The sequence below is a fragment of the Flavobacterium aquidurense genome, assembly GCF_002217195.1.
Lineage (GTDB): Bacteria > Bacteroidota > Bacteroidia > Flavobacteriales > Flavobacteriaceae > Flavobacterium > Flavobacterium frigidimaris.
On the sequence record NZ_MUGR01000023.1, the window covers coordinates 1 to 57,671 of the forward strand.

Here is a 57,671-nt window from a genome sequence, read left to right on the forward strand (position 1 = left end):
TGTGTCCAGACGGTAGGATGGGAGTGGTATCCTTTTTCTTGCTCCTTTAGCAAGGAAAAGATAAAACGTACAGCGGGACGGGTGGTTTTCCGGAAAAATGAATCTTCTGCTCCTGAAAATCATGATGGTATAGTTATTTGGCTTCACTCAGGATGAAAGAAATAATGTTAAGGGAATTGTTTGGTCCCTAAGCCCTGGAACTAACGATCTAATACTGTGGCGAATCTAATCTTCACAAAAATCTAACAATCTAAATCTTCGATTAAAAGCTAATTTTAAGTACTTTCGTAGTATTAAATTTAATACATGAAAATAGCAATAGTTTGTTATCCGACATTTGGTGGTAGTGGTGTAGTTGCTACGGAACTAGGCCTTGAATTAGCCAGACGCGGACACGAAATCCATTTTATTACTTATAGTCAGCCTGTCAGGCTGGCACTTTTGAATCCTAATGTTCATTATCACGAAGTAAACGTTCCTGAATATCCACTTTTTCATTATCAGCCTTATGAGTTGGCTTTATCAAGCAAATTGGTTGATATGGTGAAATTGTATAAAATTGAAGTTCTGCACGTGCATTATGCTATTCCACACGCTTATGCGGGTTATATGGCCAAGCAAATGCTGAAGAACGAAGGAATTAATCTTCCGATGATTACAACACTTCACGGAACCGATATTACATTGGTGGGAAATCATCCTTTTTATAAACCTGCGGTGACTTTTAGTATTAATAAATCAGATTATGTGACTTCGGTTTCTCAGAGTTTGAAAGATGATACGCTGAAATTGTTTAAAATCAAGAATAAAATACGAGTAATCCCGAATTTTATTGAGTTGGATAAAGTAACAAAAGACCCTCAGGCGCCTTGTCATCGTTATGTGATGGCTAAAGAAAATGAGCGTATTATTACACACATCAGTAACTTTAGAAAGGTAAAACGTATTCCGGATATCATTAAAATTTTCTACAATATCCAGAAAGAAATTCCGTCTAAGCTGATGATGGTGGGCGATGGTCCTGAAAAGGAAAAAGCAGAAGCTCTTTGTATGGAGTTGGGGATTTACGAAAAGGTAATTTTCTTTGGAAACAGTAATGAAATTGATAAAATTTTATGCATGACCGATTTGTTTTTGCTTCCATCAGAAACGGAGAGTTTTGGTTTGGCAGCTTTAGAAGCGATGGCTTGTGGAGTTCCGGTTATTTCGAGTAATTCAGGAGGTCTGCCGGAAGTGAATTTTGATGGTTTTTCAGGCTATTTGAGTAATGTTGGAAATGTGGATGAAATGGCTGCAAATGCAATCAAAATCCTTAAAGATGATGTTGTCTTAAATCAGTTTAAAGAAAATGCTTTAGAGGTGGCTAAAAAATTCGACATCAAAAATATATTGCCTAAATATGAGGCTTTGTACCAAAGAGCTATTGATGATTATAAAAATTAGATCCATTTCTTTTAAAAATAAATACAAATGAAAAAAGTAATTTCGGTTTTAGTGGTTTTTGTTTTGATCTCTTGTGGAGTAAAGAAAACTAAAGATTCTTCGGGGTCGAAATCTTTGTATGAAGTTTTGACGGAACAGTCTGATGGTGGGGGAAATATTAAATTTTTCGAAATTTTGACCGAACCAAACGAGATCAAAATGTTAGAAACCGATCCTCATCTCGCTGAAAAAATGAAGCATGACGACATTAGCAATTCTAATTATGTTGTTTTGAATATGGGAGAGAAAAATACCGGAGGTTATTCTATTGCAGTTGAAAAAGTAGAGGAAACGGATAAGAATATTGTTATTACTGTGAAAGAGGTAAGTCCTGCTCCGGATGCCATGGTCATGCAGGTCATCACATATCCTTATACTGTGGTAAAGATTCACTCGAAAAAAGAGATTATTATTAAATAAGCATTTGTCAGGCTGACAATTGTTTGTTATAGTATTTCAAAAAAAATCCTGTCGCTTTTCAACGACAGGATTTTTTTTATAATTATTTTTTAGTTTTAATTTAGAATCTAAATTTAACTCCCAAACCTACATCAAATCCAAAATTATCATCATCATAATATCCTGAACCAATTTCAGGTCTTGCATCTAATGATAATGTGATAGGTGCTTCGCTAAATCTGTATTCTATACCAATATCTCCGGCTGCAAATACATAAGTTCCGCTGTCGTTATATTTAAAATTGTTATTATAGTAATCGTGATCCCATGCCGCGATACCACCACCAACACCAGCGTACCAGTTAAAACCGCCATCAATATTCCAAACCCATTGGTAAAGAGCAACACCTTTAATGGCGTCTACATTACTGCTATTTCTAAAACCTAAATCAAATTCAAGTCTGTTTTTTTGGCTTAATCCTAATTGATATGATACCTCGCCACCAAATCCGTTGTTATCTCCTAAACGTACTCCTAAAGCGTGTTTCGAAATTTCTTGTGATTGAGCTGTAAATGCTAATCCTAATAGCATGAAGGCAGATAAAATGATTTTTTTCATAAAAATGGTTATTAATTTTTTTTCAAATGTACTGTGACGTATAATTTTCAAACGTATATTATTTTTGAAAATTGTTATATAATTCACATTTTTGATCTAACCAGAGTTAATTATAAAGTAACTATTTTATCAATACAGGAATCGTAGCTTTAGACATTGTTCTTTAGTATAGAAGAAATTAGCTGTGAACTCAGGATATCCTCCATTTCAAAAAGATTCTCTTCTTCGGTAAAATTGCTTTCAGCGTAAGAATAAAGTTTCCAGCGCTTTTTGTGGTATTCCAGTGCAGTCAGGTTTTCTACCCAGTCACCGGAATTCAGGTATAAAGTAGATCCGTGTTTGTTTTCCTTTGTTACGATTTTTGGTTCATGTATATGTCCGCAAATTACATAATCGTATTTTTTTTCAATGGCTAAATCTGTAGCGGTAGTTTCAAAATCTGAAATAAATTTAACTGCTTTTTTAACGCTTGCTTTAATTTTCTTGGAAAAAGAGTAAGGTTCACGCCCCAGTTTTGCCAGACACCAATTGGCAAATCGGTTGCTCAGAATTAGATAATCGTAACCTAATCCACCCAATTTTGCAATCCATTTAGAGTGCTGTACAGATGCATCAAAAACGTCTCCGTGAAAAATCCAGGCTTTTTTATCGTCTAATTCCAGAACTAATTTATCTACCAGAGCAAAATTTCCCATGTTCATATCGCTGAACTTTCGAAGAATTTCATCATGATTTCCGGTAATATAATAGACTTTTGTACCTTTAGAAGCCATACCAATTATTCTTTGAATGACTCTTAAATGTGCTTTTGGAAAGTATGATTTTCTAAATTGCCAGGCATCAATAATATCCCCGTTCAGGACTAATGTTTTGGGTTTTATGCTTGATAAATAGTTGTTTAGTTCTTTAGCGTGACTTCCGTAAGTTCCCAAATGGACATCTGAAAGAATGACCAGTTCGACATTTCGTTTTTTCAATTTTTCTTTTTTTGAAGTTTAACAAATAAAAGAAACTCTGGCGAGCTATATTTTATCAAAAGGTTATCAATTTGGCGACAATTTTATTAAATTGTAATTTTTAAACTACTTAACCTTTAGTTAATAATACTAATTTTAAATTTTTTAATTTAATTCATAAAACTTACATTTGCTCAAAACAAATTACAATGGCAGGAAATAGCTACGGCACCCTATATAAGGTTACAACATTTGGAGAGTCTCATGGTGAAGCTTTGGGCGGAATTATAGATGGTTGTCCATCAGGAATTGAACTTGATCTGGAAGCGATTGAACTTGAAATGTCCAGAAGAAAACCGGGACAATCGGCAATCGTAACGCAAAGAAAAGAACCGGATGCGGTTCAGTTTTTATCCGGAATTTTTGAAGGTAAAACTACAGGAACCCCAATTGGTTTTATTATTCCGAATACCAATCAGAAATCAGATGATTACTCCCATATAAAAGACAATTACAGGCCAAGTCATGCTGATTATGTATACGATCAGAAATATGGTTTTCGTGATTATCGCGGTGGCGGAAGAAGTTCAGCCAGAGAAACAGCAAGCAGAGTAGTGGCTGGTGCAATTGCAAAGCAAATGTTGCCGGAAATCAAAATCAATGCTTATGTTTCGTCTGTAGGACCAATTCATTTAGATACACCATATCAGGATTTGGATTTTTCGAAAATCGAAAGCAATCCTGTTCGTTGTCCGGATGAAAAATCGGCTGCAATTATGGAAGAATATATTCGTGATATCCGCAAGCAGGGAGATACTGTTGGCGGTGTAGTTTCGTGTGTAATCCAGAACGTTCCGGTTGGTTTAGGCGAACCTGTTTTTGATAAATTACATGCTGAATTAGGAAAAGCAATGCTTTCTATCAATGCTGTAAAAGGTTTTGAATACGGAAGCGGATTTTCCGGTTCTGAAATGAAAGGAAGTGAACACAACGATTTATATAATCCTGACGGAACGACAAAAACGAACCTTTCGGGAGGAATTCAGGGCGGAATAAGCAACGGTATGGATATCTACTTTAGAGTAGCTTTTAAACCTGTTGCGACTATTATGCAGACTCAGGATTCATTAGACAATAAAGGAAATATTACACCAATGACCGGGAAAGGACGTCATGATCCTTGTGTTGTTCCGCGTGCAGTGCCTATTGTAGAGGCGATGGCAGCAATTGTTTTGGCTGATTTTTATTTAATCAACAAGACGTATTAATAAAAATTAAGACAGTGAGGGTCTTAGTATTTTAATTTTAAATAAAACATATTAATGCAAGTAAAAGAAACCAAAAAAAAATCATTTCTTTCAGGGTTAACGGGACAAATTATAATTGCGATGGTTCTTGGGGCAACTTTAGGAATTATTCTGCACAACTCGATTTCTGCTGAAGCAGCGCAATCATTTAGTGATAAAATTAAAATGCTTGCCACCGTTTTTATCCGACTGGTGCAAATGATTATTTCTCCTTTAGTGTTTACAACCTTAGTTGTGGGTATTGCCAAATTGGGAGATTTAAAAACAGTAGGAAGAATTGGAGGAAAGGCTCTTGGATGGTTTTTTACAGCTTCGTTTATATCCTTATTAATTGGATTATTTTACGTTAATATATTGCAGCCCGGAGTTGGTCTGAAATTAGATCACGTAGATATGGCAGCTGCGTCTGAGGTAACTGCTAAAACTAAAATATTATCTTTTGAGAATTTTATAGAGCATATTGTTCCTAAAAGTATTTTTGAAGCAATGGCAACGAATGAGATTTTGCAGATCGTTATATTCGCCATATTTTTTGGTTTGGCTGCCGCTTCGCTGGGAAGCACAGTAAAACCGGTGATTAATGCTTTTGATAAAATATCGCATATCGTTTTAAAAATGGTAAATTATGTGATGAACTTCGCTCCAATTGGAGTTTTTGGAGCAATTGCAGGAGTATTTGCCATAAGGGATGCAGAAGAATTATTGATTACTTATTTTAAATTCTTCGGATCTTTTTTAATTGGAATAAGTACACTTTGGGTCGTGTTGATTGTAGTAGGGTATATTTTCCTGAAAGGAAGAATGACCGAATTGTTAAGGCGTATTATCGGGCCTGTAGCAATTGCTTTTGGTACAACAAGCAGTGAAGCTGTTTTTCCTAAATTAACGGAAGAATTAGAAGATTTTGGTGTAAAAAACAAAATTGTATCTTTTATGCTGCCGCTGGGATATTCGTTTAATCTTGACGGAAGTATGATGTACATGACTTTTGCGAGTATTTTTATTGCCCAGTTTTATGGTGTGCATTTAGATTTAGGTACCCAAATGGTAATGCTTCTGGTGCTGATGTTGACCAGTAAAGGAATTGCCGGAGTACCAAGAGCAAGTTTGGTTGTTGTGGCAGCTACTTGCGGAATGTTTAAAATTCCTGTAGAGGGAATTGCCTTGATTTTGCCAATCGATCACTTTTGTGACATGTTCAGAAGTGCTACAAATGTATTAGGAAATGCATTGGCGACATCTGTCGTGGGACAATGGGAAAATGATAATGACATAGACGGCATTCCTGATGCTGCAGATATTGTTTCTGATAATCAATAAGATATTCGGTATTTTTTGAATAAAAACAGATCGAATTTTAAGTAATAATCGAATAAATAAAGAAAAGCTGTATTTTTATATGAAATACGGCTTTTTTTTATTTTTAAGTGTATATTTGATAAAATTAGCCGATTCATGCCCCAAATGCGGATTTTTTTATTGATGTTACTATTTCTGAATTGTTTTGCCAATTCGGCAAGTGCGCAATCCGAAAGCATGTCAGACGATAAGATTGCGGCGCTTGTAAAAAAAGCATGGAATGAATATAAGAAAGCCAATTTCGAAAAATCATTAATTACTTCAAGAGTAGCACTCAATTATGCTACAACCTCGAAGAATAATTATTTAATAGCAAAATCATACAAAATTATTGCCGGCAACTATAGCGAACTATCAGAGTTTGATAAAGCCATTTTCTTCTACAATAAAGGCTTGTTTTATGCTAACAAAACCAATAACGATTCTATAAAATACAGTCTTTATAATAACTTAGGAAATATCTACTGTTTTGAAAAAAAACAATTTGATAAAGGCATCAGCTATTACAAAAAATCAATTGCTTATAGTTTAAAAATTAATGACATGAGCCAGGTTTATTTTACAAACGTAAATATAGCCTGGGCTTATTTTGATATTGGCAAATACGAAGAAGGTTATCCTTATTTGAAATTTGTTGGTACTAAAATCGAAAAATACGGTGATGAATCTACCGAAATTGTCGTTAATATGCTCAAGGGAATGTACATGAGTTATAGAAATGACTATGCTGCAGCAAACGATTTCTTTAAGAAAGCAATAGCAGCAGGGAAAAACAGCGAAGAAAAATCGGATTTGTCCTATGCTCATTTAGAATATTCGAAGTTTTTGAATAAAATTAAAAAGCACAAACAAGCTTATGAAAATCTTGTTTTGTATAATGAAATTACCGGAGAACTCTACAATCAGGAAAAACTCAAGAAAGCTTCGAGTGCCGGTTTTAACCTTGAACTTGATGAATACAAACGACAAATTGATAAAATAGAGAACGAAAAAGATTCGCAATATCAAAGTCTGAAAAAATCAAGAATAATTGTTGTTCTGTTTATTCTGATCTCTCTGATCCTTCTTTTTCTGATTATTACTTTGATAAAGAATATAAAATTCAAGAAAAAGCACAATTTAGAGCTGCTGCAGGCAAAAGAAATTGCAGAAGAAGCCTCTTTGCTTAAAACTCAGTTTATCTCGACTATAAGCCACGAATTACGTACTCCTTTGTATGGTGTAGTGGGTATAACAAATATGTTGCTTGAAGAACACAAAGAATTGTCGCGAAGTCAGCATTTGAGCTCCTTAAAATTTTCAGCTCGTTATTTATTGTCGCTGGTAAATGATATTCTTCAGATTAATAAAATTGAAGAAAATAAAGTTGTATTGGAAAATTTGACATTTAATATTTCTGATGAAATTACAATGATCAAAAATTCGCTTTCGTTTTTATCTCAAAAAAACAATAACAAGATTTCAATCAGCATAGATCCTGATATTCCTGAATATTTAATTGGTGATAAATTAAGGCTCGCCCAGATTCTTATGAATTTAGTAAGCAACGCATTAAAGTTTACCAAAGATGGCGAAGTAGAAATTATTGTTAAGATGAACAGGATCGAAGGGAAGCGGTATTTCTTGGACTTCCTGATCAAAGACAATGGCGTTGGAATTGCCATCGTAGATCAGGGGAAGATTTTTGAAAAATTTGTGCAGGTGGGCAGAAAAGATGAAGATTATCAGGGAACCGGTTTAGGTCTGAGTATTGTAAAAAGATTGTTAGGACTTTTTGGAAGTACAATCAGTCTGGAAAGTGATATTGGAGAAGGAACCTCTTTTTCGTTTATGATCCCTTTTGAATATGATCCTCAAAGAACCAAAGATATTATTGATGAAATCGAAGTTGATTTAACATCAGATGATATTTATAAAATCTTAATTGTAGAAGATAATCTTATCAATCAATTGGTGACCAAAAAGATCATCGAAAAAAATAATTACATCTGTAAAGTAGTTGATGATGGTTTTGGTGCTTTGGATATATTAGAAAAAGAAGATTTTGATCTTATCCTGATGGATATTAATATGCCTTTGATGAATGGTTTCGAAACTACGAAAAGAATTCGTCTAAAAGGTATAAAAACGCCCGTTGTAGCGTTGACTGCTTTTGATAAAGATGAAATCACTGATGAAGCCATTTCGTCAGGAATCAATGATATTATTATTAAGCCGTTTGAACCTGTTAAGCTGTTTAAAATTATAAACTACTTAATAAATGAGGCGAAAAACAGTAATTAGCTCTTATTGTATTTGGGGTTAAGCATAAAAAAAAACACGAATTTCACTAATGTTCACAAACTGAGTTGCCTCTGTAAATTTGTGATAATTTGCGAAATTCGTGTTTAGATTATTTATACAGTCTAAATGCTGTAAGTAGTAGTTTTAGTACCAGCGTTTTTTATTTTGCTTAGAAGCATTTGATTTTCTTGATTTGTGAGCGCCGCTGCTTCGGTTTGAGTTTTTTGGTTTCTCTTCCGTTGCTTCAGGACTTCCCGCATGCCATTGATACGGATGGTCTGTAATGGTTTTTACGTCCACTTTTATTAGCTTTTGAATGTCTTTCCAATATCCGTGTTCGTCTTTACTGCAAAAAGAAATTGCAATACCTCCGTTTCCGGCGCGGCCTGTACGCCCAATTCTGTGTACGTAAGTTTCAGGAATATTAGGCAGGTCAAAATTGATTACAAAAGGCAGCTGATCAATATCAATACCTCTCGCGGCAATGTCTGTGGCTACAAGAACACCAACTTCTTTGTTTTTGAAAGCGTCAAGAACACGTTGTCTTGCATTTTGAGATTTATCACCGTGAATGGCTTCAGCTGCGATATTATTTTTTCTAAGTGCTTTTACAACATTATCTGCTCCGTGTTTTGTTCTTGAGAAAACCAGTACATTCGATAAATCTTCGTTTTTTATCAAATGATATAATAGATTTCTTTTCTCTGTTTTCTCAACAAAATAAACACGCTGTTCTACATTTTCTGCTGTTGATGAAACCGGAGAAACTTCAACTTTTGCAGGATCCTGCAAAAACATTTCGGCCAGTTCGCGAATTGCGATTGGCATAGTGGCAGAGAACAATAACGTTTGTCTGTTTTTAGGGGTTAGTTTTACGATCTTTTTCACATCGTTTATAAAACCCATATCCAGCATTTGATCCGCTTCGTCTAAGACTAAAGTGTGCAAATGATCTAAATCAAGAAAACCTTGTTTTTGCAAATCCAGTAATCTTCCCGGTGTTGCCACCAAAATGTCGACTCCGTTTTTCAGCGCATCAACTTGTGGATTTTGTGAAACTCCGCCAAAAATCGTCAATTGGGTCAGGTTGGTGTATTTGGCATAAGTGTCAAAACTTTGGCCAATCTGAACTGCTAATTCACGTGTTGGAGTAACTATAAGGGCGCGAATTACTTTGGCTTTTTTTGTTGAGCCTACAATTCGGTGTAACTGATGTATGATTGGGATTGCAAATGCTGCAGTTTTTCCTGTACCGGTTTGTGCGCAACCAATTAAATCCCTTCCAGCTAAAACAATCGGAATAGATTGTTCCTGAATAGGAGTAGGGTTTAGGTAGCCTTCTTCAAATACGGCTTTTTGTATACTTTTTGAAAGTGATAAATCTTCGAATAACATATCTTAGGTATTAAGAATTTAGTTTTAAGCACTAAAATTCTCTGCAAAGATAGGTTTATTCGACCAATCGTTTATTTGAATCTTCTATTATTTGGAAAATATGAGGTTTTAAGCCAGTTGGCCTTCATTGTAATTTTTCTTTATCGTTGTTTGCTTTTATGAAGTCTGTGATCAAATATCCAATTAATTTGCCAATTAAATTGTTGTTTGGAGAATCGGCTAAATCCGGCGCTCCTTCGCAAATATGCAGATAAGTAGCGTTTCTGTGTTGTCCGAAAAACGAGATAAACTGACGTAATTCTTCCACAGAAAATCCGCTGATAGTCATAGCACTGCTGGCGATATTAGGAATTGCATCTAAATCTATTTCGATGCCAAAAGAATCGGTTTTGATAAATTCTAACGCCAGGGCCATTTCCCTGTCGAAGTCTTTTTCTTTACGGATATTTACACTGTCATACGTATTGTATCGAACGCGGTCTTCGAGTTTTTTGATAATATCCAGAACACTTTTTGAAGTGTAATTTTCATGCAAGCCAAAAATGAAATATTTTTTCAGAAAACCTTCTTCATAGGCATATGAAAATCCGTTTCCGCTGTGACGTCCTTCCAGGATCCTGAAATCTGAATGGGCATCAAAATTAATGGCATTAATTGGTTTTCCTTTGGCTAAAGCCGATCCTTTTATATTTCCGTAAGCATTATTATGGCCTCCGCCAATGATGATTGGGGTTTTTCCTGCTTTTACGATACTAAAAATGATATGAGAAACTTCTTTGTCGATTTTTTCAACTAACTGACTTAATTTAGACCTGTCGTCAATATCATTGAAATCAAGATTTTCGACATCACGCATTTCCTGACTCACATTAATTTGTCCTAAAACAATAATCTGACTGCCTTTAGAAAAACGATTGTGCTGAATGTTGGCAATGCTTTTTATTGCGCTTTCCCATGCTGATGCTGCTCCGGGCCTGCCATAGTTGGCACGCACGCCAATATCTTCCGGAATTCCCAGGAGTACATATTTAGCTTCGCTTTCTTTTAGAAAATTAATTTTATCAACGCCTTTCGGAATGATAATCATCTTTTCTCCGAACTTTATTTCACCACTGCGATGATTTGTGACTTTTGCTAAATCATTAATAGTAAAAGGAATTAATTTCTCCATGAAAAAATTTTATTTTCCAAAAATAATATAATTGTAGTAACTTACGTTATAACCTTATATTAATTCTTAAATTTGTTTTAAAGAAAATTATTTTAAATATGGAAAACCCAAAGAACAACAACTCAAGTCTAAAAGCGGTAATCGCAGTTTTAGCAGTCCTACTGATTGGTAGCTTAGTGTATATTTTTAAATTATCATCTGATACAGATGTAGTTAAGACAGAACTTACAACAACAATGACAGAGAAAGAATCTGTTATGAAAGATTTGCAAGAGTTAAAAACAACTTATGATGCTGCCATTGCTGAGAACACTTCTATGTCTGATGAATTAATTCAGGAAAGAGATAAAGTAGTAGCTCTAATGGATGATTTGAATAAATCAAAAGGAGATGTATCTAAATTCAGATCTCAGGTTCAGGCAATGCAGGGTAAAATGAAAACTCTTGTTGCTGAAAACGACGAGTTGAAAAAACAAAATGGTGTTTTAACAACTCAAAGAGATAGCACGATTGTAGTTCTAGGAGAATCTAAAAAGTATAATGAAGTATTGGTTGGTCAAAACGAAGAATTAGCAAAAACTGTTGAAAAAGGAGCTAAATTATCAATTTTGAATACAAAAACTTCTGCTTACAAATTGAGAAGCTCAGGAAAACAAATCGAAACTGATAAAGCAAGTCGTGCAGACGTTCTGAAAATTAGTTTTACTGTTGCTGAAAACCAAATTGCAAAATCAGGTGATAAAACCTATTATGTACAGGTTATCGATTCAAAAAACAATGTTTTAGGAGATAAGAAAACAGAAAGTTTTGGTGATAATACTTTAACTTATAGTTTTAAAACTACTGTAAAGTACGAAAACAAAACTGTTAATGTTAGTGAAGATTTACCAGGTAAAGATTTTGCTAAAGGTGCTTATTTTATCAATGTTTTTGATAATGACGAATTAGTTTCTAAAACTAGTTTCAACTTAAGATAATACACGTCGATTAAGGCATAATACCACTAAGATAGTAAAGGTCTGTGATTTTCTTCACAGACCTTTTTTTATGGCAGAAGTTTTTTTATGCTAAAATCTCACCTTCTATAAAAACACTCTCGATTAGATTACTCCCAAAAGCATACGGAATCTGGTAATAAGATGTAATAGGTTTTGTGAGGATCAGATTGGCTTTTTTGCCTTTTGTGATACTTCCGTGGGTTTCTGAGATTCCCATGGCATAAGCCCCGTTTATGGTTGCTGCATTGATAGCTTCTTCAGGTGTCATTTTCATTTTGATACAAGCCGTTGCTACTACAAAATTCATGTTTCCTGATGGAGTAGAACCGGGATTAAAATCTGTAGCTAATGCCAGAGGTAAACCTGCTTTTATCATTTCGCGGGCCGGTGTGTACGGTATGCTTAAAAAATAAGAACACGAGGGTAGTGCTACAGGCATCGTATCTGTGTTTTTTAAAGCTTCGATATCTTCAGCTGTCATAATTTCGAGATGATCAACAGAAAGGGCTTTGAATTTAATTCCCGCCTGTATGCCTCCAATAGAATTAAACTGATTCACGTGGATTTTTGGCTCTAAACCGAATTTTATTCCCGCTTCAATGATTTTTTCGGTTTCTTCAACAGAAAAATAACCGGTTTCACAAAATACATCAACATAATCAGCTAATTTATTTTGAGCGATTTCCGGCAGCATTTTAGTGATGATTTCATCGATATATCCTGCTTTATTGTCTTTGTAATGAAGAGGAAAAGCATGAGCACCTAGAAAGGTAGCTTTTATTGAAATGGGATAATTTTGAGATAGTTTTTTAATAACACGCAGCATTTTTAGTTCGCCTTCAACAGTTAAGCCGTAACCGGATTTTATTTCGACTGCTCCGGTTCCTAAATGCATGACTTCTTCTAATCGAACTTTTGACTGTTCGTAAATTTCTTCTTCAGAAGTTTCGTTGAGTTTTTTCGCCGAATTTAAAATTCCGCCGCCACGATTCGCGATTTCTTCATAGGAAAAACCATTAATTCTGTCTACAAATTCCTGTTCTCGATTTCCTGCATACACAATATGGGTGTGGCTGTCGCACCAGGAAGGTAAAATGATTCTTCCGGTTGCATCAATGGTTTTGTCTGCTTTGATTTCCGGAAGATTTTGCATCGAACCAAAATCTTCAATAAGATTGTCTTTAAGAATTAGAAAGGCATTTTTGATGGTAGGAAGAACAGCCATTTCAGCGCCTGAAACTTTAGAAACTGATGTTTCACGAACCTGAAGTAATTCTTTTATGTTTTTGATGAGAGTAATCATTATGTGAATTTAGTTGTATTAGGGAAAAGTCTTTTTTTATAGTTAGCTATCAGATTAAAACACAAATTTCACAAATTATCACGAACTAATCCGTGAAATCTGTGAAATTCGTATTTAATATTGGAATTTGGAATTTAAAAAATCAAATATTTCCTTTTAACGTTTATTCTGAAACGGTAATTTCGAACATTTTACTCCAGTTCTTGCCTGTTACAAAAATGGTTTTTGTTTTAGGGTTGTAAGCGATTCCGTTTAAAACATCATCTTTGGTAACATCCGGCATTAATTTGCGTAAACCTGACATGTCTAAAATCCCTTCAACGGCTCCGGATGTTGGATTGACAACTGCAATTGCATCTTTAAACCAAACATTGGTATAAATTTTACCGTTAATCCATTCTAATTCATTGATGGCTTTAATTTTTGATGTTCCTGAGTAAACATTGATATAATCTACCATTTTTTGAGTTGTAGGATCCATTTTCCAGATTTTTTCTGTTTTATCTGTCTGGTAAATGTATTTGCCGTCATTTGTCATTCCCCAGCCTTCAATATCTTTATCGTAAGCAAAGGTTTTTTCTTGTTTTAAAGTATTGGCGTCATAAATAAAACCTGTTTTATTCTGCCAGGTCAATTGAAATAATTTTCCATTGATGAAAGTAATTCCTTCGCCAAAATATTTTTTGTCAAGGTCAATTTGTTTGAAGATCTTTCCTGTTTTATAATCGTATTTTCTGATATAAGACGCGCCTTCCTGTCCTGTGCTTTCATACAGAGTATCTTTGTAAAATTCTAAACCTTCAGTAAACGATTTTGTATCGTGAGGATAGGTATTGATTATTTTATATTTTAAAGGTTTAGCTTCTACATTCGAAACCAATTCAATTCTTTTGGTGGCATCAGAGAAATTAGATCCAAAATAAACCGAAGCTTTTAAGTATTGGTAGCCTAATTTTTGATCTTTTAATGCAAAGTTGAATTTTTGAGCACCTTTTGTGCTTCCCACTTTTTTATCATTAACAAAGTATGCAATGCTGTCGATTTCTTTTGAATTTGGGTTCAAAATTCCAATAGAAATTGATTCTTGTTGGGTAAAATGGGCCGGAAAAGCAGAATCATCAATATTAAATAAAGAATTTTCACCTTTATTTTTATCTCCACATCCAATTAATGTGATTCCTAATAAAATGAAGGTTAGGAAGTTATATTTTTTCATAGTTAAAAATTTGAATAAGCCAATATACGACGATATTTTTATAGCAACAAAGCTCTTGCAAAAATATAAAAAGTTTGTATATTTGCACCGGCAAGTCCTACACGACCAGCTCCTGCAGACTCCCCCAGGATGGGAACATAGCAAGGGTACGTGGTTGAGCGGTGCGATGTAGGTCGCTTGCCATTTTTTTTAATCTGAATTTATATTCAGATTTTTTTTTAGAATTAATTCAAAAGTAGTCTTCCTTCAGGAGGATTTTTTTATTTTTGGACCTGTCGGAAGTTAGAAGTATATTGGAGAGGTTAGAAGTTCTAGCTGACCCTGTTGATTTCTACATATAGACAATCACGTTTCACTTATAACTTTTAACATCTAACGTATAATGAGCAAAGTCGTTTTAATTACCGGAGGATCCTCAGGGATTGGAAAATCAATTGGGGAATTTTTATTTAAAAAAGGTTTCGTAGTTTACGGAACAAGCAGAAATCCGGAGAAAGTATTGAACTCGATTTTCCCGTTGGTGGCTTTAGATGTTCGAAATGCCGAATCGATAAAGTCTGCTGTAGCAAAAATTATTGCGACTTCCGGTCGGTTAGATGTGGTGATTAATAATGCCGGTATTGGAATTACGGGGCCTTTGGAGGAAATTCCGATGGAGGAAATCAAAAATAACTTCGAGACTAATTTTTTTGGGCCTATAGAAGTAATGAAGTCGGTCTTGCCACAAATGCGTGAACAAAGATCAGGTTTGATTATTAATATTACTTCGATTGCCGCTTATATGGGATTGCCTTATCGTAGCGTATATTCGGCATCAAAAGGAGCTTTAGAACTAATTACTGAAGCTTTGCGTATGGAGGTAAAGTCATTTGGGATTGAAATCACAAATGTAGCGCCTGGGGATTTTGCTACCAATATTGCATCAGGGCGTTATCATGCACCGGTTATAAATGGTTCTGCATACGAAAAAGTATATGGCGAGACACTTGCGACAATGAACGAACATGTTGATGCGGGAAGTAATCCGAATGAAATGGCTGAGTTTATTTATAAAATAATGCAGCAAAAAAAGCCCAACGTACATTATAAAGTGGGTGCCTTTATGCAGAAGTTTTCGATCGTTTTAAAACGTGCGCTTCCGGATAAAGTGTATGAAAAAATGCTGATGAATCATTATAAATTATAGAAATTTGATTGGCAGCAGTTTTTTGAATCTATTCTATCGGAATAAAGATGCTGAATTTTGCTCCTTGATTTAGAGTTCCTTCGGCTTTGATAAATCCGTTGTGATTCTCTACAATTCGTTTTACTATAGTAAGTCCTATTCCGGTACTTTTTAATGGTTTTGTATGTAAAGCCTGAAAAAGTCCAAATATTTTTTCGCTATACGATTGGTCAAACCCGATACCATTGTCTGAAATGGTTATCTTATGATATTTACTAAGTGGGGAAAGCTTTTCGAGTTCTCCATTTGTTATTTGTGCTGAAACGGTTATGATTAAATTGCGTTCCGCACTTGCAAATTTCAATGAATTATTAATAAGATTGTACAATAATTGCCTGAATTGAAATTCTATTACAGAGAGTTTTCCTAATTCTTGTATGTCAAAAGTTACATTTTTATTTTCGAATTCATTCGTGAGATCTTCAATAACATCTCTGGCAATAGTATTTAAATCTTTTAGCTCGAATTTTCTATCATCAAACTTTGTTTTAGAATAAATCAGAAGGTCATTGATCAGATTTTGCATTCTAAAGGCTGAAGTTTTGATTTTATGAAACGCGGCTTTGCCTCTTTCAGATAAGTTGGCGGCTTCTTCGCGCTCGATAGTATCTGTAAAAAGTTGGATTTTTCGCAAAGGTTCCTGAAGATCATGGCTTGAGATATAATTGAACGCTTCTAATTCGCTGTTCATTTTTTCAAGTGAAATGTTTTTCTGGATTAGTTTTTTTTCAATGTCGGAATTTAATTTTTCGACCTGATTTTTTTCAATTTTCGTTTTTTCAAGAAGATGCGTTTTTTCTTTTAGAATAGTTTTATTAGCAACATCTTGTTCGATTGCTGTAAGATGAAAAGAAATAAGTTCAGCAAATAAGTTGAACATTTCGCGTACTTTGAATTCTTTTAAGTTGTTTGGTTTGGGGTCAATTGCGCATAATGTACCAAAAAAACTTCCGTCCTGACGTATAATGGGTACAGAAATATAGCTCTGCAAATTATACATTGCAGGAGTGTGATGATCGTGATACTCCTTGTCTTCGCTTACATTATCAATAATGACAGGTTTTGGATTTTGTCTGATCTCGTCACAAATGGTTGTTTTTATTTTTAATTCATCTCCCGCTTTTAGTCCAAAAAGTACATTGTCCTGAACGCTGCAAGTGATCCATCGATCCTCTGTTACTCTTGCTATTGCTGCAAAACCCATTCCCGTAGTCTGGCAGATAACGTTGAGTAAAGTAGGGACAATCGCGATGTTTTTGATATTAGTAATATCTTGTTTGAAATGATCTTCTAGCACTTTTTTTGGGATGTTTTTTTTATTTTTTAAAAATACAAAAATAAAACCAGCTTTTCAGACTAAAGGTATTACAGGCTATAATAGGGCATTTGGAATTATTTTTTAGTTTTTTATTTTATGGAAATTATAAATTGTAATTTTGCACCGAATTTGCGTTAGGGGTGAGGGCTTTTGTGAAGTGAAACAGAACAAAAGATAAAGCCGACAGCCGTCCGTTAGGGAACGCCGAAAAACTGAACACAATTAAATAGATATAATTATGAAATTTTTTATTGACACAGCTAATTTAGCTCAGATTAAAGAAGCACAGGCTTTAGGTGTTTTAGATGGTGTAACAACTAATCCGTCATTGATGGCAAAAGAAGGTATTACCGGAAAAAACAACATCTTAAAGCACTATGTTGACATATGTAATCTTGTTGAAGGAGATGTTAGCGCTGAAGTTAATGCACTTGATTATGACGGAATGATCAAAGAAGGTGAGGAATTGGCTGAATTGCATGATCAAATCGTGGTTAAGTTGCCTATGACAAAAGAAGGTGTAATGGCTGCAAAATATTTCTCTGATAAGGGAATTAAAACAAACGTAACACTTGTATTTTCAGCTGGTCAGGCTTTATTGGCTGCAAAAGCAGGAGCTACTTATGTTTCTCCATTTATTGGCCGTTTAGATGATGTTTCGACTGATGGTTTGAACCTGATCGAAGAAATAAGATTGATTTATGATAACTACGGTTATGAAACTCAAATTTTAGCAGCTTCTGTGCGTCATACGATGCATATTGTAAACTGTGCTAAAATTGGTGCTGATGTAATGACTGGACCTCTTTCTGCAATTTACGGATTGTTGAAGCACCCATTGACTGATATTGGATTGGCTCAATTCGTAGCTGATTTCGAAAAAGGAAATAAGTAAGAATCAGATCTTTATAGTTTAAAATCGTCACCTTTGTAAAAAAGGTGACGATTTTTTTTTACTTTTATATGTCTCAAAAAGAAATACATATGAAAAAAGTTATCGTAATTTTAGTATTTTTAATTATTGGTTGTGGTGTAAATGCACAAGTTGCTAAAATAAAAAAAGAGGTCAATGAGGCTGGTGATGTAGGGAGTTTTGAGTTGGATTGTTCGGTGCAATTTCAAACTCTGGCTAAAGGATTGCGTTATAATATTACACGTCATGAATTTAAAGGTCCGGAATTGAAAAACTCGTACCGATTGTTGTTGGTGATGGACGGTTTCTACTCGAAAACACTGAATAAAACGATGACTATCTCAGCAGTTCTAAGTGACGGAACTATTATCGAGGCTAAAAAAATCATTGAGGATGATGGCTTTTTTGATGGTGCCTGCACGTTGAAAATTAAAGACCCCAAAGCGCTTTTAGAGGCAGATATTGATAAAGTTATTGTGCATGCTGATAAGGATGTGGTTTATACTTTATCGGCAAAGAATAAAGAGATTTTCAAAAAGAACCTGAGTAATATTATAAATGCGAAGTAAGTCTAAAACTGATGATATAGGAAACCAGGCAGGTTTTAGAAACCTGTCGGGTTATATATAAAGTAGAGCATGAAAAAATCCCAAATTCGAATCGATAAAATTGGAATTTGGGATTTTTTTATTGTTTTTTTTTAGCTTAGTGACCTCCGCCTTCGCTTTGAATGTTGTGATCAATGCCTTGTCTTTTTAAGATCTTAGGGCAATAAAAACCGTAGAATCCTAGATAAGCGAATCCAAGGAGTGGAATAACATATGAGAAGTGTGTCCAGGAAATTCCGAAGATTCCTTCCGGACTAGTAAGATCGATGTCGCAAATACTACCCTGAACCAAAGGAATAACTCCTCCTCCAAGAATCATCATAATCAAAAATGAAGATGCTTTTCCGGTATTTTTTCCTAAACCTGCAATTGCTAAATCGAAGATCGATGGCCACATGATAGATAAGAATAAACCTCCTGAGATAAAGAAGAATTTAGCAATTGACGGATCTGGCCAAACCAAACCTGCAACCATCATTAATAATCCCGATATTCCGAAAAGCATTAATGTTTTTCCGGCATTTTTACCTCCCACAAAACTTACAGCGATAAACAATAAGATCCATATTGGGTAGATGTAGAATGCAGAAACATCATGAGCAGCAAAAATATTAGCTCCAATGATAACTCCAAAAGCTACCGCAGGTACAATAAATTTTAATGCTGTATTTACTAAGTTAGAAGTATTGAAAACGTTAACACCACCATTCCAGCGGCCAATCATTAAACTTCCCCAGTAAAGGGCGATAAATGGCGCTATGGCATCCTCTAAAACATTACCAAATTCAGCGGTATGCAATAAAGCCGGTAAGTTACTGATGATTGTAACCTCAGTTCCAACGTAGATGAAGATACCTAACATTCCTAGATATAGTTGAGGATAATCAGATATTTTGAATTTTTCGTGGGCTACTTTAACCACTTCTTCCTCTTCTTTTGCAGGATCTTCGATTTTAGAGAAGTTCATGAAAACAGCGACTGCGATAAAAGCAAGTCCAAGGATGATAAAAGGCAGTTTAATATCTTCTAATGAAAGAGATGTGTTTTTGTTGTCTCCCATTCCAAACAAAGCGATTCCTAATAAAATAGCTCCAATTGTTGTTCCAAAAGAGTTAATACCTCCTGCTAAAGTCAAACGGTGCGCTCCTGTTTGAGGGCTTCCCATTTTAATGGCTAAAGGATTGGCTACAATTTGCTGAATCGAAAACCCTAAACCTACAGTAAATAAGGCAGTTAAGAAGAATGGAAAACTTTCCATTGTGGCAGCAGGAATAAATAAGAATGATCCAACTGCTGAAAGGAGTAAACCGGCAGAAAGGGTTTTTTTATATCCGAATTTTTGTAAAACATCTACTTTTGTAGATACAAGGAAGAAAATCACAGAACCTACGAAGTATGCGGCGTAAAATGCCCAGGCTACTAATTGTGATTGTACTTGTGATAAAGTAAATACTTTTTTGAATACCGGAATCAGGATATCGTTGGCAGAACCAACAAAACCCCAAAAGAAGAAAACAATTATCAACGAGATAAACTGTCCCCATTTGGTTTGAACATTTTCTGAACTCATAATTTAAGAGGTTAATTTTTTATTTTATTGTTTTTTGAAGACCGTAAATATATTTGTTAAGTGTTTCAAAAAAAAATAAAAAGGCACAAATAATGTTAAATTTAAACCAACGACGTCATTTTTTCAACAAAGTGTTAATTTTTACCGACTTAGAAAATGAATTTAAAAGTTAAAATTTATTCGAGAATTTTGTTTTTCACCTCTTTACTGTAATTTCTGCCAATAGGAATGGTATAAGATTGTATCTGAATGCGGTTTCCTTCGATAGATTTTACTTTATTTAGTGCGATTACATACGATTTATGAATGCGTAAAAAGCGATCAGCAGGCAATTCTTCAGACAAAGAAGTCAGTGATTTATGGGTAATGTAGGTTTTATCGGGCGTGACAACTTTTATATATTCCTTCATGCCTTCGACAAATAAGATTTCTTCGATATTAATTTTCATCATTTTTTTATCGACTTTGATAAAAATATGAGAATCCCCTTTTGTCGTTTCAACCTTGATATTGTTTTTTAAATTGTATTCAGTAGTAATTTTATTGATACATTTTATAAATCGCGGTAACGGAATTGGTTTTACTAAATAATCAAGAACATCAAGATCGTAGCTTTCTGCTGCAAATTCCCTAAAAGCAGTCGTAATAATGACTTTGGTTTTATTCTCTATTAAGCTAATAAGTTCGAAACCTGTCATCATGGGCATATTAATGTCCAGAAACACGGCATCGACAGCAGTACTGTTTATAAAATCAAGCGCTTCTAAAGAATTATTGAATGTACCGACTACTTCAAAATCTGTAAAATTTGTAAAATAATTTTGCAGGACTTTGATCGCTAATGGTTCATCATCAATCAACACGCATTTAATCTTCATTATTAATAGGTATTTGCAAACGGATTATATAGTAGTTTAATTTGGTCGAATTTTTTAAACTGAAATCGTTTTTGTAAATTAATTTTAATCTTTTTTTCGTATTTACTAAGCCAATTCCGCCTTTTGTATTAAGATTTTGTGAATTTACAAAATTATTTAAGATTTCAAAATCCAATATTTTATTATCGATAATCTTACAATTGATCTTAATTTTTAAGTTATTGTTGTTGATACTCCCGTGTTTAAAGGCGTTTTCGACCAATGAAATGAAGATTAAAGGCGGTACAACAATATCCTCTATATTCGACTCTAAATTGACGGTAACTTCTACGTTTTCAAAGCGTAACTTCTCAATTTCGATATAATTTTGAATGTAATCAATTTCTTTGATTAATGGAACAAATTTGGTTCCTTTTACATCATATAAAACATATTCCATCAAATTTGACAGTTTTATAATCACATCCGGAACCTTATCAGAAGATTCTAATGACAATGCGTAGAGATTATTTAAGGTATTGAAAAAGAAATGCGGCTGGATTTGATTTTCAAGGTACTTTAATTTGATTTTAAACTGATTTTCTCTGAGTGATCTGTTTCTCTCACGTTCTCTTAACCACGTGAGAGTAAGGTAAACAGATGAAGCCATGGCAAGAACATACAATTCACCAATACAAACAGCAACAATATGGTTGATTTCGAAAGGATGGTATTCCCTGTTTGCCTCCGGCCAGATGTTTTCGGATATAATATAATAGGTAAGCGCTGTTTTTATTAAATAGATGCAAAATAAACTTATGATCAGCGAAATGGTATATGTAATATATTTCTGCTTTAATACATAACGCGGTACCAAAACAAAAAGATTAAAATAGACTAATGGTATGTGCAAAGAGAACTCAATCAGGTTTGATTTGAACGAATAAGGATAATCATTAAAGTAGGCGCCCCATCGTAAAAAGTTAAGAGTGAAATAGCTGCCCCAAAACCAAATGTGATTTTTAAGCTTAATATCAAATTTTAATTTTTGGATTTCAGTCAACTTTATTGGGGAAATTTAGTATTAGCTATTTCTTGTTTAGAAATATTGTGCAACTTTAAACAATTACGGGATAAAACACAATTCTTTTGAATAAAATTTTATAAAAAAAGATAAAAATTATATTGTCTGTATGTGATAACGTTTTCGTAAAACGTATTATTGATTGTTTCGTGTCGTTGGTTTAAGGTTTTGTGTTGTTTGTTTAAAATGTTTTATTTATGTTAATTTTAACAATAGATTTATCGCTTAACCAACAAAACCATGTTAAAATGAAACAAATTATGTTAATCTTTATGTTTGTTTTTACGGCGCAGGTCACGCTCGCCCAGATAAAAACAATCAAAGGCTTGGTGAGCGATCAAAACGGATTGCCGCTGCCTGGAGTGAGTATCACTATTCAAGGAGGGAAAACAACCGCCCAATCTGATTATGACGGAAAATATACGATACAGGCATCTAAAGGAGATGTACTTGTATTTTCGTATATCGGAATTAAAACCAAAACTGCAACTGTAACCGAATCAGCTACAGTAAATGTTGTATTGGCAGAAGACACGCAAAACTTAAATGAAGTTGTAGTGACTGCATTGGGTATTAAGAGACAGAAGAAAGAACTGGGATATGCCGTTCAGGATATTAAAGGAGATCAGCTTAATAAGGTGATTACAACTAATGTAGCATCGTCACTTTCAGGTAAAATTGCCGGAGTTGATGTTTCGATGCCTTCAACGGGAGTGGGAGGTAGTGCCAGAGTTATTATCAGAGGGATTTCGAGTATAGGCGAGAGTAACCAGCCGCTTTATATTGTAGATGGAGTTCCTATTGATAACTCAGGTTTGAATAATGACAATGCCGCAGCCAGTAAATGGTTTGACGGACGAGATAGCGGAGACGGAATTTCAAGTCTTAATCCGAATGATATTGAGAGTCTTACTGTATTAAAAGGTGCAGCTGCATCAGCTTTATATGGCTCAAGAGCTTTGAACGGGGTAATTTTAATTACCACTAAAAAAGGAAGCAAAGGAAAATTGCAGGTAGAACTAACGAGTGGTGTTAGTTTTGATCGTGTAAATGCGAAGTATGATGATTTTCAAACTGAATACGGTACGGGAGGCCGTGGAATTTTGCCGGATCCGTTAAAGGCACCTAGTGAAATTTACGGATATACAACCAGTGCATGGGGACCTAAATTTTCTAATCATATAGGAGAACAGGTAAAAATATTTGATGGTTCTATGCGACCTTATGCCAGAGTTGATAACAATATTCAGGATTTTTTTAAGACCGGGATTACAACCACAAACGGAATTGCACTTTCTGGCGGAAGTGAAAACGCCTACCTCCGTTTTGGATTTAATAACATGAAAAATGATGATGTTGTTCCGAATTCCGGATTAGAGAGAAATAATGCCACTTTGAATGCTACTTTAAAATCAGAGAAATTTACTTTAGATGCTAATGTAAATTACATGATGGAAACGACAAATAATCGACCTGGCTTAGGTGATTCGCCAAATAATGTTGGTTATTCCTTAAGTGGTCTGGCGCCAAATATTGATCAGGCGTGGTTGAAAAATTATGGAAATCCGGAGACTGGAGAAATCTATAAGTGGAATAACAATATTTATCAATTGAATCCTTATTTAACAGTAGATGCCAATCACAATTCCTCTAAGAAAAATCGTTTTACAGGGAATGTTGCCGGAACTTATCAGCTTGAAAAATGGGTTGGACTGACTTTTAGAACCGGTTTAGATACGTATGTTTTTGATTCTAAAGATTTCATGGTACCCGGTAATACATGGCCAGGAAGAGATGCGGGTTATCTTGGATTGAATGATATTACGGTTTCTGAAATGAATACCGATATCATTGCTAATTTTAGCGAAATAAAATTAGCTGCAGATTTGACTTTTTCAGGAATTTTAGGAGCAACAAGAAGGGATTTCAGGAGATCAGAAAATTCTAGTCAGGGAACCAATATTATTCAGCCGGGAACAGAGTTTATTAGTAATTTTTCGACTCAGACAATAAATGCACCAATAGAAACAAGAACAAGGACAAATTCAGTTTACGGTTCTGCAAAGTTAGATTATAAAGGATATTTATATGCTGAGTTTACAGGAAGAAACGACTGGTTTAGCGTTATTAATAAAGATGCTTTTTATCCGGGAGCCTCATTAGGTTTTGTGTTCTCAGATGCATTTAATATTAAGAGTGATGCTTTTTCTTATGGAAAATTAAGAGCTTCATGGGCAAAAGTTTCTAATGCTCCCGGAGCTTATAAAAATTCATTAAACTACACAACTTATTCTTCTTACGACGGACAAAGCGTGGTGAATGTTAAGAATACATCAGCGCCCAATGCTAATTTGACTTTTCAGTCAAAAACAGGAATTGAATTTGGTTTAGAAACGTCTTTCTTCAAAAACAGATTAAAAGCAGATATCACGGTATATCGTGAGGATACATCTGATCAGACCCTTGATTTAGCATCTTCTGCAACATCAGGCTATGAATTTCTTTCAGTAAATGCAGGAGAATTGCGTAACGAAGGTATTGAGATATTTTTATCCGGTACACCAATTAAAACTAAGAATTTTGAATGGGGAATTGATTTGAATTTTTCTAAGAATAAAAATTCAATTCTTTCTTTGCATCCGGATATCAACACGTATACTATTTCTGAGGCGCGTTGGGCTAATGCAGCAATTGTAGCTCAGGTTGGCGGACAATTCGGAACCATTATTGGGAAAGATTTTCAAAGAACAGCTTCTGGAGAAATGATCGTAGGAGCAAATGGTATGCCTGTATACACAGACAATAAAGTTGCTTTAGGAAAAGGACTTCCGGATTGGGCTGCAGGTTTAACCAATAGATTTTCTTATAAAGGAATCACACTTCAGTTTTTACTGGATATGAAATTTGGTATGGATGTATATTCTATGACAAACTCTGTTGCTGCAGCAAGAGGATTATTAGATATTACCACAGAAGGAAGAGATGCCTATATTGCTGCAAGAACACAAGCTGCTGCAAGTGATCCTAATTTCGATATCAATAAGTGGGTTCCTACCGGTGGTTATGTAGCAAATGGAGTGGTAAATACCGGAACGGCTGATAATCCTGTTTATGTAAAAAACACAAAACCTGTAGATCCTCAGGATTATTGGAGAGATGTTACGGATAATACGCCTGCACCTTTTATTTATGATGCTTCTTTTGTGAAATTAAGAGAGGTAAGTTTAGGATATACGATACCTAAAAGTGTTTTTGGCGGAGCAAAAATAAATTCAATCTATCTTTCTGTATTTGCAAGAAATCTATTGACATTCAGTAAAGATTTACCAAACATAGATCCCGAGTCGATGTATACTTCAGGAAACGGACAAGGTTTTGAATATGGTTCATTGCCATCAAGAAAATCGTATGGCTTTAATATTAAAATTACATTCTAAAAAAGTAAATTATGAAAATCAAATATATAATAGCCATACTTGCAGTATTTACCGTAGTGGGCTGTACAGAAAACTTTGACGAACTGGAAAAAGATCCTGTGGCATTATCTGCAAATCCGGCAGGTCAGCTTACGTTTACCCAATTGTGTATGTCTGGAGACGGATACTACCAGCACAGAACTAATTTAATATATGCCGGAGGTTTTGTGCAGCATTACTCTGGTTCCTGGGGAGTAACAAACTACGGTGGTAAATTTAATAATTCAGAGGAATATGCAGTAGCTTTATGGAGAAACGTATATGCCCATGAAATGAAAAGTGTTGTTGATATTCTTGATGTAACCGGTAAAGATCCTTTGGCTGTAAATATGAATGCTGTTGCTAAAATTATGAGAGTGATGATCGCACAGCGTTTGACAGATATTTATGGAGATGTACCTTATTCAGAAGCAGGTTTGGCTTTTTCTAAAGGAATTGTTACTCCAAAATATGATAAGCAGGAAGACATTTATGCTTCATTTTTTAAAGAATTAGATGAAGCTTTTAATCAGTTAAATACTGGAAAAGACCTGATAAAAGGAGATTTATTTTATCAAGGAGATGTTTCAAAATGGAAAAAATTAGCCAACACGATGCGTTTGCGTGCGGCAATGAGAATTTCTGAAGTAAATCCTGCCGAAGCAGAAAAACAAGCGAAAGCGGCATTGCAAAATGGAGTTTTTGAAAGTAATGATGACAATTGTATTATGCATCATTTAGATTTTCCTTTTAGTGATGATCCTGCCAGGCTTGATTACAGAGGAAACGGATTGTCTTATGGCTTTATAGGAAATGATCAGGGAGATCACTTTAGTTCACTACTAATAGACTATCTAAAAAATAACGGAGATCCAAGATTGACTATGATCGCTACTCCTAAAACAAGCAGTAGTGTGGTTCCCTGGGCGCCTATACAGCCGGGCGAAACATTATATGAAGGGGTTAAACCCGGAGTGTTTAGATGGGAGCTTCCCGGAGGATCAAATTCAGCCTCTGGTATACAGCCTTATTTAAAATTAAGAACAACTCCGTTTTTGCATGTAAGTTATTCAGAAACAGAATTGTTATTGGCAGAAGCTGCTTTTAGAGGATGGGTTTCAGGTTCTGCTGCAGATTACTACAAAAAAGGTGTTGAGGCAGGAATTAAGCAATTAGAGATTTATGGTGCGGCTCCAGCAAGTCAGGTAAGTATCGACGCTTATGTAAATGCGAAGCCTTTATTGCCGGGGACAGAAAAAGAGCAAATTGGAACACAAATTTGGATTACTTACCTATTTAATAGTATTGAAGGATATTCTAATTGGAGAAGAACGGGCTATCCTCATTTAATACCAATAACCAATTCAGATTCAGGAACGGGTGGTGTTGTGCCAACACGTTTGTACTATCCAAGTGATGAATTGCAAAAAAATGAAAAAAATTACCAGGAAGCCGTAGCAAGATTAGGAGGGAAAAATGATTGGCTAGGTAAAGTTTGGTGGGATGTAAACTAAAAAGAAATCTCAAAATATAAAGTTATGCTTGATAAGGTGTTATTTTCATTCTAATTAAAATTAAAAACAACAAGTTTAAATTAAAAATTATGATAAAAAATAAAGCCTTATTAGGCATCCTTTTTTTTCTAAGTTCTCTTTTTTCAGCCTACAGCTGTTCGACGGAAAAAAAATCTGATCCTGAAAACTCAAAAACGAAAACAGCCAGAGTTGTAGGGTATTTATCGTCGGATAATTTCAATAAAATGAATTCCATACAGTTTTGCAAATTGACACATCTGAATGTCGCATTTGCCAATCCTGATAAAAACGGAAATTTAATTTTTAACGGAGATCTGGACACACTTATTCAATATGCCAAATCAGTTAACCCCAATATTATAATAAGTATCTCTTTGGCCGGAGGCGTTATATCAGAAGAACAAGCCTCTAATTGGTCTTTTTTAATAGATAAGCCGGAAAACAGGCCAGGTTTAATTCAGAACATAATAAACTTTGTAGAGTTGCATCATCTGGACGGAGTAGATGTAGATCTTGAATGGAATGCTGTGACTTCAGGATATAGCGGTTTTATTATTGAATTAAAAAAGAGTATTACAGAACATAAAAAAATATTGACGGCAGCTTTGCCAAATAATACACGTTTCGAAAATATAAATTCGGCAGCATTAAATGCGTTTGATTTTATTAATGTAATGGCTTACGACAGTACAGGACCTTGGGCTCCTAATAAACCGGGTCAGCATAGTTCTTTTGAATTTGCAAAAGAAGGAATTGATTTTTGGCACAAACTGCAGAGCGTTCCCGCTGATAAAATTACACTTGGCGTACCATTTTACGGTTATAATTTTACTTATCCTGATGCGACCAGTGCTACTTATGGCGAAATTATCAAAGCCGCAGCACAGCTTGCCGATCAGGATGAATTGGGTAAAATATATTATAACGGAAGACCCACAATTACCCAAAAAGTAGTATTAGCTTCTCAGAATGCAGGAGGTATCATGATTTGGGAAATAGCGCAGGATTCTTTCGATGAATATTCTTTATTAAATGTTATTCATGAAAAATTTACCAGCCTGAAGATCAAGACCACAAATTTGTGTGGGAATTAAAATTTCTAAAAAAAACGCTTTAGTCAATAATAAAATATTTTGTTAAAGTAGTAAGGTTTAGATGATATTTATTTACAGATAGTGAAATAAATGAGCTCTTTTAATTTGGAATTTTACGTAAACAGCACAATATTAGGTTTTTATTGTTAATGATGATTTTTTAGTAAATAAGACAATTCTATGAATAAAATATTGATAAATGTCATAAAAACAATTGATATATGAATTTGAAAACGTTTTCGTGAAACGTATTATTGATTGTTTTATGTCGTTGGTTTAAAATTTACAGTCGTTTGTATAAATTATTTTTTTTAACAATCCCTTAAGAATAAATTTACACCATAACTAACAAAATAAATAAACATGAAAAAAATTTTCTTAATCTTTATGATTGTTTTTACGGCGCAAGTTTCCCTTGCACAAGTAAAAAATGTCAAAGGTGTGATTACAGATTCTGATGGGATGCCGTTGCCAGGGGCATCTGTTGCAGTACAAGGAGGTCAAAAAGGTGCTACTACCGATTTTGATGGTTTGTACACAATTGAAGCACAAAAAGGACAGACTTTAGTTTTTACTTATGTAGGTCTTGAAACACAAAGAATAGTTGTAGGTGATGCTGCTACAGTTAATATTAAAATGATTACTGCAGCATCTAATGCATTAAATGAAGTTGTTGTAACTTCATTAGGTCTTAAGAAAACCAGAAAATCTTTGACTTATTCTGCTCAGGAACTTAAAGGAGAAGAATTAACTCGTGTAAAAGATGCCAACGTTATCAATACAATTGCTGGTAAAATTGCCGGTGTTGCCGTAACAAAAAGTTCTGGTGGTACTGGAGGATCTACTAAGGTACTTATCCGTGGTAACTCTTCTATTATGAACAGCCAGCCACTTTACGTTATTGATGGTATTCCTTTGTATAATGGTACTTCAAATCAGCAGGGTAATTATAATGCGTCAAACGATTCATTTGGTAGTACTGCCGGAGGTAACCGTGATGGAGGAGATGTTGTTTCTTTGATTAATCCAGACGACTACGAAGGAATGACAGTTCTTAAAGGAGCAGCAGCTTCTGTATTATACGGATCTCAGGGAGCAAATGGAGTTATCTTATTGTCTTCTAAAAAGACGAAAGAAAACACATCTAATTTAGCTGTGTCTTCTGTTACTACTTTTGAATCTGTTCATTCATTACCGGAATTTCAGTATGAATATGGAACAGCAAATGCACAAAAATCTTGGGGAGGAAAAGTATCATCAAATGATTTTGTAAAAGACTTCTTTAATACAGGAGTTACACAAATTACTTCTGCTGCCTTTACAACTGGAACAGATGTTTCTTCAACAAGTTTATCTTACGCTAACACATCTGCTTCAGGAGTTATTGAAGGGAACGGCTTAAAGAAAAACAACTTTGGAATCCGCCAAACAGGTAAATTTTTCAACAATAAATTAACTGTTTCTGCTGATGCAAAATATACAAGCCAAACTATTGATAACAGACCTGTAAACGGACTTTACTCAAACCCATTAACGGGAGTTTATTTGTTCCAAAGAGGAAATGACTTTAATTATTATAAAGATAATTTCGAAACATTTATTCCTTCTAGAAACCTATACGGTCAAAACTTTTACAGTGCACCAAATGCTGATATTTATGTTCAGAATCCTTATTGGTTAATCAATAGAAACAAATCTGTTGATAAAGATAATTTCTTCAACGGAAATTTAGCTTTAGAATACAAAGCAAACAATTGGTTAAGCATTGCTGCAAGATATAGCTACAATAGAGTTGAAAACGATTATGATAAAAAGATTTATGCTACAACCAATACTTCTTTATCTAATATAAACGGTAGATATATAAACGTTGGAACATTAAGCACACAGCGTTACGGAGATTTGATTGCTAAAATTAATACTAACTTCAACGAAGACTTTAGCTTTAATGCTATCGTAGGAGCAAGTATCAATAACACATTAGCAAATCAATCGACTACTTTAGATTCTGGTATTGTTGGCGGACTTGTTAACGCTAACTTGTTTACATTAGGAAATTTTGGAGAAGCATCAGGACTAGATAATCTAAGTCTTCAGGCTACAGGTTCTTCCAGAGAAGTTCAGTCGATCTTTGGTTCTGCAACTTTTGGTTATAAAAACATGTTATATTTAGACGTTACAGGACGTAACGACTGGTCTTCTACTTTAGTAAATACAGATACAGGGTCATATTTTTATCCATCTGTAGGGGTTACAGCTCTTTTAAGCGAAATGACTACTATGCCAGACTGGATTAACTTCGGAAAAGTGAGAGGAACATATGCTCAAGTGGGTAATGACGTTTCTGCTTTCGTAACTTCACCGAAATCAACTGTTCAGGGAGGTAACCTTATTCCTCCTACGGTAGGACCAAGACCAGGTGATGGATTAAAACCAGAACTAAAATCAGAATTTGAATTTGGTACTGAGTGGAGAATGTTTAATAACAGATTAGGTTTTGAAATTTCATATTACAATTCAGAAACTAAAAATCAATACATTCAGATTCCTGCACCTGCAACAAATCCTTACGGTTATACGAATTACGGAATTAATGCAGGAAGTATCGAAAACAAAGGTTTTGAGGTTGTTCTTACCGGAAAAATCATTGCCGGAGATAAATTTTCATGGGATACAACAATCAACTATTCTCAAAACAGAAATAAAGTTAAAGAAATTCCTGAGGAATTGGGAGGTACAATTCCATTGACTCCTGTAAACAATATCAATTACAGATATGTTTTAACTGAAGGAAAACCATTTGGAGTTATTGAAGGAAAACATATTGTTAAAAACGATCAGGGAGAAATTGTTTTAGATGATAAAGGAAATGTAGCGTTAGAAGCTGGATTGCGCGAAGTAGGTAATGCAAATCCTGATTTTATGTTAGGATGGTCAAACACATTTAAATTTGGAGCTTTTACAGCGAACTTCTTAATAGACGGACGTTTTGGTGGTGATGTAATGAGTATTACAGAATCTATGAATGATTTTTATGGAGTATCAAAAAGAAGTGGAGATGCAAGAAATGCAGGTGGTGTTGCTGTAAATGCAGTGAAACCTGATGGTACAAAAGTAACGTCTATGCCTGCTGAGCAATATTATACTACAGTTGCCGGGGTTAATGGTGCTACAGCTGAATATGTATATGATGCTACAAATGTAAGTTTAAGAGAGGTTTCACTTGGTTATACTTTCAATAAAAAAGTACTTCCATTTGTTAATACAGCAACTTTATCATTAATCGCAAGAAATTTATTCTTTATTTATAAAGATGCACCTTTTGATCCAAACATTGCTTTAAGTACAGGTCAAGGTTTACAAGGAGTTGATATTTATGGTTTACCATCAACTAGAAGTATTGGTCTTAATTTAAATGTAACTTTCTAATTTAAAATATCATGAAAACAAATAATATAAAAAAATCATTAATCTGTTTTGGTCTTTTAGCCTTAGTTGGTTGTACAGATAATTTTGATCAGGTTAATAGTAATCCTGATGGTTTTACTTATGAGGAAACAACACAGGACTTTAACCATATTAATGGTCCTTTTAAAACCATGTTCGATAACGTAATGGTAAATGTTCCGGGTTGGAAATACCAGGTAGCGAATGACTTATCTGCAAATAACTGGGGAGGATACACCGCTGCTCCGGGTTTTGATGGAGCTAATAACCTTTCGTATGCAATTTCTGATAACTGGAATATTTGGTGCTGGGAAGCTGCTTATGCACAAGTTATGGCAAATTTCTATAAAGTAGAAAGAGAATCTAAAGGTAAATATGATGAGTTTTATGCTCTTGCCTTAATTATTAAAGTCCAGACTTTACATAAAATGGCAGATGCCTGGGGACCAATAGTGTACTCAAAGTTTGGTACTACCGATGCAACAATTGCATACGATTCTCAGGAAGAAGTTTACGGATTTATGTTTAAAGACTTAGACTTTGCCGTAGAAGAATTAACAAAAAGAATCGACGCCGGAGAAAAAAGTTCTTTTACAAATATAGATCGTTCAACATATAAAGGAAGTTATGCAAGATGGGTTATTTATGCTAATTCATTGCGTTTAAGATTAGCGATGCGTATTGTAAAAGTGAGTCCTGCACTAGCTAAAGCAGAAGCTGAAAAAGCGATGAGTCAAAAATTTGGCGTAATGAAATTTGCTTCAGATAGTTTTATCGTTACCAAAAATGTATCGCAACATCCTCTTAATGTAGCGTCTGGGGAATATAATGACAGCCGTATGTCTGCAGATATGGAGTCTATCATGGGAGGTTACGACGATCCTAGAATGAAAGTTTATTTTAAAGAATCTATGCAATTTCCTGGACAATACAAAGGAATACGTACTGGAGGAATTATGGGAGATAAAACGTTACATCAGGAATTTTCAAATTTTGGTAAAATAATAAATGAAGACAAACAAGTAGTTTGGCTGAATGCTGCTGAAATTTATTTCTTAAGAGCTGAAGGAGCTTTAAGAGGCTGGAATATGGGCGGTGATGCTGCAACATTGTATAAAGCAGGTATCAATGCATCTTTCGATCAGCTTTCTACTGGTGGTGCTGCTGATTATATTGCAAATAATGTAAAAATGGCTAAAGATTATATAGATCCGGTTGCTTCGTTTAACAATGGTGTAGCTGTAAACAAAGTTACAGTTGCCTGGGATGAAACAGCAAGCAATGAAGTAAAATTGCAAAAAATCATTACTCAAAAATGGATCGCGAACTTTCCTGACGGTTACGAAGCTTGGTCTGATCACCGTAGAACAGGTTACCCTAAATTATTGCCAATTCTTAACAATCAAAGTGCTGGTTTAATTAGTACTGAATTAGGTGTAAGAAGAATGCCTTTTGTTTCTACTGAAAAAGACGGAAACCCTGGAGGGGTAGCAACAGGTCTTGCAAAACTTGGAGGACCTGATACAGGCGGAACTAGAACCTGGTGGGACGTTGATGCTCCAAATTTCTAAAAAGAAAATATCAAAGAACTATAAGAATTTAAGTTTGGTTAGTAAGTGGTATAAGCAATGCGAGTTGCTTATACCATTTCAAAAACCAAAATTGTAAATACAAAAAAAGAAAAAAGAAATGAAAAGTGCTTTAGAAATAAAACCTGATATCAGCTATAAAAGTGCGGGAAAATTTGAAGAAACCAGATTTGAAAAAATCCACAACGAAATCTTCAGAAATTCTACAGAAGCTTCTGTAATTGTGGCGCAGGAAATTGCGCAATTAATCAGATCTAAACAAGAAAAAGGAAAATCTTGCGTATTAGGTTTAGCAACAGGTTCTTCTCCTATAAAAGTTTACGAGGAATTAGTGAGAATGCACAAAGAAGAAGGTCTTAGTTTTAGCAATGTCATCACTTTTAATCTGGATGAATATTATCCAATGACCAAAGAGAACCATCAGAGCTATCATTATTTCATGCACCAGCATCTTTTTAATCATATTGACATCAAACCTGAAAATGTTAATATTCCTGATGGAACGGTACATATTGATGAACTGAATCAGTATTGTATCGATTACGAAATGAATATTAAAAATGCAGGAGGACTTGATTTTCAATTATTAGGAATTGGGCGTACCGGTCACGTAGGTTTCAACGAACCCGGATCACACATCAATTCAGGAACCAGAATTATTACACTGGATCACATCACAAGAGTAGACGCTTCATCAGATTTTAATGGTATCGACAACGTTCCTAAAAGAGCGATTACCATGGGGGTTTCTACCATTATGAGATCAAAGAGAATTGTTTTAATGGCCTGGGGACAAAACAAAGCCGATATTATCAAAAGAACCATTCAGGGCGATATCAGTTCAGAAGTTCCGGCTACATTTTTACAAAATCATGCTAATGCAACTTTTGTATTAGATCAATCAGCAGCCTCTGAATTAGCACGTTTCAAAACGCCTTGGTTAGTAGGAGAATGCATTTGGAATCAGGAATTAAAAAGCAAAGCGATTGTTTGGTTGTGCCAAAAAACAAAACAATCGATATTAAAATTAACCGACAGGGATTACAACAACAACGGAATGTCTGATCTTTTGGCGCAGGAAGGTTCTGCTTATGACCTGAACATTAATATGTTCAACGTCTTGCAGCATACCATCACAGGATGGCCGGGTGGAAAACCCAATACCGATGATTCTCATCGTCCGGAAAGAGCCAATCCTGCAAAAAAACGAGTAATTCTTTTTAGTCCACATCCGGATGATGATGTGATTTCTATGGGAGGAACTTTTTCAAAATTGATAAAACAAGGTCACGATGTACACGTAGTATATCAAACCTCCGGAAATATAGCTGTTACAGATGACGAAGCATTGAAATTTGCTGAGGTAGCCAAGGATTTTATTGGCGAAGCCGGCAGCGGCATCAACTTCAAATCAGTAATTGAATTTTTAAACCAGAAATCAGAAAACGAGATTGATTCTCTTGAAGTTCGAAAATTAAAAGGATTAATTCGAAGAAGAGAATCTTATGCCGCCACAAGATACATTGGTTTAAAAGATGAGAACACCCACTTTTTAGATCTTCCATTTTATGAAACCGGACAGGTAAAAAAGAATCCGTTAGGAGCTGAAGATATCGCTATTGTCAAAGATATTATCGCCAAAATCAAACCACATCAGGTTTTTGCTGCAGGAGATTTGGCAGATCCACACGGAACGCATGAAGTTTGCCTGAACGCGATTTTTGCCGCCATGAAACAATTAAAACCAGAGAAATACATGGATGATTGTTGGTTATGGCTGTACAGAGGTGCATGGCACGAATGGGATATTCACGAAATCGATATGGCCGTTCCGCTTTCTCCATCTGAGGTATTATTGAAACGTCATGCGATTTTGTACCATCAGTCCCAAAAAGACAGGGTAATGTTCCAAGGTAATGACTCAAGAGAATTCTGGGTAAGAGCTGAAGACCGTAACAAAAATACTGCGATTTTATACGATGATTTAGGATTGGCAGAATACGAAGCAATCGAAGCCTTTAAACGTTTTGATTACTAAAATTAAAATATAAGATTCGGGTGAGAGCGAATCACATTGCAAAATTCAGATTGATTTCGTTATGAGAGTGAGGAATCAATAGAAGTCATTCTGAGTTTTGTTTCTTTTATCTATTTAATACTGTTATCTCAGGATAACATCTTTTCAAAAACAGTAAAAATGAAATATTTATTAGTCCTACTATTAGCAGGTGTAACGTCTACTGCTCAGATCAAAAAAGAGCAGCTAAATCTTATGCCGTGGCCTCAGAGCGTTGTTGTAAACGACGGAAATTTTGCTTTAAACAAAACTTTTAAAGTAAACATTACCGGAAATCCAAATCCTCGAATTTTTGATGGAGTAACTCGTTTTTTACGTCGCTTAGATGGTAGAACCGGTATTTTTTTTGAGCAGGGTTTTATTCAAAAATTAAATGAAGTTCCGAATGCGACACTTCAGATCAACTGTACTAAAGCCGGGAAAATTGGTTTATATGAAGACGAAAGTTATCATTTAGATATTAAACAAAATCAGATTACAATAAATGCAACCAGCGATTTAGGGGCACTTCACGCACTTGAAACATTATTGCAAATGTTACAAAACACAAATAATTCATTTTATTTTCCAAATTCAAAAGTATCAGATTTTCCAAGATTTACCTGGAGAGGTTTGATGATTGATGTGTCAAGACATTTTCAGCCAGTAGATGTAATTAAAAGAAATATTGATGCGCTGGCAGCGATGAAAATGAACGTTTTTCACTGGCATTTAGTAGATGATCAGGGATGGAGAATCGAAATGAAAAAACATCGAAAACTAATTGATGTAGCTTCAGACGGAATGTATTATACACAAGAGGAAATTAAAAATATCGTAAAATATGCTGATGAGCGCGGTATTTTAGTAGTTCCTGAAATAGATGTTCCGGGTCATGGATCTGCGATACTTACAGCTTATCCTGAAATAGGAAGTAAAGTAACCAAACTGACAGGCGGAACTTCTGAAAAAAATATTGAAGGTACAGCAATTGCTACCTATGGAATTGAAAGAAATGCTGGTATTTTTTCGCCAACATTAGATCCTTCAAATCCTAAAACATATCAATTATTAAGTGAAATTTTTGATGAGGTTTGTCCATTATTCCCAGGCGCTTATTTTCATATCGGGGGAGACGAAAACGAAGGTAAAGACTGGGATTCAAACCCTAAGATTCAGGAATTCATGAAGAAAAATAAGCTGGCAACCAATCATGAATTGCAGACTTATTTTACAATGCAGCTAGTGCCAATGCTGAAAAAACATGGTAAACAATTAATGGGATGGGAAGAAATTTTGACCAAAAACATGTCAAAAGATGCTATCATTCACTCTTGGAGAGGTCCAAACGAAGGAGTTGTTGCAGGACAGTCATTAGTTGATGCAGTAAAAAAAGGATATAAAACAGTTTTATCAAACGGATATTATATTGATCTGATGTATCCAATTGCAAGTCATTATCTGAATGACCCTATGCCAAAAGGAGCCAATTTAACAGCTGAAGAAAAAGCAAGAATATTAGGTGGCGAAGCGACTATGTGGACAGAACTTGTGACACCATTGACTATAGATTCGAGGCTTTGGCCAAGAACAGCTGCAATTGCTGAAAGACTTTGGTCTGCTGAAGATATTACAGATGTAGCCAATATGCGCAAACGTCTTGAAGTGATTTCATTCAGATTAGAAGAATTAGGCATTACACATCTTCGTAATAAGGCGGTTATATTAAGAAACATTTCAAACAATCAAAATATCGATTTCTTAGAAGAATTTTCAAATGTGTGCGAACCGTTAAAAGGATATACACGTAATAAAGGCGGAACAGAATATCAGATGTATTCTCCATTTACTCTTTTTGCAGATGCCTGTACGCCGGATGCCAAAGATGCTTTAGCTTTTGATGATGCAGTAACACAATATTTAGCGAATAAATCACCGGAAAACAAAGCAAAAGTTACCGTATTTTTTAATAAATGGATTGCTGTAAACAAAGGTTTAGTAGCGTTAGGTGCCAATGCACCTTTAGTACAGCCACTTTTGCCATTGTCTAAAAAACTAAATGATGCATCGCAGGAATTGCTGTTAGTTTTAGATAATAAATCAACATTAAAAGCAGAAGATTTAAAGAACTTAATAGAACAATGTAATACAAAAGACCACGCAGATGTTGAATTATCAGTTTATGCAAGTCTTAAAAAATTAATTTAATGAATTTGGTTTGAGTTAGTATTTAGTAAGTGTTGTTACCCTGATTAGCCCTGATTAGTAATTTATTTATCTCTGCCGGAAAATTTCCGGTAGAGGTAAATATGGTAACACCATTTGTATTAAACACCTTAAATCAAAAAAAATAAAATATAGAACCTAAAAGAATTATTAACATTTAAAACCAGATAAAAAGAATAAAACCAAAAACATGACAAGCATATTATTTAAATTGATGAACCCCAAATTTATCATTTACAGTTAACCTGGTTTTTTTTGAAAAATTAAATAAATATCAATCAGTACTATTTACTAATGTTATGGATTTTCAGTAATAGTAGTATTTATTTTTAGAAGTAATATGAATTAATTTCCATTGAGTTGCGATATTTTCTATTTGCAATTTGTTGAAAGCCCGTTACGGTATTTACATGCTTTGTTCGTATGTAAGGTGTCGTAATTGGAATATTTATTTTCTATTAACCAATATTAATTTAATTATGAAACATTATTACAGATTGCTTTTTTTGTTATTGTTTTCCTTACTCGTGTTAGTACAGCCGGCTCACGGCAAAAATGGAGTAGGGTATGATGCGCAATGGTCTACTAATGGCCGGGATTTTAATATCCCCAGCATAGACGCAAGTAAATTGACGCATTTTTATTCTTTATATGATAAAACATTTGATGCTGCTTTGACGAACAAAACATTTGATTTTAAGCAAAGTTTAGTCAGTACAAACTTAATTAGTGGTACTGTAAAAAGCGGTTCAACTCCGGTTGCAGGGGCAAAAGTAGAATTGATTTTACCCTGGACGGATAATGCCCACGGGTGGAAAAGTGTTATTGCAACAACAGATGCTCAGGGAAATTTCAGTTATGATAATTCAGTTGTAGCAGGTTACACTACTATTTCAAGTTTAAAATTAAATGGCTGGCAGAATAATGATGTTGTTTATTCTCCTGGTAATCTTGCGAATTTTGCAGTGCCAACAACACCGCAGGTTTACAATTTCAATTCAAATTCTGTTGCACCGCAAGTAACGATTGCAAGTCCATCTTTGTCGACTATAACTAGTGCTCCGGGAACAGCTATTCAGCTTAAAGCCAATGCAAGCTTAACTTTTGCAGATCCTACAGTGAGCATTTCTTCGGTTGTGTTTAATATCAACGGACAAAATATTACGGCGACGCTTTCTGCAGGAACAGAATATGTGGCAAACTGGACACCGGTTGCAGCAGATTTTAATAAAAATTATACGTTGAAAGCAACTGTAACAGCTTCAAATGGAGTAACTGCTGAAAATACAAAAGCATTCTATTTACAATGTTCAGGAGCAACTTGCCCTAATTCATTGCCGGTAATTGCATGGGTGACACCAGCGGCAACATCAATTAATCAGCCAACAGGATTTCAGGCCGTTCCGGTGAGTGTAAATATTACCGATTCAGACGGAACTATTTCGACAGTTTCAATTAGTATCGATGGAATTTCTTTTGCAATGACAAAAGGAACAGGAAATGCTTACAACTACACTTTTACACCCAATGCGTATAAAACATATGCAATTGTAGTAACGGCAACAGATAATGCCGGCGGAGTAAAAACTTTCAGTCAATCGTTAGCGATTACTAATTCAACATCGACATTCAATCCATTGCCGGCAAAAGTAATTGTTGGTTATGCGCACGGATGGGATAATGCAAGTGCGCCATTTTTGTATTTCAATCAAATGGGAGATAAAAAATTCAATGTAGTAGTTTACTCCTTCATCGAAACTCAAAACAGAGACGGTTATACGCCAATTTTAGTAGTAAACGAACCAAAATATATGACAAACGGCGTTTTTAATCCGCAGTTACTAAAGAACGATATCAAATTCCTGAGAGATAAAGGAATTCCGGTTATTGTTTCTATCGGAGGACAAAATGGTCACGTAGAATTGCAAACCGTAGCGCAGAAAAATACTTTTGTAAACGGATTAAAAGCCATTGTAGATCAATATAATTTTGATGGAGTAGATATTGACTTCGAAGGCGGATCAATGAATTTTGGAGCAGGAGCCTTAAAAGATTTCTCTTATTCAGCGATTTCGGCTTATCCAAAATTAAAAAATATTGTAGATGCTTTCAAAGAATTAAAAGCAAGTTACGGAAGCGGATTTATCTTAACATCAGCACCGGAAACCTTCTATGTACAAGTAGGTTATTCAGTGTATTCTGATGGTGCAGGTTCATTTCTGCCTGTAATCCATAATTTACGTAACGAGTTAGATCTTTTAATGGTACAATTGTACAACACAGGATCCATAAGTGCTTTAGATAATGTGGCATATTCACAAGCTACACCGGACTTTTTGGTATCCATGTCAGATATGTTGATGAAAGGATTCAACGTAGCTTCAACAGGATTTTATTTCCCGCCATTACCAGCTTCTAAGATTGTAATTGCAATTCCGGCTTGTTCGGGTGCAGCTCCTGCAGGAGGTTATTTAACACCTGAAAAAGGAATTCAGGCTTTTAATTATTTGAGATATGGGACAACTTTTGCAGGGAGAACCTACACGCTAAAAGGCGGTCCATATCCTGACATGCGTGGCGTTATGACATGGTCAATCAATTGGGATGCGGCTTGCGGAACAGGATATCAATTTTCTAATGCGTATGCTGCTTATTTTAATTCACAGTCAGCAGCGAAAAAACTGGACTTAAATACAATCGAAGCCAATGAAGGAACCGTAGCTTATTTCAAAAATGATGCATTATCAGTTACAAATGAAACAGGAGATATCGCTCAGGTAGATGTATTCAATACGATAGGACAGCCATTAGTAAGTCATAAAAATATTCAGCACAATAAAGAAGTACTGCTTCAAAATCAAAGTTTCTCGACGAAACAAATTTTTATAGTCATAGTAACAGACAAGGCGGGAAACAAAAAGTCATTGAAAGTAATGAACTTTTTAAACTAGTAGCAATAGAAAATTTAGAAATGAAAAATGGGAATGGTTAAAATTGAGTTTGGTTATTTATTTTTTAATCTAATTTTTATTTCGATTAAATGCTTCGAATTCAGGTGATTTGTTATTTGGTTTTCACCCGGAAGAGAGTATTATGGACCTGGCAACTGTATTGCCAGGTTTTTTTTATTAATGCATACCACTTAATGAAAAATTGGCAGCACATGTTCCAAAGCCAATTATAAAGGCTATTACAGAATATAAAATGATTTTTAATGAAAGCTTTTTATCATCTGATATAAATATTAAACGTACAATTCCAATTAAAAAAGCAATCACGCTTATCAAAGCCGTTAAGCCTCCAATTAAAACTAAAAACTCTCCCATGTTTTTTTTATCAAAATTAAAAATTGCTCAAGATTACTACGCAAGTTCCAAAACCTATCACAGCAATAATTATTGGAATTAACAATAGTCTTAAGTAAAGCTTTTTGTTTTCTTTGGCGAAAATTAAACCACCAAGACCAATAAAAAACATTGCAACAAGAATAAATCCTAAAAACATTAAACCCTCCATATTTTAAAAGTTGTATTAAACATTTAATTTTTCTCTTATCTTTTCAATTTTATTATCCCGGTAAAATAAATTCATAGTTTCAAACGGAATAATCTTCATTTTATCGCTTACAATGTGAACACATGATTTTTTGACTGCCCTAACATCAAAATCATGGGCATCCATAAAATTCATTATTAAAATACGGAATAAATTATTGTAATTCAATGTGTCTGATTGAACTCTGGGTAAACAGCACATAAGTTCACTAAATTCACCTTCGGCACAATCAACAGATATTCCGGTACTAAATAAATTCAGCATATGTGTTTTAAGTTTTTCGTCGTGTTCAAAAACTATGGTATTTTTTGAGTTATTCAGCAAATCTTCCGGATTAATTAAGTGCGTCATAGGAAATACTTCTCCGTCAATTTTTAGTGCATAAGCCATGCATAAAGCATCTGGATTGCAAGGAACCGGAATTAAATCTTGTGGAGTAAAAACGGGATATTGTTCATAAATTTTTCTACGCACTTCTGTCAATGTTATTCTTCCTGAAACGTCATCGTAATTGTCATTTCGTCCGGCAACTTGTGTAGGCTGAAAAGTAACACCACGCACACATTTTTGCTGTAATGCGTACTCAATTATCTGACCAATTTCATCATCATTTTCTCCTTTTTGAAGCGTGATTACCAGTGTGGTCGAAATATTAAATTGATTCAAATGTTCGATCGCTTTTTTGCGGACTTCTGTTAAATCCTCGCCTCGTAATTTTTCTAAAACTTCAGGTTTAAAACTATCAAATTGAAGATAAATTTCGAAATCAGGCATATAAGTCGCCAGTTTTTCTACAAAATTGATGTCTTTTGCAATACGAATACCATTTGTATTTAGCATTAAATGTTTGATAGGTTTGCTTTTGGCAATGTCTAAAATTTTAAAAAATTCCGGATGCACAGTTGGTTCTCCTCCCGAAATCTGAACCACATCCGGTTCTCCTTCGTTTGCCACAACAGTATCAAACATTTTTTCGATTTCTTCTAAAGTTCGATGTCTTCCATAATTAGGAGCCGAACTTGCGTAACAAGTAGGGCAGGCGAGATTGCATCGATCTGTAACTTCTACAATCGTTAAACAAGAATGTTGTTCATGGTCTGTACATAATCCACAATCATAAGGACATCCGTAATGTACTTTTGTGTTGAATTTTAACGGCATTTCAGACTGCTTGTTGTAATTACGCAACTGCTTATAATAGTTGACATCATCAGCAATCATAGATTTCATTTCGCCGTGTGTTTTGCAATGTTTCAGCATCCAGACTTTGTCATCCTGAAATACAATTTTTGTATCTACAAGAGCCAGACAATGGTGGCACAAACTTTTGGTATAGTCGTAAAATATATAATCGCGCGTTTTCATCAAATTAATTTTATATGGTAAAGTAAAATTTTAATTGTTTTTAAAGGCAAATATTCTGCAAAGAAACTTCCAGTAATATCCAAAAATAAATATAGAACTCCATTGAATACTGCTTAGATTAAGAAATAAAGGTTCATAAGGTTTTATGAATTCGACCAAAAATCGAAAGAGGAAATATAAAACCATAAAAAGCTTAAATCGATCACCATTAATCAGGTTTTTAGTTTTTATCTTTTCAAAAAAAATAAAAAGCAAAATCATAAATACCATTTCGTATAAAGCAATCGGATGTCTTTTTAATCCGTCGCCTAAATTCATTCCAGTAAAAAATGTCGTTTCGTTACCAAAGGTAGGTTCAGCAATTCCCATTGAAAAACAACCAATTCGGCCAATAAATAATGCCACGATAATTGGGATTACATATAAATCTCCCGAAGCAATTTTTACACCAATGCATTTTTTAATTAATTCAACACCCAATAATCCTCCTAAAAAACCTCCGGCAACCGTTTTATTTTGATATAAACTTAAAAAAGTCTGATGAGCAATTTGCGAGGGATTTTCGAGTAAAGCAATTACTCTTGATCCTATTAAAGCACCAATCATGGCACCAATCATAATGATCAGTCGATTCGTATCCGATATGGGATCCTGAATTCTTTTTTTTAGAAAATAATAGACTCTGATACCAACAAAAAAAGCCAAAGTTTCAAATATAAAATGCCAGTAAAATGTTTTTTCAAAGATTTCAAATTGAAAGGGGAATGTCATTTTNNAATATAGTCAAATCTAATTAAAAAAGTTTAAGATTAATTTTTTACTTTTGAAACCCAATTGTATCTTATAAAACTCATGCAAAAATCAATTTTTAGTATCATAACATTTTTAATATTTTCACTTTCTATTGCCCAAACCCAATACCGAAATCCGGAAGTTGACCCAATCCAAATTCAAAAAGCATATACAGATTGGTCCGCTTACCAAAGTAAAAACATCATGCTTTCCGGAGATTTTATAGCATTAGATCCACTTTCTGCAGCAATTTCAAAAGAGTCTTTCTTAAATCAGTTGGCCAACGGAAACTTCATCCCCATTCGATTAAAATCAGAGGATTCAAAATACTATTATAAACTATTTGAAATTCAGCCCAATTCAGATACCAGTATAAAAGCCACCATCAATCAAATTGGTTTCGATGCCCACAAAAATTTCGAAATGGAAGGAACTCCCTTTCCAAAATTCTCGTTCAAAGATTTAAACGGGAATCTGATAACAAATGAATCCATGAAAGGGAAAATAATTGTCATAAAATGCTGGTACATTCACTGTACGCCCTGCATCAAAGAATTTCCTCAGGTAAATAAACTAGCAGACGAATACAAAGACCGAAAAGATATCCTGTTTATAAGTCTCGCCGAAGATTCACCGGAAAAATTAAAGGCTTTTTTAACGAAACGACCTTTAAAATATTCGGTAGTTCCAAATATGAAAGTCTATATGAATGAAGCTCTGCAACTCAATTCATTCCCAACACATTTTATTCTGAACAAAGACGGTATGATCGCAAAAGTACTGCCTAATTTTGAGAGTCTTGAAGTCGCTTTAGAGAAAGAAAGTAAATTGTAATTTTTTTAAACCATATAAGTGATATAAGAAATTATAAGTTTGCCTATATGAACTTATGTAGCTGTTAAATTAATCTCGCAAAGACGCAAAGGCGCAAAGTTTTTCTTTTTTAAGTTTAGTTTAAATGAACTTATGTCACTTATATGGTAAAAATTTTCAACACAAAGTATGTTTTCTTTGCGCCTCTGCGGCTTTGCGAGAAATTTTCTTCGCATGGTGAAAACTTAGAACCTTAGCACCTTTGCAACTTAGAACCTTTTTTCGTACTTTTGCACCAAATTAATTAAAAAGACATTCATGTTAACAGTCAATAATTTATCAGTTCAATTTGGCAAACGAATTTTGTTTGACGAAGTAAATACAACATTCACACACGGAAATATTTATGGAGTTATTGGAGCCAATGGTGCTGGAAAATCTACTTTTCTAAAAATCATTTCAGGCGACATTGACCCAACTTCTGGCCACATTCATTTAGAACCGGGAAAACGTATGTCGGTTTTAAACCAGAATCACAACATGTTCGATGAGCATACGGTTTTGGAAACTGTTTTGATGGGGAATAAAGTTTTGTACGCTGTTAAAAAAGAAATGGATGAACTTTATTTAGACTACAACGACAAAAACGCAGACCGAATTGGAGAACTTCAGGTTCAGTTTGAAGAAATGAACGGTTGGAACGCAGATTCTGATGCCGCATCAATGTTGTCGAACTTAGGAATCAACGAAGAGCATCATTATACTTTAATGGGCGATCTAGAGGGAAAAATTAAAGTACGTGTGCTTTTGGCGCAGGCACTTTTTGGAAACCCGGATTTGCTTATTATGGATGAGCCTACCAACGACCTGGATTTTGAAACCATCTCTTGGTTAGAAAATTTCTTAGCCAATTATGAAAATACAGTAATTGTAGTATCTCACGACCGTCACTTTTTAGATTCAGTTTGTACACATATTTCTGATATCGATTTTGGAAAAATCAATCACTATTCAGGAAACTATACTTTCTGGTACGAGTCTAGCCAATTAGCGGCAAAACAACGTGCACAGCAAAACAAAAAAGCCGAAGAAAAGAAACAGGAATTAGAAGAATTTATTCGTCGTTTCAGCGCGAACGTTGCCAAATCGAAACAAGCAACATCTCGTAAAAAAATGATTTCTAAATTGAATATTTCAGATATCAAACCTTCAAGCCGTCGTTATCCGGCAATTATTTTTGATCAGGATCGTGAAGCAGGAGATCAGATTTTGAACGTAGAAAATTTAGAAGCTTCTGTAGATGGAGATCTTTTGTTTAAAGGTGTAGATCTAAATATGGCAAAAGGTGATAAAATCGTCCTTTTCTCTAAGGATTCGCGTGCTACAACAGCATTCTACGAAATTTTGAACAATCAGCAAAAAGCAGACGCGGGAACTTTCGATTGGGGAATTACAACCAACCAAGCTTATTTGCCGGCAGAAAATCATTCATTCTTTGAAAACGATTTAACATTGGTAGACTGGTTACGTCAGTATGCAAAAACCGAAGAAGAGCGCGATGAGGTATTTATTAGAGGATTCTTAGGGAAAATGATTTTCTCAGGAGAAGAAGCTTTGAAAACAAGCCGTGTATTATCAGGAGGAGAAAAAGTACGTTGTATGCTCTCGAGAATGATGATGGAAAGAGCGAATATCCTAATGCTTGATGAACCAACGAATCACTTAGATTTGGAGTCGATTACAGCTTTCAATAACTCTTTGAAAAACTTTAAGGGATCCGTAATTTTCACTACACATGACCACGAGTTTGCACAAACTGTTGGTAATAGAGTAGTAGAGTTAACGCCAAACGGAGCAATCGATCGTTATATGACATTTGATGAATATCTTGACGACGAAAAAGTTCAGGAATTAAGAACAAAAATGTACGCGAAATAAAACATAGTTTTAGATAAAAAAAGAAATCCCGATCAGTAAATGATCGGGATTTTTTTTATGTTTATTTCTTACCACCAAAAAGCTTGGCGAATATAAAGATGATGATCGCAACAATAAAGATGACGATAAAAATCCCGAATCCCATTCCGGCTTTAAAAATGTCTCCAATAACTTCGCAACTGGTAAATGAAAATAGTATTACGAATACCATTAACAAACGTGTAATGTTCTTTTGCATGATTTTGCTGTTTTAGTGTTTTAAAAAGAATTTTATATTCTAATTATCGTTAGATTAAAATTACTTCAAACAACAAAAAAACGTGTTATATAATTTTGCGGGAAAGTTCTATGATTTGGAGATTATATAGAATAGAAGTGCGTTTTTGTTAGGCAATAAACTCAATCAATCCTTTTTATTTTTTGATGTATATTGTTGTTTTTTTATCGCCACTTTTTTCAATAATTTGGTTTTCTACACCTGTCCTTAAATCTCTGCTGGCTGTTGCAGATGACAACTCACTAAAATATTTCATATAATCTTTTCTTGTGAATTCTTCTTTTACGTTTTCAATAAATAATTCCAGCCGTTCTGTTTCGTTTAATTTTTTTGTAGAATTTTCAAGCAATGACGAAAGTGAAGTGTCTATTATTTGTAGCATGTACGAAATGAAATTGGTTGATTTTCCTTGTTTGTCACAAACCGATAAAACCTTATAATATTCTTCCTGATTTTTTGAAATTAAAGTTTCGAATGGCAGGAATTCAAATAATTTATATTCGCTCATCAAAATCAGGGTTTGCCATAATCTTCCCATTCTTCCATTTCCATCCATAAAAGGATGAATGAATTCCATTTCATAATGAAAAACACAACTTTTTATTAACGTGATTTCAGATTTATCTCTTAAATATTCGAATAAATCTTTCATCAAAAAAGGAACATTTTGATAAGGAGGCGCAATATGTTCAACTTTTCCGCCTTTTACAATTCCAACTCCTTTTTTTCTGTAAGTTCCCGGATCTTCAATTAGATTTTTCATTAACAATTTATGAGCTTTCAAAAAATCTTTTTCAAACTGATATTTTAAGGAACTTAAGTTATCATATACCTCTAAAGCATTTAAGACTTCAATGATATCTTTTTGAGGTCCCACAACTCTCTTGTTTTCAAGAATTGCAGTAATTTGTTCCTCAGACAATGTGTTTCCTTCAATACTTAACGAAGAATGAATTGTTTTTATCTTATTTTGTTTTCTTAATGTAGGGTTTTGTTTTACTAAATATTTGGCGTTTACTTCTCCAATTTTCTCAGAGACAGAAACGATTAATTTTAATATTTCGGGAGTTATTTCGTATGAAGGTTTCATTTTGATACTATCATTTGATACTATCAAAAGTAATAAATATGAATGATTGTAGTCGATTTTATTTCAACAATTATTAGTTTTTAAAAAAAGTGCTATATATTTTAATTCAAAAGTTCTATGATTTTGATTAATCTTAAAGGATATCAAGATATTCAAAAAGAGCCATAGGCTCGACCCATATTGTAGGGCTGTCCCGAGGCTTCGGGATTAATCCAGTAGAAGAATGAATCGTTATAACATCTCAATAAGCTGAATTTTATTCCCGCAAGTATCATCCAGAATAGCAATTTTTACATTTCCCATTTCAGTTGGTTTCATGCTAAATTCTACGCCAAGATGTACAAGACGATCATATTCTTCCTGGAGATTATCTACATTAAATTGCGTGTACGGAATTCCGGCTTTAAACAGCGCTTTTTGATACGTTTTTGAAGGTTCAAAATGATTAGGTGATGGTTCTAATAAAACTTCAATGCCATCTGGTTCATCTTTAGAAACTACCGTTAACCATCTGTTGCCTTCGCCTAAAGGCATATCATGTTTTTTAATAAAACCTAATTTTGTAGTATAAAATTGTAATGCCTTTTCTTGGTCTTGAACTGGAATTCCTATGACTTTTACTTTCATGGTTTTATAGCTTTTTACTTGTATTTTGGTAATAGAAAATTAGGCACAAGTTTTTAGAAAATTAATAAGATTGCTCGTAGTTTCGGCATATTGAGAAAGTTGAGTTAAAACTAAAGCAGAATCTATTTTAAATTTAGTTTTTTTCTTTAATATGGCTTTTGTTGTATTTGCATCATTTATAATAAAGTTTATATATTTTATAATGAATTCAATTTCATATTTTCCTCTAAATCTTAAAGTCGGTTCTTTGGAAAAAAAGAACTCTCTGTTTTTATTTAAATCTTCTTCCGTGACATCAATGGCATTAGGATATTTTTCTTTAATATCTTCAAGCGAATAGTTTGAAGTAATAGAATTAAATGAAAAAGTAATAAAATCCTTAGGAAATTTTTCATCTAAGCTAACATTAGTTGATTGATTTAGGGCTTTTGCTTTTTCTTTTGCGGAGAAATACCATAAATTAAATAAACTAGTTGCTTGATGAAACTCTTTTTGTCTTTGGTTGAATAAATCCATTAATTTTATGTATTCTGAATCTGTAATTTTAAGGAAAAATTCATTTTTTAAAATTCTATTTATTACATTTTCAGTACAGTAAAAATTTTCTATGGAATAACCACATGTTGTATATAAACCAACTTTTTCATTCTTTTCGTCGAAATCTGAATCGACAAAAAAGGAGGTTTTATAATTTGGATACTTAAATTTAATAAAATCATATACCTCAAAAACCGCTTTTTTGTTTCCGCAAATTATAGGGTGGTGGTTTTGATTGTAAATATTTATTCTTGGGAAATAATATTGAGAATCAGATCCTTCAAAGAAGCAAAATAGATCGGCACTATGTTCTTTTCTATGTAAAAGAACAAACCTATGAAAAGCTACTTTAGGAGATTTCGCTTTGTTTAATAAATCCTTTGGTTGCATTTAGTTAAATTTAATATAGTCAGTTAAACCAAATGCATAATTTTCCATTTGGTTATCATAAATAAATGGTGAATGAGTTACTGTAAGTAAGAAGCTACACTTTTTTGAATCTAAAATATCTGATAATAACCTTTGTTGCCAATAAATTGATAGCGAAAGTTCTGGCTCATCAAATAGTATAATAAAAGATTTGTCTAGCTCTAGATAAATTTTAGAAAAAAGTGAAACTATCTGTTTTTCTCCTGATGATAATTGTTCTAGTTCAATTTCATCATTCGCATTAACTCTAAAAATTTTTAGCGTTACAGAACTTTCATCATAAATAAATTGTTTTAAGTTCAAATACTTATTGCACGTTTCAGCAAAATTTTTGATAGAAACATCAAGTGTTTCTTGTTCGTTGTATAAATCAATTAATTTATCAATCAAGTACAGTAATCCCTTATTATTTTTATCTCCTGATTTTATATAATTTTTTATGTTCTCCTTGTCAATTTCGCTTATAGAATTGCCAACTCTGTCAAGAATAATCTGTAATTTTTTATTATCGACTTTGTTTTTTAGTGTATAATTTTTAAATTCATTAGATAGTTGACTTAATAGATCTCCTGTAATTTTTGAAAAACCTAATAGAGACATTTCCCTAATTTCTTCTGTTAAATTTTCAATGCGTTCCATGACATCTTCCATTCCGAATTTTAAATTATCGTCAAAATTTGAATTAGAAAAGTCATCGTCATCATCCCACTTAGGAATGATATTATGTGAATTTCGTTTTACTTTAAGGGTTTCAATATGAGATTCTATTCTTCGATACGTTGGGAAATATAAAATTTTAGATGAAATATTTAGATCTAAAACATCTACTACCCTTTGAAAATTTATTGCTTCAAATTCTTCTATAAATTTGGTTATATTATCATATATGAATTTTGTTGGAGCATTTATTTTAATATCAATTTTATTCAGTTGCTCGCTAACAGCTATTCTTTTAGTTAATTCACTAACATTTTTATCTAAAATTATCTTTTTAAATGTATCAACATTATCTTTTGTGATTTTATCTCGCAATAATTGAAAGAAATGACTTTCCTGATTCCTGCTTCTGCCCTCTACAAAAAAGTTTAGATCACTCTTAGTAAATGATATTTTACTTTTGTTACCAAAAACTATTTCTATTGACTCAAATTTTAAATTATTTAGTTTATTGAATTTTTTATCTAAAATAAAATATAAAGCATTAAGGATAGTAGTTTTTCCTAATCCATTTTCTCCAACTAAAATTTTGTAACGATCATTAAAATCGATATCAACATCCTGATATCCAAATAGTTTTGAAATTTTAAATCTGGTAATTCTAGTTTTTAGCATATAGTTTCCTTTAAAAATTATCCTAAATATAATATGATATAATAGATTATTAAATATTTATTTGTTTCAAAAATAGAAATATATAATTGAAAATTTATACGGAAAACCGTAAATTAAAATATAAAAGTTATCTAAAAACAATTCTACTTCAAACCCAAGATACTTTCATTTCAATAAAAAAATATTTCCCCACTCAACACCCCAACAAATAAATTCTGATTTCGTATATTTGCCCAACCAAACATTACACTTAATTATGAGCCAAAAAGTATTACTTAATTCAAAAGAAGTTACTATCATACTCCATCGTTTGGCTTGTCAGTTAATCGAAAAACACCTTGATTTCTCGGATACTATTTTGGTTGGGATTCAGCCAAGAGGCGTTTTTTTAGCTGAACGTTTAAAACAAATATTAGAAAACGAATACCAGGTTCCGGAGATTTCTTTAGGATATCTGGACATCACTTTTTTTAGAGATGATTTTCGTCGTACTGATAAACCGCTGGAAGCCAATAAAACACAAATAAATTTTATAGTCGAAAACAAGAAAGTCATTTTTATCGATGACGTATTGTTTACCGGACGAAGCATACGTTCTGCTTTGACCGCAATTCAGTCTTTTGGGCGACCATCAGAAATCGAATTGTTAGTGTTAATCGACAGACGTTTTAGCCGTAATTTACCTATTCAGCCCGATTATCGTGGCCGTCAGGTAGATGCTATCAATGGCGAAAAAGTAAAAGTAAGCTGGAAAGAGAATGAAGGCGAGGATGCCGTTTATTTGATAACGAATTAAAAGTTTAATCGGTGATTTATTTAATTGCTTAATAGGAAGGAAACGATTACCGGTATAGCAAATAAACGCTTAAACAAATCAACAAATAAACGATTAAACAAAAAAATATGACAGAGAATGAAGCGTTTATTTATGAATCCATTTTTAATCAGGTAAGAATGGGATTTCTTTCTCTTGATGAGATTCAGGAGAACATTATAGAAGAAATTGAAGACAACGAATTTGCAGATGAAATCTCAGAAGAGTGGGCTTTCGATAAAATAAGGGAAGAATACCAAAAGTTATTGTCAGAAAGTAAACAATGGGAAAGCCCGACAGATACTGAAAGGCTAATAAATGCGTTTGATGAATTAGGTGATGAAAACATCGTCGCACTTCACAACGCAGGTTACACTACAACTGACGGTGAATATGAAGTAGTTGAAGTGGAAAGAGAACTTCAGGAAAATGAAGTAGAATCAGACGGTTATTGCTTTTATCACGAACAGGATTTAGCGAGAGCAATTGCAGTTGAAAATCCAAGTTTGTTTATCGCTTTTCAGAAAGTAGATAATTCTGATGATGCAACAACAATAGAAGTAGGGAAAGTAGTAGCCGAAGTTTTAATAAACAACGATTTTAAAATAAAATGGGACGGCTCTGCCAGAACAAAAATTGAAATTCCGGGTTTCAGATGGCAAAAGATTTTTGATGAAGACGCAAGAGACCTCCAGGATTACAGTGAAGTTGTAGACAGAATGGTTCAATAAGCAGCTTCTCTTTTTTAGAAGCATTGAAGAACTGAATATTTTCAGAAATTCATGAATTTGACAAATAAATATTAAAGAAATAAAAATGAAAGAATTAAGCGTAAATCATTTATTAGGAATAAAATACATCAACGAGAATGATATTAACCTGATTTTTGAAACTGCCGATCATTTTAAAGAAGTCATTAACAGACCTATTAAAAAAGTTCCTTCATTACGAGATATTACCATTGCCAATATTTTCTTTGAGAATAGTACCAGAACAAAACTTTCGTTCGAGTTGGCTCAAAAACGATTATCTGCTGATGTTATCAGTTTTTCGGCAGCTCAGTCTTCGGTTAAAAAAGGAGAAACCCTGATCGATACTGTAAATAATATCCTTTCCATGAAAGTAGACATGGTTGTAATGCGCCACTCCAATCCCGGAGCGGCTTATTTTTTATCCAAAAATGTCAAAGCCAGTATTGTAAACGCCGGAGACGGTGCACACGAACATCCTACGCAGGCTTTGCTTGACAGTTATTCAATAAGAGAAAAATTAGGCGATGTAGCCGGAAAAAAAGTAGTTATTGTAGGCGATATTCTGCATTCGAGAGTGGCCTTGTCCAACATATATGCTTTGCAAATGCAAGGTGCCGAAGTAAAAGTTTGCGGACCAAAAACATTAATCCCAAGATATATCGAATCGCTTGGAGTTACAGTTGAGCCCAATTTAAGAAAAGCTTTAGAATGGTGTGACGTAGCGAATATGCTTCGCGTACAAAACGAACGTATGGATGTGAATTTTTTCCCGTCAACACGTGAATATGCGCAACAATACGGAGTAGACAAATCTTTATTAGATTCCCTTGGAAAAGAAATTGTCATCATGCACCCCGGACCAATCAACAGAGGAGTAGAGATAACTTCTGAAGTAGCCGACTCAGATCATTCTGTGATTTTGAATCAGGTCGAAAATGGTGTAGCGATCAGAATGGCGGTGATTTATCTTTTGGCGTCTAAGATTCAATAGTTTTAGTTTTCAGTTTGGGGCGCAGTTTTCAGTATTAACAATGTCTCATACCACAGTTGTCATCCTGAGCGGAGTCGAAGGCTTGTAAGTTAAAAAGGGCTTCGACTCCGTTCAGTCTAACAAACCTGAAACAAAAAATAAAAAAACTTCGTACCTTAGCTCTCACAACAGTGCCTATAAATAAGAAGATGAAAGTAGATCAAAAAGGACATACCGTTACGATTAAAAATACACAGGGAGATTTTAATGCTTTTCTGGAAAAAGTAACGCAGCAATTTAAAACCTTTGAAAAACAAAACATTATAATCGATTTATCAGCAGACTCCGGTTTGTCTGAAAAAGATTTAAAGCTTTTTTTACCACTTGTAAAACAGCAAAAAAAAGCCAAAAAATCATTTGTAATTGTGGTGGAAGATCTTGATTTTAATGCTGTTTCGGATAAATTGACTGTTGTTCCATCCCTTTTGGAAGCGCACGATATTATCGAAATGGAAGAAATTGAAAGAGACCTCGGGTTTTAAAATTGGTTTAGTTGTTTAGCAGTTTAATCGGTTAATCGTTCCGCTGTTTAATCAATTTTGCGATGGAACAAATTACCAATTTTGCAATTGAACAAATAAACAATTAAACGAATTAACAAAAATTGAAACTTACCATACTAGGCTGTTATGCCGCGACTCCCAGAACAATTACCAACCCGACTTCGCAGGTTTTAGAAATTAAGAGCAGATTATTTTTAATTGATTGCGGCGAGGGAACTCAGGTACAATTACGTAAAAACAAGATTAAATTCTCGAAAATTAATCACATTTTTATTTCGCATTTACACGGTGATCACTTTTTTGGATTAATAGGGACTATTTCGACTTTTGCCCTGTTAGGCCGTACAACTGATTTGCATATTTACGGACCAAAAGGAGTAAAGGAAATTATTACTTTACAACTAAAGTTATCCAATTCCTGGACCACTTACGAGCTTTTCTTTCATGAGCTGGAATCAAAAGAAAGCGAAGTGATCTTTGAAGATAACAGAGTTATTGTAAAAACAATTCCGCTGAAACATCGCGTATATACCAACGGATTCTTATTTCAGGAAAAACCCGGAGAACGAAAACTAAATGTTGAGGCTGTTCAGCAATACGATATTCATACTGCTTATTATCAAAAAATAAAAGGGGGTGGAGATGTGACACTTGATGACGGAACAGTAATCGAAAATGAAAAATTATCGTTTGATCCTATTCCCGCACTGAGTTATGCCTTTTGCTCTGATACCGTTTACAACGAAGCTATTATTCCGATTATAAAAGATGTTGATGTTTTATATCATGAATCTACCTTTTTGGAATCAGAAGCTGCTTTAGCTCTAAAAACATTGCATTCTACTGCCAAAGAAGCAGCAACAATTGCGCTTAAAGCAAATGCAAAACAATTGGTATTAGGGCATTATTCTACACGATATGACGGTATTGAACGTTTTAAAGTAGAAGCCCAGGAAATTTTTCCTAACGTACTTTTGGGAGATGACGGAGTTTCTTTTGAGTGGTAAAAAAAAGTTATGAGTTTAGAGTTATGAATTATCAGTTTAAGAGAAAATCTAACAATCTAAGCAGTTTAACAATCTAAAGATCTAAAAAAATGAGTGATTTAAGCAATTATAGAAAATCTTACGAGAAAAGTGAATTATTAGAAACGAATATTCCTGAAGATCCCATTAATCTTTTTAACAGATGGTTTCATGAAGTAGAAGAGTTCGGTGCTGGCGGAGAAGTAAATGCCATGACAATTTCGACTATTGGCTTGGATGCTTTTCCGAAATCGAGAGTAGTTTTATTAAAGAAATTTTCAGAAGAAGGTTTTATTTTCTATACTAATTATGATTCAGAAAAAGGAAAAGCGATCGCTGCAAATCCTCATGTATGCTTGTCTTTTTTTTGGCAGGAGATGGAACGTCAGGTAATTATAAAAGGTATTGCACAAAAAACATCTGAAAATATTTCTGATGGCTATTTTGATTCCCGCCCGGACGGAAGTAAGTTAGGTGCAATTGTTTCGCATCAAAGTGACGTGATTCCGTCAAGAACTTTCTTAGAGGAAAATCTGAAGAAATTAGAGAAAGAATTTGAAGGAAAACCAATCCCGAGACCTGAAAATTGGGGAGGATATTTAGTCACTCCTCTTGAAGTAGAATTCTGGCAGGGAAGGCCTAATAGATTGCATGACAGGATTCGTTATCAGAGTCAATCTGATTTTTCATGGAAAATTGAGCGACTTTCTTCTTAATTTGTAAGATTTTTACTTTTTTAAAATAAATTAACATGTAGTTCATCGATTAATTTTGCAGTTAGCCGATAAATTGAATAAGTTTGAATAAGAAACAAAAACAATTTATCTAAAATATAATTTAAGGAATTTGCCCCAACATTTACTTTAATTTTAACTGCTATTGATTATGAAAAAGATAATGTGTGCCATGATGTTCGTTGTAATTTCGATTACAATGAACTCATGCTCTGCAGATAGTGCAGAGGGAACGGATAATAGTACTACAACTGAAGCTCTGATAGCAAACTACTCTTATAATGATTCAGAGACAGAAACCATGAAACTTATTAATGATTATCGTTTAAGTATTGGTTTGAATGCCTTAGAAAAAATAAATCATATTTCGTTTAAATGCGAAGAACATAATAATTACATGATTGCCAATAATGTTGTTGATCATAATGATTTTACTTCACGTTCGAATAATATTGTGAGTGTTTTAGGAGCTAAAAAAGTAGGCGAAAATGTAGCTTATAATTATAAAACTTCTGAAGCAGCTGTAAAAGCATGGTTAGATAGTCCGGGACATAAACAAAATATCGAAGGAGATTTTACTCATTTTGGTTTATCAGTAACAACAGATCCTAAAACAGGAAAAAAATATTACACGAATATATTCGCTAAAATTTAAAATATTATTGGACTGGTTGGTTTTTAGTAGTCGTTGCAAATCTAAGATTTGCAACGACTTTTTTTTTAGTATAATTACAAAATAAAAAATCCAAATCCCAATACGTCTATTCGTTATTGGAATTTGGATTTTTAAAATATTGAATTATTTAAAGTCCCATAATAATAAATTCGCTTCTTCTGTTCATTTGATGTTCCTCTTCAGTACATTGTAATCCGTCAGAACAGCCGTTTACAAGCTGTGTTTCACCATATCCTTTTCCTGTCAATCGGTTTTTGGCGACACCGTTTTTAATCAGCCAGTCAATGGTCGATTTTGCTCTTCGGTTTGATAAAGTCTGATTGTACTGGTGCGTAGCCCTGCTGTCGGTATGCGAACGAATATCGAGTTTCATTGTTGGGTTGTTGTTCAGTACGTCCAGGATTTTTTCCAGATCCAGCGCTGCTTCGGTTCTGATGTTTGATTTATCCAAATCGAAATAAATCATTTTGATGCCAAAACATTTTCCTAAATCATCGCCAATGGTCACTTTGCAGGTTGATTTATCCAGTGCAATCGGAAGGCTTGTTTTTCCGGTTAGTTTTCCAATAGTTACACTGACTTCTTTAGTAGTATAATCTTGTTTTTCTGCCCTTACGTTATAAGTTTTTCCGCATTCAACAGCAAAAGTATAATAGCCACTTGCATCTGAAATTGTAGTGTTTTTGATAGTTGTACCTTCGTATAAAGTGACTTTGGTGTCCGGCAAAACGACATTTGTCTGGCTATCAGTGATAATGCCTTCTAAGGTCTGAACACATTGCAGTTTTCTGGTTTCCAAAAACTTGTAGATGTCATCAGATCCCTGACCGCCCTCTTTATTAGAACTGAAATAGCCTCTTCTTGAAGCGGGATCTATGATATAAGCAAAATCATCTTGTGGGGAATTGACATCGGCACCTACATTCTGAATGTTGCTTATGGTTGCGTTGTCTTCGATTTTGCCCACAAATACATCAAGTCCTCCAAGTCCGGGATGTCCGTCTGAGGCAAAATAGATTTCGTTTTCACTGGTCACATACGGAAAAGTTTCCTTGCCTTCAGTATTGATCGTATTGCCCAGGTTCTCCGGTGTGCTATAACCTCCGTTATTGTTAATGCTTACTTTATAAATATCCGATTGACCTAACGTTCCGGGCATATCCGATGCAAAATACAAGGTCTTTTCGTCAGGGCTCAAAGCAGGATGCGCCGTGCTGTAATTGTCGCTGTCAAAAGGAAGTTCGGTAATGTTGGTCCATTTGCCGTTATTATCCAGTGTAGCTTTGTATATTTTGACTAAAGTAATTTTGTTGTCATCTTTTCCTTTTTTGCCGTTTACATAATTGTTTCGGGTAAAATAAACTGTTTTTCCGTCTTTGGTAAACACGGGCGAAGATTCATGGAACTTGGTATTGATCGAAGTTTTAAACTTGTTTACTTTCGAAGCTGTATTGGTGGCAGGATCTACATCGGCAAAATACAAATTGGTAAAATATTCATTGGTCCATTTGTGTTTGCGCTGCGAGAAGTTCCCGGTATCCCTTGCCGAGGCAAAGTATACTTTGTTGTCGTATACAAAAGATCCGTAATCAGAATATTTAGAGTTGATTCCGGCATCTTCGATTTTATAACGTCCCGAGTTGGCTTTGATCTGATCCAGATAATTGACATCTTCCTTGTATAATTTTCCCCTGTTGTCATTTTTGAATTTGGCATTGAACTCTGCCAGGATCTTATTGGCCTTATCGGTCTGTCCTGTTGATTTTAGTGATTGTGCATAACGGTAATAATACTCCGGTTCTACACTTGTATTCATGGCAAACAGTTCGGTGTACCATTTGGCTGCGCCGTCAAAATCAGAATTGAAATAATAGGAATTCCCCAGTTTCTTGAACATATCCTCCGATTTGTATCCTT

Annotated in this window: 45 protein-coding genes and 1 other RNA gene (1 of these 46 running past the window's edge); 27 read left to right on the forward strand and 19 right to left on the reverse strand. The window is 34.2% G+C overall.

What is annotated here, in order from left to right; genetic code table 11:
• Window positions 1–306: 306 nt before the first annotated feature.
• Together bshA and B0A67_RS12070 are read left to right on the forward strand one after the other, a co-directional pair.
• On the forward strand, window positions 307–1,443 hold the full coding sequence (bshA, locus tag B0A67_RS12065; RefSeq protein WP_072965144.1) for an N-acetyl-alpha-D-glucosaminyl L-malate synthase BshA: 1,137 nt from the start codon (window positions 307–309) through the stop codon (window positions 1,441–1,443).
• 27 nt (window positions 1,444–1,470) lie between these two features.
• Window positions 1,471–1,902 carry a protease complex subunit PrcB family protein gene (locus B0A67_RS12070; RefSeq protein WP_072965143.1) on the forward strand — a complete coding sequence of 144 codons (432 nt, stop codon included), beginning with the start codon at window positions 1,471–1,473 and terminating at the stop codon, window positions 1,900–1,902.
• A gap of 100 nt (window positions 1,903–2,002) precedes the next feature.
• On the opposite strand, the gene B0A67_RS12075 is transcribed toward B0A67_RS12070, so the two are convergent.
• Both B0A67_RS12075 and B0A67_RS12080 read right to left on the reverse strand, forming a co-directional pair.
• Complete coding sequence (locus B0A67_RS12075; protein ID WP_072965142.1) at window positions 2,003–2,500, reverse strand: hypothetical protein; 498 nt, start codon at window positions 2,498–2,500, stop codon at window positions 2,003–2,005.
• Window positions 2,501–2,649: 149 nt separating this feature from the next.
• A complete protein-coding gene (locus B0A67_RS12080) occupies window positions 2,650–3,477 on the reverse strand; it encodes a UDP-2,3-diacylglucosamine diphosphatase (RefSeq protein ID WP_072965141.1) in 828 nt (275 codons plus the stop codon).
• 188 nt (window positions 3,478–3,665) lie between these two features.
• Between B0A67_RS12080 and aroC the strand changes: the two genes are divergently transcribed.
• From aroC to B0A67_RS12095, 3 genes are all read left to right on the forward strand, one after another.
• Window positions 3,666–4,724, forward strand: a complete 1,059-nt coding sequence (aroC, locus tag B0A67_RS12085; protein WP_072965140.1) for a chorismate synthase — start codon at window positions 3,666–3,668, stop codon at window positions 4,722–4,724.
• 54 nt (window positions 4,725–4,778) lie between these two features.
• A complete protein-coding gene (locus tag B0A67_RS12090) occupies window positions 4,779–6,083 on the forward strand; it encodes a dicarboxylate/amino acid:cation symporter (RefSeq protein WP_072965139.1) in 1,305 nt (434 codons plus the stop codon).
• 162 nt (window positions 6,084–6,245) lie between these two features.
• The gene (locus B0A67_RS12095) at window positions 6,246–8,405 is read left to right on the forward strand and encodes a response regulator (RefSeq protein ID WP_242670956.1); all 2,160 of its coding nucleotides are present in this window, start codon (window positions 6,246–6,248) and stop codon (window positions 8,403–8,405) included.
• 144 nt (window positions 8,406–8,549) lie between these two features.
• Here B0A67_RS12095 and B0A67_RS12100 read toward each other — a convergent pair whose 3' ends face one another.
• Window positions 8,550–9,800, reverse strand: coding sequence for a DEAD/DEAH box helicase (locus tag B0A67_RS12100; RefSeq protein ID WP_072965137.1), 1,251 nt, complete (start codon window positions 9,798–9,800; stop codon window positions 8,550–8,552).
• Window positions 9,801–9,924: 124 nt separating this feature from the next.
• On the reverse strand, window positions 9,925–10,971 hold the full coding sequence (locus tag B0A67_RS12105; RefSeq protein WP_072965136.1) for a formimidoylglutamase: 1,047 nt from the start codon (window positions 10,969–10,971) through the stop codon (window positions 9,925–9,927).
• Between the two features lie 98 nt (window positions 10,972–11,069).
• Between B0A67_RS12105 and B0A67_RS12110 the strand changes: the two genes are divergently transcribed.
• Window positions 11,070–11,948, forward strand: coding sequence for a hypothetical protein (locus B0A67_RS12110; RefSeq protein WP_072965135.1), 879 nt, complete (start codon window positions 11,070–11,072; stop codon window positions 11,946–11,948).
• A gap of 85 nt (window positions 11,949–12,033) precedes the next feature.
• Here the strand turns inward: B0A67_RS12110 and hutI are convergent, their stop codons facing one another.
• On the reverse strand, window positions 12,034–13,272 hold the full coding sequence (hutI, locus tag B0A67_RS12115; RefSeq protein WP_072965134.1) for an imidazolonepropionase: 1,239 nt from the start codon (window positions 13,270–13,272) through the stop codon (window positions 12,034–12,036).
• A 163-nt stretch (window positions 13,273–13,435) separates the two neighbouring features.
• Window positions 13,436–14,488 carry a glutaminyl-peptide cyclotransferase gene (locus B0A67_RS12120; protein ID WP_072965133.1) on the reverse strand — a complete coding sequence of 351 codons (1,053 nt, stop codon included), beginning with the start codon at window positions 14,486–14,488 and terminating at the stop codon, window positions 13,436–13,438.
• Between the two features lie 88 nt (window positions 14,489–14,576).
• Between B0A67_RS12120 and ffs the strand changes: the two genes are divergently transcribed.
• Window positions 14,577–14,674: signal recognition particle sRNA small type (ffs, locus tag B0A67_RS12125), an RNA gene on the forward strand.
• Between the two features lie 196 nt (window positions 14,675–14,870).
• Complete coding sequence (locus tag B0A67_RS12130) at window positions 14,871–15,674, forward strand: SDR family oxidoreductase (RefSeq protein ID WP_072965132.1); 804 nt, start codon at window positions 14,871–14,873, stop codon at window positions 15,672–15,674.
• 28 nt (window positions 15,675–15,702) lie between these two features.
• On the opposite strand, the gene B0A67_RS12135 is transcribed toward B0A67_RS12130, so the two are convergent.
• Entirely contained in the window at window positions 15,703–17,010 is a 1,308-nt protein-coding gene (locus B0A67_RS12135; protein WP_072965131.1) for a GAF domain-containing sensor histidine kinase, read from the reverse strand.
• A gap of 259 nt (window positions 17,011–17,269) precedes the next feature.
• Here B0A67_RS12135 and fsa point away from each other — a divergent pair, with 259 nt between their 5' ends.
• Together fsa and B0A67_RS12145 are read left to right on the forward strand one after the other, a co-directional pair.
• The gene (gene fsa / locus B0A67_RS12140) at window positions 17,270–17,926 is read left to right on the forward strand and encodes a fructose-6-phosphate aldolase (protein ID WP_026984462.1); all 657 of its coding nucleotides are present in this window, start codon (window positions 17,270–17,272) and stop codon (window positions 17,924–17,926) included.
• Between the two features lie 89 nt (window positions 17,927–18,015).
• Entirely contained in the window at window positions 18,016–18,513 is a 498-nt protein-coding gene (locus tag B0A67_RS12145; RefSeq protein WP_072965146.1) for a hypothetical protein, read from the forward strand.
• 136 nt (window positions 18,514–18,649) lie between these two features.
• On the opposite strand, the gene B0A67_RS12150 is transcribed toward B0A67_RS12145, so the two are convergent.
• From B0A67_RS12150 to B0A67_RS12160, 3 genes are all read right to left on the reverse strand, one after another.
• Entirely contained in the window at window positions 18,650–20,122 is a 1,473-nt protein-coding gene (locus tag B0A67_RS12150; RefSeq protein ID WP_072965130.1) for an MFS transporter, read from the reverse strand.
• 176 nt (window positions 20,123–20,298) lie between these two features.
• Window positions 20,299–21,000: a LytR/AlgR family response regulator transcription factor gene (locus tag B0A67_RS12155; RefSeq protein WP_072965129.1), complete on the reverse strand. Its 702-nt coding sequence runs from the start codon at window positions 20,998–21,000 to the stop codon at window positions 20,299–20,301.
• The gene (locus B0A67_RS12160) at window positions 20,990–22,042 is read right to left on the reverse strand and encodes a sensor histidine kinase (RefSeq protein ID WP_072965128.1); all 1,053 of its coding nucleotides are present in this window, start codon (window positions 22,040–22,042) and stop codon (window positions 20,990–20,992) included. The genes B0A67_RS12155 and B0A67_RS12160 overlap by 11 nt, the downstream gene beginning before the upstream one ends.
• A 269-nt stretch (window positions 22,043–22,311) precedes the next feature.
• On the opposite strand from B0A67_RS12160, the gene B0A67_RS12165 reads away from it, so the two are divergent.
• The 8 genes from B0A67_RS12165 to B0A67_RS12200 all read left to right on the forward strand — a co-directional run bounded on the left by B0A67_RS12165 (window position 22,312) and on the right by B0A67_RS12200 (window position 40,416).
• On the forward strand, window positions 22,312–25,500 hold the full coding sequence (locus B0A67_RS12165) for a SusC/RagA family TonB-linked outer membrane protein (protein ID WP_072965145.1): 3,189 nt from the start codon (window positions 22,312–22,314) through the stop codon (window positions 25,498–25,500).
• Window positions 25,501–25,511: 11 nt separating this feature from the next.
• Complete coding sequence (locus B0A67_RS12170) at window positions 25,512–27,032, forward strand: SusD/RagB family nutrient-binding outer membrane lipoprotein (protein ID WP_072965127.1); 1,521 nt, start codon at window positions 25,512–25,514, stop codon at window positions 27,030–27,032.
• Window positions 27,033–27,121: 89 nt separating this feature from the next.
• On the forward strand, window positions 27,122–28,147 hold the full coding sequence (locus B0A67_RS12175) for a glycosyl hydrolase family 18 protein (RefSeq protein WP_072965126.1): 1,026 nt from the start codon (window positions 27,122–27,124) through the stop codon (window positions 28,145–28,147).
• Between the two features lie 363 nt (window positions 28,148–28,510).
• Complete coding sequence (locus B0A67_RS12180) at window positions 28,511–31,576, forward strand: SusC/RagA family TonB-linked outer membrane protein (protein WP_072965125.1); 3,066 nt, start codon at window positions 28,511–28,513, stop codon at window positions 31,574–31,576.
• 11 nt (window positions 31,577–31,587) lie between these two features.
• On the forward strand, window positions 31,588–33,165 hold the full coding sequence (locus B0A67_RS12185; RefSeq protein ID WP_072965124.1) for a SusD/RagB family nutrient-binding outer membrane lipoprotein: 1,578 nt from the start codon (window positions 31,588–31,590) through the stop codon (window positions 33,163–33,165).
• 118 nt (window positions 33,166–33,283) lie between these two features.
• Complete coding sequence (nagB, locus tag B0A67_RS12190; protein ID WP_089069537.1) at window positions 33,284–35,221, forward strand: glucosamine-6-phosphate deaminase; 1,938 nt, start codon at window positions 33,284–33,286, stop codon at window positions 35,219–35,221.
• Window positions 35,222–35,380: 159 nt separating this feature from the next.
• Window positions 35,381–37,447, forward strand: coding sequence for a beta-N-acetylhexosaminidase (locus B0A67_RS12195; RefSeq protein ID WP_072964950.1), 2,067 nt, complete (start codon window positions 35,381–35,383; stop codon window positions 37,445–37,447).
• A 497-nt stretch (window positions 37,448–37,944) separates the two neighbouring features.
• Window positions 37,945–40,416, forward strand: a complete 2,472-nt coding sequence (locus tag B0A67_RS12200) for a glycosyl hydrolase family 18 protein (RefSeq protein ID WP_072964949.1) — start codon at window positions 37,945–37,947, stop codon at window positions 40,414–40,416.
• Between the two features lie 177 nt (window positions 40,417–40,593).
• Here B0A67_RS12200 and B0A67_RS12205 read toward each other — a convergent pair whose 3' ends face one another.
• The 3 genes from B0A67_RS12205 to B0A67_RS12215 form a co-directional block, all read right to left on the reverse strand.
• Complete coding sequence (locus tag B0A67_RS12205) at window positions 40,594–40,791, reverse strand: hypothetical protein (protein ID WP_072964948.1); 198 nt, start codon at window positions 40,789–40,791, stop codon at window positions 40,594–40,596.
• A 205-nt stretch (window positions 40,792–40,996) separates the two neighbouring features.
• On the reverse strand, window positions 40,997–42,385 hold the full coding sequence (locus B0A67_RS12210; protein ID WP_072964947.1) for a radical SAM protein: 1,389 nt from the start codon (window positions 42,383–42,385) through the stop codon (window positions 40,997–40,999).
• A 30-nt stretch (window positions 42,386–42,415) separates the two neighbouring features.
• Complete coding sequence (locus B0A67_RS12215) at window positions 42,416–43,156, reverse strand: prolipoprotein diacylglyceryl transferase (protein ID WP_072964946.1); 741 nt, start codon at window positions 43,154–43,156, stop codon at window positions 42,416–42,418.
• Window positions 43,157–43,237: 81 nt separating this feature from the next.
• Between B0A67_RS12215 and B0A67_RS12220 the strand changes: the two genes are divergently transcribed.
• Together B0A67_RS12220 and B0A67_RS12225 are read left to right on the forward strand one after the other, a co-directional pair.
• Window positions 43,238–44,011, forward strand: a complete 774-nt coding sequence (locus B0A67_RS12220; protein WP_072964945.1) for a TlpA family protein disulfide reductase — start codon at window positions 43,238–43,240, stop codon at window positions 44,009–44,011.
• Window positions 44,012–44,308: 297 nt separating this feature from the next.
• Window positions 44,309–45,928 carry an ABC-F family ATP-binding cassette domain-containing protein gene (locus B0A67_RS12225; protein WP_072964944.1) on the forward strand — a complete coding sequence of 540 codons (1,620 nt, stop codon included), beginning with the start codon at window positions 44,309–44,311 and terminating at the stop codon, window positions 45,926–45,928.
• 61 nt (window positions 45,929–45,989) lie between these two features.
• Here the strand turns inward: B0A67_RS12225 and B0A67_RS24975 are convergent, their stop codons facing one another.
• From B0A67_RS24975 to B0A67_RS12245, 5 genes are all read right to left on the reverse strand, one after another.
• Entirely contained in the window at window positions 45,990–46,166 is a 177-nt protein-coding gene (locus B0A67_RS24975; protein ID WP_173969674.1) for a hypothetical protein, read from the reverse strand.
• 175 nt (window positions 46,167–46,341) lie between these two features.
• A complete protein-coding gene (locus B0A67_RS12230) occupies window positions 46,342–47,295 on the reverse strand; it encodes a Fic family protein (protein WP_072964943.1) in 954 nt (317 codons plus the stop codon).
• Window positions 47,296–47,526: 231 nt separating this feature from the next.
• A complete protein-coding gene (locus B0A67_RS12235) occupies window positions 47,527–47,922 on the reverse strand; it encodes a VOC family protein (protein WP_072964942.1) in 396 nt (131 codons plus the stop codon).
• Window positions 47,923–47,961: 39 nt separating this feature from the next.
• A complete protein-coding gene (locus B0A67_RS12240) occupies window positions 47,962–48,849 on the reverse strand; it encodes a DUF4435 domain-containing protein (protein ID WP_072964941.1) in 888 nt (295 codons plus the stop codon).
• On the reverse strand, window positions 48,850–50,220 hold the full coding sequence (locus tag B0A67_RS12245) for an AAA family ATPase (RefSeq protein WP_072964940.1): 1,371 nt from the start codon (window positions 50,218–50,220) through the stop codon (window positions 48,850–48,852). It lies immediately after the preceding gene.
• 256 nt (window positions 50,221–50,476) lie between these two features.
• Here B0A67_RS12245 and pyrR point away from each other — a divergent pair, with 256 nt between their 5' ends.
• The 7 genes from pyrR to B0A67_RS12280 all read left to right on the forward strand — a co-directional run bounded on the left by pyrR (window position 50,477) and on the right by B0A67_RS12280 (window position 55,733).
• Window positions 50,477–51,016, forward strand: a complete 540-nt coding sequence (pyrR, locus tag B0A67_RS12250) for a bifunctional pyr operon transcriptional regulator/uracil phosphoribosyltransferase PyrR (RefSeq protein ID WP_072964939.1) — start codon at window positions 50,477–50,479, stop codon at window positions 51,014–51,016.
• 107 nt (window positions 51,017–51,123) lie between these two features.
• The gene (locus tag B0A67_RS12255) at window positions 51,124–51,765 is read left to right on the forward strand and encodes a DUF6891 domain-containing protein (protein WP_072964938.1); all 642 of its coding nucleotides are present in this window, start codon (window positions 51,124–51,126) and stop codon (window positions 51,763–51,765) included.
• A gap of 85 nt (window positions 51,766–51,850) precedes the next feature.
• Window positions 51,851–52,777 carry an aspartate carbamoyltransferase catalytic subunit gene (locus tag B0A67_RS12260; protein WP_072964937.1) on the forward strand — a complete coding sequence of 309 codons (927 nt, stop codon included), beginning with the start codon at window positions 51,851–51,853 and terminating at the stop codon, window positions 52,775–52,777.
• 188 nt (window positions 52,778–52,965) lie between these two features.
• Window positions 52,966–53,298, forward strand: a complete 333-nt coding sequence (locus B0A67_RS12265) for a ribonuclease Z (RefSeq protein WP_072964936.1) — start codon at window positions 52,966–52,968, stop codon at window positions 53,296–53,298.
• 122 nt (window positions 53,299–53,420) lie between these two features.
• Window positions 53,421–54,326 (forward strand): ribonuclease Z, encoded by a 906-nt coding sequence (locus B0A67_RS12270; protein WP_072964935.1) that lies wholly within the window; start codon window positions 53,421–53,423, stop codon window positions 54,324–54,326.
• A gap of 89 nt (window positions 54,327–54,415) precedes the next feature.
• On the forward strand, window positions 54,416–55,060 hold the full coding sequence (pdxH, locus tag B0A67_RS12275) for a pyridoxamine 5'-phosphate oxidase (protein WP_072964934.1): 645 nt from the start codon (window positions 54,416–54,418) through the stop codon (window positions 55,058–55,060).
• Between the two features lie 169 nt (window positions 55,061–55,229).
• Window positions 55,230–55,733: a CAP domain-containing protein gene (locus tag B0A67_RS12280; RefSeq protein ID WP_072964933.1), complete on the forward strand. Its 504-nt coding sequence runs from the start codon at window positions 55,230–55,232 to the stop codon at window positions 55,731–55,733.
• 148 nt (window positions 55,734–55,881) lie between these two features.
• Here the strand turns inward: B0A67_RS12280 and B0A67_RS12285 are convergent, their stop codons facing one another.
• Window positions 55,882–57,671, reverse strand: the 3' portion of a protein-coding gene (locus B0A67_RS12285; RefSeq protein WP_072964932.1) for an OmpA family protein. 151 nt of this gene lie beyond the right edge of the window; 1,790 of the gene's 1,941 nt are visible here — the last part of the coding sequence; its start codon lies beyond the right edge, outside the window; its stop codon occupies window positions 55,882–55,884.

Bases quoted from the DNA above. Each gene is read 5' to 3' on its own strand.
- B0A67_RS12150 (WP_072965130.1), bottom strand. From the start codon at position 20,122: ATGAGTTCAGAAAATGTTCAAACCAAATGGGGACAGTTTATCTCGTTG.
- B0A67_RS12235 (WP_072964942.1), bottom strand. From the start codon at position 47,922: ATGAAAGTAAAAGTCATAGGAATTCCAGTTCAAGACCAAGAAAAGGCA.
- B0A67_RS12120 (WP_072965133.1), bottom strand. From the start codon at position 14,488: ATGAAAAAATATAACTTCCTAACCTTCATTTTATTAGGAATCACATTA.
- B0A67_RS12195 (WP_072964950.1), top strand. From the start codon at position 35,381: ATGAAATATTTATTAGTCCTACTATTAGCAGGTGTAACGTCTACTGCT.
- B0A67_RS12185 (WP_072965124.1), top strand. From the start codon at position 31,588: ATGAAAACAAATAATATAAAAAAATCATTAATCTGTTTTGGTCTTTTA.
- B0A67_RS12205 (WP_072964948.1), bottom strand. From the start codon at position 40,791: ATGGGAGAGTTTTTAGTTTTAATTGGAGGCTTAACGGCTTTGATAAGC.
- B0A67_RS12170 (WP_072965127.1), top strand. From the start codon at position 25,512: ATGAAAATCAAATATATAATAGCCATACTTGCAGTATTTACCGTAGTG.
- B0A67_RS12230 (WP_072964943.1), bottom strand. From the start codon at position 47,295: ATGAAACCTTCATACGAAATAACTCCCGAAATATTAAAATTAATCGTT.
- B0A67_RS12180 (WP_072965125.1), top strand. From the start codon at position 28,511: ATGAAAAAAATTTTCTTAATCTTTATGATTGTTTTTACGGCGCAAGTT.
- B0A67_RS12165 (WP_072965145.1), top strand. From the start codon at position 22,312: ATGAAACAAATTATGTTAATCTTTATGTTTGTTTTTACGGCGCAGGTC.
- B0A67_RS12260 (WP_072964937.1), top strand. From the start codon at position 51,851: ATGAAAGAATTAAGCGTAAATCATTTATTAGGAATAAAATACATCAAC.
- B0A67_RS12105 (WP_072965136.1), bottom strand. From the start codon at position 10,971: ATGGAGAAATTAATTCCTTTTACTATTAATGATTTAGCAAAAGTCACA.
- B0A67_RS12070 (WP_072965143.1), top strand. From the start codon at position 1,471: ATGAAAAAAGTAATTTCGGTTTTAGTGGTTTTTGTTTTGATCTCTTGT.
- B0A67_RS12215 (WP_072964946.1), bottom strand. From the start codon at position 43,156: ATGACATTCCCCTTTCAATTTGAAATCTTTGAAAAAACATTTTACTGG.
- B0A67_RS12280 (WP_072964933.1), top strand. From the start codon at position 55,230: ATGAAAAAGATAATGTGTGCCATGATGTTCGTTGTAATTTCGATTACA.
- B0A67_RS12225 (WP_072964944.1), top strand. From the start codon at position 44,309: ATGTTAACAGTCAATAATTTATCAGTTCAATTTGGCAAACGAATTTTG.
- pdxH (WP_072964934.1), top strand. From the start codon at position 54,416: ATGAGTGATTTAAGCAATTATAGAAAATCTTACGAGAAAAGTGAATTA.
- nagB (WP_089069537.1), top strand. From the start codon at position 33,284: ATGAAAAGTGCTTTAGAAATAAAACCTGATATCAGCTATAAAAGTGCG.
- B0A67_RS12200 (WP_072964949.1), top strand. From the start codon at position 37,945: ATGAAACATTATTACAGATTGCTTTTTTTGTTATTGTTTTCCTTACTC.
- pyrR (WP_072964939.1), top strand. From the start codon at position 50,477: ATGAGCCAAAAAGTATTACTTAATTCAAAAGAAGTTACTATCATACTC.
- B0A67_RS12210 (WP_072964947.1), bottom strand. From the start codon at position 42,385: ATGAAAACGCGCGATTATATATTTTACGACTATACCAAAAGTTTGTGC.
- B0A67_RS12220 (WP_072964945.1), top strand. From the start codon at position 43,238: ATGCAAAAATCAATTTTTAGTATCATAACATTTTTAATATTTTCACTT.
- B0A67_RS12130 (WP_072965132.1), top strand. From the start codon at position 14,871: ATGAGCAAAGTCGTTTTAATTACCGGAGGATCCTCAGGGATTGGAAAA.
- B0A67_RS12145 (WP_072965146.1), top strand. From the start codon at position 18,016: ATGAAAAAAGTTATCGTAATTTTAGTATTTTTAATTATTGGTTGTGGT.
- B0A67_RS12155 (WP_072965129.1), bottom strand. From the start codon at position 21,000: ATGAAGATTAAATGCGTGTTGATTGATGATGAACCATTAGCGATCAAA.
- hutI (WP_072965134.1), bottom strand. From the start codon at position 13,272: ATGATTACTCTCATCAAAAACATAAAAGAATTACTTCAGGTTCGTGAA.
- B0A67_RS12110 (WP_072965135.1), top strand. From the start codon at position 11,070: ATGGAAAACCCAAAGAACAACAACTCAAGTCTAAAAGCGGTAATCGCA.
- B0A67_RS12075 (WP_072965142.1), bottom strand. From the start codon at position 2,500: ATGAAAAAAATCATTTTATCTGCCTTCATGCTATTAGGATTAGCATTT.
- B0A67_RS12100 (WP_072965137.1), bottom strand. From the start codon at position 9,800: ATGTTATTCGAAGATTTATCACTTTCAAAAAGTATACAAAAAGCCGTA.
- B0A67_RS12090 (WP_072965139.1), top strand. From the start codon at position 4,779: ATGCAAGTAAAAGAAACCAAAAAAAAATCATTTCTTTCAGGGTTAACG.
- fsa (WP_026984462.1), top strand. From the start codon at position 17,270: ATGAAATTTTTTATTGACACAGCTAATTTAGCTCAGATTAAAGAAGCA.
- B0A67_RS12245 (WP_072964940.1), bottom strand. From the start codon at position 50,220: ATGCTAAAAACTAGAATTACCAGATTTAAAATTTCAAAACTATTTGGA.
- B0A67_RS12095 (WP_242670956.1), top strand. From the start codon at position 6,246: ATGTTACTATTTCTGAATTGTTTTGCCAATTCGGCAAGTGCGCAATCC.
- B0A67_RS12175 (WP_072965126.1), top strand. From the start codon at position 27,122: ATGATAAAAAATAAAGCCTTATTAGGCATCCTTTTTTTTCTAAGTTCT.
- B0A67_RS24975 (WP_173969674.1), bottom strand. From the start codon at position 46,166: ATGCAAAAGAACATTACACGTTTGTTAATGGTATTCGTAATACTATTT.
- aroC (WP_072965140.1), top strand. From the start codon at position 3,666: ATGGCAGGAAATAGCTACGGCACCCTATATAAGGTTACAACATTTGGA.
- B0A67_RS12265 (WP_072964936.1), top strand. From the start codon at position 52,966: ATGAAAGTAGATCAAAAAGGACATACCGTTACGATTAAAAATACACAG.
- B0A67_RS12240 (WP_072964941.1), bottom strand. From the start codon at position 48,849: ATGCAACCAAAGGATTTATTAAACAAAGCGAAATCTCCTAAAGTAGCT.
- B0A67_RS12255 (WP_072964938.1), top strand. From the start codon at position 51,124: ATGACAGAGAATGAAGCGTTTATTTATGAATCCATTTTTAATCAGGTA.
- bshA (WP_072965144.1), top strand. From the start codon at position 307: ATGAAAATAGCAATAGTTTGTTATCCGACATTTGGTGGTAGTGGTGTA.